This window comes from Promicromonospora noduliphila, from assembly GCF_056951025.1.
Window position 1 is genome coordinate 631,651 of the sequence record NZ_CM167806.1, and the last position, 56,313, is coordinate 687,963.

A 56,313-nucleotide genomic window follows, 5' to 3' on the forward strand; every position below is an offset into this window, starting at 1 on the left:
ACGGCGGCGGCGTGGTCAAGGTGGGCACCTACTACTACTGGTTCGGCGAGAACCGGAACGCCGACAACACGTTCCGGTACGTGTCCGCCTACCGGTCCACCGACCTCGTGCACTGGGAGTTCCGCAACCACGTGCTCACCGAGGCGAGCGACCCGGAGCTCGCCACGGCCAACATCGAGCGGCCCAAGGTCATGTACAACGCGTCCACCGGGCAGTTCGTGATGTGGATGCACAAGGAGAACGGCACCGACTACTCCGAGGCGCGTGCGGCCGTGGCGTTGAGCGACACGGTGGACGGCGACTACGACTACCGCGGGAGCTTCCGGCCGCTGGGCCACATGTCGCGCGACATCGGCGTGTTCGTCGACACCGACGGCGCCGGGTACATGTACTCAGCCGCGAACGAGAACTACGACCTGCACATCTACCGGCTCACCGCCGACTACACGGGCATCCAGTCGCTCGTCGCCAACCCGTGGCCTGGCGGCCACCGCGAGGCGCCCGCCCTGTTCAAGCGGGGCAGCACGTACTTCATGCTCACGTCCGGCGCCACGGGCTGGAACCCGAACCAGCAGAAGTACGCGACCACCAGCAACCTGGCGTCGGGCTGGTCGGCCATGCAGAACGTCGGCGACTCCACCGCCTACGGCTCGCAGACCACGTTCGTGCTCCCGGTGCAGGGCACCTCTGGCACGTCCCACCTGTACATGGGCGACCGCTGGGGCAACTCCATCGGCACCAACGTGAACGGCTCGCGCTACGTCTGGGCGCCGATCACGTTCCCCACCTCGACCTCCATGTCGTTCGACTACTACCCGGAGCTCGTGATCGACGCCGCGGCGGGCACCATCACCGGCCGGGGCGGGCCGTTCGAGACGGTCACGGCGCGGCACTCCGGCAGGTGCCTCGACGTGACCAGCCAGTCCTACGCCGCGGGCACCCAGATCAAGCAGTACGACTGCAACGGCGGCGGCAACCAGCGGTTCTGGTTCCGGGACCGGGGCGACGGCTACTACAACCTCGTGGCCAGGCACAGCGCGCTCTGCGTGCAGGAGAACGCCACGACGGTGACCCAGGAGAGCTGCGGCACCGGCACGAACCAGCAGTGGTCGGTGGTCGCCGCGTCCGGCAGCTACGTGACCGTCCGGTCCAGGGCGACCGGGGAGTGCCTGGACGTCAGCGGCGGCTCGACGGCGAACGGCGCAGCGGTGATCACCTACGCGTGCACCGGCGCGACCAACCAGCAATGGACCAGAGGCTGAGGAGTGCTACCCATGAGACGAACCATCGCGGCCCTTGCCGCAGTCGCGGCGGCCGGCGCCCTCGCGGCCCCCGTGGCGGCCGCCTCCACGCCGGCGGCCACCGCCGTCGCCCCGCTCGACCGGACGACGACCGACCGGACGACGACCGACCGGACGACGACCGACCGGACGACGACCGACCGGGCGTTGACCGCCCGGGCGACCCAGCCGACGTCGGAGGACGGCGTGACCGTGCGGCCGGACCCGTCCTACCGGGGCGGAAGGTGGGAGGGCTGGGGCTCCAGCCTGGTCTGGTCCGGTAACGCGACGGGCGGCTACCCCGACGAGATCCGCGACCACCTGGCCGACCTGCTCTACGGACCCGACGGCCTGAACCTCAACATCGCGCGCTACAACATCGGCGGCGGCAACGCGCCGGACGTGCGCGACGACTACATGAAGGTGGGCGCCACGATGCCGGGCTTCTGGGCGGCGCCGCCGGGGATCGGCGTCGACGACCGCGACTGGTGGGACCCGGACAACCCGGAGCACTGGAACTGGGACGCGGACGCGAACCAGCGCTGGTGGATCGACGCGATCAAGGACCGCGTCACCCACTGGGAGGCGTTCAGCAACTCGCCGCCGTGGTTCCAGACGGTCTCCGGCTACGTGAGCGGCGGGTTCGACGGCAACACGGACCAGATCCGCCCGGACACCCTCGACGACTTCGCGACCTACCTGGTCCGCGTGACCGAGCACATCGAGGACGCGCACGACATCGAGTTCGACACGATCGACCCGCTGAACGAGCCGAACACGAACTACTGGTCGACGACGCTTGGCGCGGACGGGCAGCCGACCGGCGGGCGGCAGGAGGGCGCGCACGCCGGGCCCGCGCTGCAGCAGCAGGTGATCCAGGCGCTCGACCAGGAGCTGCAGGGCGCCCGCACGGACGCCGTCATCTCCGCGATGGACGAGACCAACCCGGGCATCTTCACCACGAACTGGAACGCGTACACGCCGCAGGCTCGCGCGGCGGTGGACCAGCTCAACGTGCACACGTACGGCACCGGCCAGCGGACGTCGGCGCGGGACATCGCCAAGGGCGCGGCCAAGCCGCTGTGGATGAGCGAGGTCGAGGGGAGCTGGGGACCGCCGTCGGACTTCGTGACGATGGCGCCGGGGCTCGGCATCGCCGACCGGATCACCGACGACCTGCGCGAGCTCGAGCCGACGGCCTGGGTGCTGTGGCAGCCGATCGAGGACTACGACGCGCAGGTGGCCGGCGGTGGCAACTGGGGCTCGATCCAGGTGCCGTTCTCGTGCGACGCGCAGGACACGCTGGAGACGTGCCCCGTGCGGACGAACACGAAGTTCGACACCATCCGCAACTTCACCCACTACATCGAGCCGGGTGACCACCTCATCGGCACCGACGACGCCGACACGACGGCCGCCGTGTCCGGGTCGGACGACGTGACCCTCGTGCACGTCAACTCGACGCCGTCCGCCCGGACAGTGACGCTCGACCTGTCGCTGTTCCGGGACGTCGCGCGCGGCGCCCGGGTCACACCCGTCGTGACCTCGGCGGACGGGGCGCTGGTCCGCGGCAGGTCCGTGCGGGTGTCCGGCGGCAGGGCGACCCTCGAGGTGCCCGGCGAGTCCGTCACCACCTTCCTGGTCGACGGCGTCTCGGGGGTCGCCCGGCGCGCTCCCCTCGCCCAGGACGGCCACGCCTACCGGTTCGTCGGCGCGGCCTCGGGCCGGGCGCTCACGCCCGCCGAGTCCGGCGGCGGGCTCGTGCTCCGCGACGTGCGGACGGCGGCGCGCGACCAGCTCTGGACGCTCGAACGGGTGGCGGACGCGCGCGGCCGGGGCACCGGCCACCGCCCCACCGCCTCGAACCGCGCCCGGTACGAGGTGGTCAACCTCGCCTCGGGTGAGCGGCTCGCGGCCCGGTCGGGCACGCTCGTCACGGAGCAGGCGTCCGACGACGACGCCGCTGCCCGCTGGATGATGTCGACCACGGGCGACGGGTCGTGGACGCTGGTCAACGTGGCCACCGGCCTGCTGCCCGACGTCGCCGGCGGTGCGACCGCCGACGGCTCGCGGGTCGGCCTGTACACGCCGACGTCCGGCGGGAACCAGCGGTGGACGGTGCTCGACGAGACGCCGCGGGGCACCGTGCCGGTCGAGCTGTTCACGGTGCCCGGTCTGGCCCCGGAGCTCCCGGAGACCGTGGCGGGCGTGTTCCGCGACGGTGAACGGGGCGAGCTTCCCGTGCGGTGGGACCCGGTGGACCCCGGCGCCTGGGACGAGGTGGGTCTGGTCGAGGTGACCGGCACGGCGACCAGCGCGGCGGGTGAGCCGGTGGCGGCGTCCGCCGAGGTGCTGGTGGACGTGATCGAGGCGACCGAACCGGCGTCGGCCCGCACGTACGTGGGCGGCGAGCCGGACCTGCCGGGCACGGTGACCGGCGTCGGCTCGACGGGGAGCCGGGTGGAGCTTCCGGTGACGTGGGCGCCCGGCGGGCCGTACGACGCCGTCGGCGAGGTGACCGTGGCCGGCACGGCCGCACTGCCGGACGGCGCGACCGTGCCGGCGTCGGCCCGGGTGGTGGTGACCGAGCCGGCGGTGGGCAACGTCGCGACGGACCCGCGGGCTGCCGTGTCGGCGACCTACACCGAGCCGGGCTACTCCGCCGCGGGGCTGAACAACGGGATCCTGGCGGAGAAGGCCTGGTCGAACTGGCGCTCGGGCACCAAGAACCCGAGCGACACACTCACCGCCGAGCTCGGCCGGGAGCGGGACGTGACCGGCGTGTCCGTGCACTTCTGGCGGGACGGCACCAACCGGAGCTGGGCCGAGACCGTGCGGGTGGAGGCGCTGGTCGACGGCGCCTGGGTGGCCGTGAGCGCGGACGTTCCGGTGGACGGCTCGGGCCCGGGTCAGCCGGTGACGACCGTCGAGCTGGCCGAACCGCTGCGGACGAGCGCGGTCCGCGTGGTCCTGGACCAGTTCGACGGCGGGTACACGACGGCGGGGGAGGTCGAGGTGCTGGCCCTGGTCCCGTCGGACGCCTGATCGTCCCGTCCGACGCCTGATCGACGGTCCCCTTCGGGGCCGAGGTCTCTTGGCTCTGAGCCCGCGCAGAGCCAAGAAACCTCGGCCCCGAAGAAGGGGAAGGAGCCGGCTCCGTCACGCGGCTGGGCACCGGGGTTGTCGTAACGTATCGTGTGAGCGCTAACATCGCCGTCGACGGTCCGGGCCCGGCTCGGTACCGTGACGACGGTGACACGAACGACGCCTCGCGACGGTGCGGGCAGGACGGAGCGGTCCACGATGGTGGAGCGGCAGGACGAAGCAGGGGGGCGGCTCGCGAGTCTCCGGGAGGCGATAGCGCAGGGCCGGACCGCCCTCGGTATCGAGCTCGGCTCCACCCGGATCAAGGCGTGCCTGGTCGGTCCGGACGGCGCGCCGCTCGCGAGCGGCAGCCACGACTGGGAGAACCAGCTCGTCGACGGCATCTGGACCTACTCGCTGGACGCCGTCTGGTCGGGCCTGCGGGAGTCGGTGGCGGCCCTGCTGGCCGACGTCGAGCGGCAGTACGGCGTGCGGCCGACGACCGTCGGCGCGCTCGGCATCTCGGCGATGATGCACGGCTACCTGGCGTTCGACGAGGCGGACGAGCTGCTCGTGCCGTTCCGGACCTGGCGCAACACCACGACGGAGCGCGCCGCGACCGAGCTCACCGGCCTGTTCGGGTACAACATCCCGCTGCGCTGGTCGGTCGCTCACCTCTACCAGGCGCTGCTCGACGGCGAGCCGCACGTCGCGCGCGTGCGGCACCTCACGACGCTGGCCGGGTACGTGCACTGGCGGCTGACCGGGCAGCAGGTGCTCGGCGTCGGCGACGCCTCCGGCATGTTCCCGATCGACCCGGCGACCAAGGACTACGACCGGCGGATGCTGGCCCAGTACGACGAGCTGGTCGCCGGCCGCGGCCCAGGCATCGCGGACCTGCTGCCGCGCGTCCTCCCTGCCGGCGCGGACGCCGGCACGCTGACCGAGGAGGGCGCGGCGCTGCTGGACCCGACCGGGACGCTCCGGGCGGGCATCCCGCTGTGCCCGCCCGAGGGCGACGCGGGGACCGGCATGGTCGCCACCAACTCGGTGGCGCCGCGCACCGGGAACGTGAGCGCAGGGACGAGCATCTTCGCGATGGTCGTGCTGGAGAAGCCGCTGGAGCGGGTGCACGAGGAGCTCGACCTCGTCACCACCCCGGCCGGCGACCTCGTGGCCATGGTGCACTGCAACAACGGGGCCTCCGAGCTGGGCGCCTGGGCCGAGGTGTTCGGCCAGTTCGCGACGGCGCTGGGCCGGCCGGCCGAGCCGGGCGCGGTCTTCGAGGCGCTCCTGCGGTCCGCCCTCGACGGCGACGCCGACGGCGGCGGCCTGCTCGCCTACAACTACCTGTCCGGCGAGCCGATCACGGGCCTGGAGGCCGGGCGCCCACTGTTCACCCGCACGCCGGACAGCCGGCTGACGCTGGCCAACTTCGCCCGCACCCAGGTCTACAGCGCGTTCGGCACGCTGAGCCTCGGCATGCGCGTGCTCGCGGCGGAGCAGGTCGAGCTGGACGCGATGTTCGCGCACGGCGGCCTGTTCAAGACCGAGGGCGTGGCCCAGCGCCTGCTGGCGGCGGCCCTCGGGGCGCCGGTGGCCGTCGGCCGGACGGCGGGCGAGGGCGGTGCCTGGGGCATCGCCGTGCTCGCCGCCTACCGTGCCTCCGCGGCCGGCGCACCGGCCCCCGCGCAGAGCCTGGGCGACTACCTGAACGCCGAGGTGTTCGCGGACGCCGCGCTCGACGTCGTCGAGCCCGACGCTGATGACGTGGCGGGCTTCTCCGCCTTCCTGGAGCGCTACAGCGCGGGCCTGGCGATCGAACGCGCCGCCGTCGCCGCGCTCCGCAACCGAGACACGACGCGAGAGAGCGACCGATGAGCGGCAAGACCCTGACCGACTACCCGCAGGCGGTCCAGGACGAGGTCGCGCGCGTGCGCGCCGTCGTCTCGGACCTGCACGCCGAGCTGCCCCGGTGGGACCTGGTGGTCTGGACCGCCGGCAACGTCTCGCAGCGCGTGCCGAATCCCGAGGCGCCGGACGGCAGTGCGGACCTGTTCGTCATCAAGCCGTCGGGCGTCTCCTACGACGACCTGACCCCGGCCGGCATGGTGGTGTGCGACCTCGACGGGAACCTCGTCGACGGGACGCGCGCGCCGTCGTCGGACACCGCAGCGCATGCCTACGTGTACCGGCACCTGCCCGAGGTGGGCGGGGTGGTGCACACGCACTCCACGTACGCGACGGCGTGGGCCGCGCGCGGCGAGGAGGTGCCGTGCGTGCTCACGATGATGGCCGACGAGTTCGGCGGCCCGATCCCCGTGGGCCCGTTCGCGATCATCGGCGACGACTCGATCGGCCGCGGCATCGTCGAGACGCTGCGCGGCCACCGCAGCCCGGCCGTGCTGATGCGCAACCACGGCCCCTTCACGATCGGCAAGGACGCCCGCGCGGCGGTGAAGGCCGCCGTGATGTGCGAGGAGGTGGCCCGCACGGTGCACATCGCGCGCCAGCTCGGCGAGCCGGTGCCGATCGAGCAGCGGCACATCGACTCCCTCTACGACCGCTACCAGAACGTCTACGGCCAGCAGACCGCTGCCACCACGGAAGGACAGGCATGAGCACCAAGCCCTACGCGGACCGTGAGGTCTGGTTCCTCACCGGCAGCCAGGACCTCTACGGCGAGGAGACCCTGGCCCAGGTCGCGGAGCAGTCCCAGGAGGTGGCCCGCGCGCTGGACGCGTCCTCCGACGTGCCGGTCAAGGTCGTGTGGAAGCCCGTCCTCAAGGACTCGGCGGCGATCCGCCGCGCGATGCTGGACGCCAACAGCGACGACAGCGTGCTGGGCGTCGTCACCTGGATGCACACCTTCAGCCCCGCGAAGATGTGGATCGCGGGCCTGGACGCGCTGCGCAAGCCGCTGCTGCACCTGCACACGCAGGCCAACGTCGAGCTCCCGTGGGACGAGATCGACATGGACTTCATGAACCTCAACCAGGCCGCGCACGGCGACCGGGAGTACGCGTACATCGCCACGCGCCTCGGCGTCGCGCGGACGACGGTGGTGGGGCACGTCTCCAACCCGGCGGTCACGCGCCGGGTGGGCACCTGGGTGCGCGGCGCGGCCGGCTGGGCCGCCACGCACGAGCTCAGGCTGGTGCGGTTCGGCGACAACATGCGCAACGTGGCCGTCACCGAGGGCGACAAGACCGAGGCCGAGCTGCGGTTCGGCGTCTCGGTGAACACGCACGGTGTGAACGAGCTGGTCGCGGCCGTCGACGCCGTCGAGGAGTCCGCCGTCGACAAGGTGGTCGCCGAGTACGAGGAGAAGTACGACGTCGCCCCCGAGCTCCGGGCCGGTGGCGAGCGGCACGACTCCCTGCGCTACGCCGCGCGCCAGGAGATCGCCCTGCTCGGCTTCCTGGAGGCGGCCGGGGCCAAGGCGTTCACCACCAACTTCGAGGACCTGGGCGCGCTGCGCCAGCTCCCCGGCCTGGCGGTCCAGCGCCTCATGGAGCAGGGCTACGGGTTCGGCGCCGAGGGCGACTGGAAGACGGCGGTGCTCGTGCGCGCGGCCAAGGTGATGGGGCTCGGCCTCCCGGGCGGCGCCAGCCTCATGGAGGACTACACCTACGACCTCACGCCCGGCTCCGAGCTGATCCTCGGCGCGCACATGCTGGAGGTCTGCCCGTCGCTGACCACGTCGAAGCCGCGCATCGAGATCCACCCGCTCGGCATCGGCGGCAAGGAGGACCCGGTCCGCATGGTGTTCTCGGCCGACGCCGTCGAGGGCGCCGTCGTCGTCTCCCTCGCCGACATGCGGGACCGGTTCCGGCTGACGGCGAACGTGGTCGACGTCGTCACGCCGCCGCGGGACCTGCCCAAGCTGCCCGTGGCGCGGGCGATGTGGGCCCCGCGGCCGTCGTTCGAGGTCTCCGCCGAGGCGTGGCTGACGGCGGGCGGTGCCCACCACACCGTCATGTCGACCGCGGCGGGCATCGAGGCGTTCGAGGTGTTCGCGAACATCGCGCGCACCGAGCTGCTGGTGATCGACGAGGACACGACCCGGCGCGGCTTCGCCGACCAGGTGCGCTGGAACCAGGTCTACTACCGGGTGGCCCAGGGCTTCTGACCCGCGCCCCGTCGCAATCCCCGCCAGGCCGGTGCGGGGCCCGAAACTCCGAGTTTCGGGCCCCCGCACCGACCTGGCGCCGTTCTTCGGGGAAGCGACGCGGGCGAGCGCCGGTCCGAGGTGTCGGGTTCGTCCGGGTTGGCGAGATCTGTTCCCCTACTAGGGCAAACGCGGCAGACTCGTTACTGGACCGTGACGTGCTTCGCTGTTCACCGGACCTATGTGAGCGCTAACATTTCACTCGGGCACTACGCAGCTCACCCGCACGAAGCCGTGCGGGATCTCAAGGAGGAGACATGGCACGCACTACCCTGACCCGTACCGTTCTGGCCGCCGTGTCGGCGGCCTCGCTGTTCGCGCTCGGCGCGTGCGCATCGGACGCCGGCACCCAGACCGAGGGCGGCGGCGAGACCGGCGGCGCCGACGACGGCGTCATCACCCTCGGCTTCTCGCAGGTCGGCGCAGAGTCCGGCTGGCGCGCCGCCAACACCAAGTCCATCCAGGACACCCTCACCGCGGAGAACGGCTTCGACCTCAAGTTCTCCGACGCCCAGCAGAAGCAGGAGAACCAGATCACGGCCATCCGCTCCTACATCACGCAGGGCGTTGACGTCATCGCGTTCTCCCCGGTGGTCGAGACCGGCTGGGACGCGGTGCTCCAGGAGGCCAAGACCGCCGGCATCCCCGTGATCCTCACGGACCGCGCCGTCGACTCCGAGGACGAGACCCTCTACGAGTCGTTCATCGGCTCCGACTTCGTCAAGGAGGGCGAGATGGCCGGCGAGTGGGCCGTCGAGCAGTACGACGGCGAGGGCTACAAGGCCGTCGAGCTGCAGGGCACCACGGGTGCCGCCCCGGCGATCGACCGCAAGGAGGGCTTCGAGGCGGCGATCGAGGGTTCGGACATCGAGATCATCGACAGCCAGACCGGCAACTTCACGCGGGCCGAGGGCAAGACCGTCATGGAGGGCTTCCTCAACGCCCACGACGACATCGACCTCGTGTTCGCGCACAACGACGACATGGGGCTCGGCGCCATCGAGGCCATCGAGGCCGCCGGCCTGACGCCGGGCGAGGACATCAAGATCATCACGATCGACGCCGTCAAGGACGGTATGCAGGCGCTCGCCGACGGCAAGATCAACTACATCGTCGAGTGCAACCCGCTGCTCGGCCCGGACCTGGCGGAGATCGCCAAGGCGGTCGTCGCGGGCGAGGAGGTCGAGAAGCGCATCGTGGTCAAGGACGAGGCGTTCGACCAGGAGGCGGCGATCGAGGCGCTGCCCACCCGCGAGTACTGACCGACAACCTCCGCGGGGGTAGAGCGTGTGTCCGACACACGCTCTACCTCGGCGGCGCGAGACCGCTGAGGTAGGGCGTGTGGACGTCCGCCCTACCTCGGCATACAGGCTCCGCGCAGCACGCCAGACCGCGCAGCACGCCAGACGAAGAAGGTCGAGGATGACCCAGCAGACAGCACCACCCGTGGTCGAGATGACCGGCATCAGCGTCGAGTTCCCGCCGGTGAAGGCCCTCGACGGCGTCGACTTCCGCCTCCGCCCCGGTGAGATCCACGCCCTCATGGGCGAGAACGGCGCGGGCAAGTCCACGCTCATCAAGGCCCTCACCGGGATCTACTCGCCGACGGCGGGGACCATCCGGGTGGACGGCGTCGAGCGCCGGTTCACCGGCCCCGCCGACGCCAGGGCGCACGGCGTCAGCACCGTGTACCAGGAGGTCAACCTCTGCGAGAACCTCACGGTCGCCGAGAACATCATGCTCGGCGCCGAGCCGCGCCTGCTGGGCGGGCTGAACTGGCCGGCGATGCGCCGGCAGGCAGCGGCACACCTCGACCGGATGGGCCTGACGATCGACCCGGGGTCCTCGCTCGGCTCGCACTCGCTGGCGGTGCAGCAGCTCGTGGCGATCTGCCGGGCCACGGTGGGCGACTGCAAGGTGCTCATCCTCGACGAGCCCACCTCGAGCCTCGACACCGACGAGGTGGCGCGCCTGTTCGACGTCATGCGCGGCCTGCGCGACAGCGGCGTGGCGATCCTGTTCGTGAGCCACTTCCTGGACCAGGTCTACGAGGTGTCCGACCGGATGACCGTGCTGCGCAACGGCGGGCTGGTGGGGGAGTTCGTGACCGCCGACCTGCCGGCCGCCGAGCTGGTGCAGCACATGATCGGTCGCTCCATGGACCTGCTGGAGGCCGCGGAGGAGGTGCTGGAGCACACCGAGCGGCCCGCCGGCGCCACCCCGCTGCTGCAGGTGGTCGGCCTGGGCCGCAAGGGCTCGGTGCAGCCGTTCGACCTCGACCTGTACGAGGGCGAGGTGGTGGGCCTCGCCGGGCTGCTCGGCTCGGGCCGCACCGAGCTGGCGCGCCTGCTCACGGGCGCCGACCGGTCCGACGTCGGACAGACCAGCGTGGGTGGGAAGGCGGCGCGGCTGCGCACGCCGCGCGCGGCGATGCGGCACCGCATCGCGTACACCTCGGAGGACCGCAAGGGTGAGGGCGTCGTGGACGGCCTCACCGTGCGGGAGAACATCGTGCTCGCGCTCCAGGCGGAGCGCGGCTGGATGCGGCCGCTGCCCCGTAAGCAGGTGGACGAGCTGGTCGCGAAGTACATCGAGCAGCTCGGCATCCGGCCGGCGAACCCCGAGGCGCTGCTGCGCAACCTGTCCGGCGGCAACCAGCAGAAGGTGCTGCTCGCGCGGTGGCTTGCCACCGCGCCAAGGCTGCTCGTCCTGGACGAGCCCACCCGCGGTATCGACGTCGGCGCCAAGGCCGAGATCCAGAAGCTCGTGGCCGAGCTGGCCGCCGACGGTATGTCGGTCGTCTTCATCTCGGCGGAGCTGGAGGAGGTGCTGCGCCTCTCGCACCGCATAGCGGTGCTGCGGGACCGCCGCAAGGTGGCGGAGATCGACGGGACCCGGGCCTCGATGGACCAGGTGGTCGACCTCATCGCGGGGGGTGGTGCGGCATGAGGGACGTGCTCCGCCACCACCTGTTCTGGCCGGTGGCCGCCCTGATCGCGCTGCTGGTCGCCAACACGGTCGCCCGGCCGAGCTTCCTGGCGATCACCGTCCGGGACGGCCACCTGTTCGGCGCCCCGATCGACATCCTGCGCACCTCGGCGCCCCTGCTGCTGGTCGCCCTCGGCATGACCCTCGTCATCGCCACCCGCGGCATCGACCTGTCGGTCGGCGCGGTGGTGGCGGTCTCCGGGGCGGTCGCGCTGTCGCACATCGCGTCGTCGCCGAACCCGGAGTCGCCGGTCACGGTGCTCACCGCCGTCGGCCTGGCGCTGGTGCTGTGCCTGGTGCTCGGGGTGTGGAACGGGTTCCTGGTGTCCGTGCTCGGCATCCAGCCGATCATCGCCACGCTGATCCTCATGACGGCGGGCCGCGGCGTGGCCATGCTCATCACGAACGGCATGATCACCACGGTCAACAGCGCGCCGTTCAAGGTGCTGGGCTCGGGTTTCTGGCTCGGCCTGCCCGTGGCGGCCGTGCTCGCGTTCGGCGTGTTCGCCGTGGTCGCGTTCGTGGTGCGGCGCACGGCGCTCGGCATGCTCCTGGAGGCCACCGGCATCAACCCGGCGGCGAGCCGGCTCTCCGGCGTGCAGTCCAGGACGCTCACCTGGACCGTCTACGCGGCCTCCGGCCTGTTCGCGGGGCTCGCGGGCCTGCTGATCAGCGCCGACACCATGGCGGCCGACGCCAACAACGCCGGCCTGTTCATCGAGCTCGACGCGATCCTCGCCGTGGTGATCGGCGGCACGGCGCTCTCGGGCGGCAAGTTCAACCTGTCGGGCACCCTGGTGGGCGCGCTCGTCATCGCCACCCTGGAGCGGACGGTCACGGTGCTCGGTATCTCGCCGCTGGTCACACCCCTGTTCATGGCCCTGGTCGTCATCGCGGTGACGCTGCTGCAGTCACCGCGGATGCGCGAGCGGCTCGCGGCGGCGGCCCGCCGTCGGACGGCGACCACGCCCGCGCCGCGGCCCGCCGCCAGCCCCGACTCGACGGAGGTGAAGGCCGGATGACGACGTCGGCCCCCGCCCGCGCGCCCCGCTCCCGCAGGGGCGGCGCGCTCAAGCTGCCCACCCGGCTCGACCGGCGCTACCTGCCGGTGCTGGGCACATTCGTGGTGCTCGCGCTCATGCTGGTCGTGGGCGGCACGCGCTACGACAACTTCCTCACGCCCGCCGTGGTGTCCAACCTGTTCATCAACAACGCGCACCTCATCGTGCTCGCGGTGGGCATGACGTTCGTGATCCTCACCGGCGGCATCGACCTGTCGGTCGGGTCGGTGCTCGCGCTGTCCACCGTGATCACCGCCGCGCTGCTGCAGGCGGGCTGGCCGGTGGGCGTGGTGATCCCGCTCGCCGTGGGCGCCGGCACGATGATCGGCCTGGCGCACGGCGTGATGATCCACTACTTCCAGGTGCAGCCGTTCGTGGCGACGCTCGCAGGCATGTTCTTCGCGCGCGGGCTGTGCTTCCTCATCGCACCGGAGTCCATCGCCATCGACGACGCGTCCTTCGTCGAGCTCGCGAGCTGGGTGCAGATCTTCGGCGAGTGGCGCATGACGTCCAGCGTGCTCATCGGGCTCATCGTCGTGGGCCTCGGCTTCCTGGTGCTGCACTTCACGCGGTTCGGCCGCACGGTGTACGCGATCGGCGGCGGCGAGCAGTCCGCGCTGCTCATGGGCCTGCCCGTGGCGCGCACCAAGGTGCTCGCCTACGTGGTGAGCGGCACGTGCGCGGGACTGGGCGGGCTGCTGTTCGCGATGTTCTCCCGGTCCGGGTACTCGCTCACCGGCGTGGCCATGGAGCTCGACGCCATCGCGGCCGTCGTCATCGGCGGCACGCTGCTGACGGGCGGCACCGGCTTCGTGCTCGGCTCGGTGCTGGGCGTGCTGGTGCTCGGCCTGATCCAGACCATCATCACCTTCGAGGGCACCCTCAGCTCCTGGTGGACCAAGATCGTGATCGGCGTGCTGCTGCTGATCTTCGTGGCCCTCCAGCGCGTCCTGACCCTCCGCCGCACGTAAACCAGAGGTCCGCTTCGAGCACGGGATCTGGCCTGGAACCGGGCCGAGATCCAAGCCAGATCCCGTGCTCGAAGCGGACCTTCGCTCCCGACCACAGGCACCACCCGGCACAGCGACGTGACGAAAGGAAGTACAACGATGAAGAGACCCACGACCAACCCACCGAGACGGCGGACCGCCCTCGTGGCGGCCGCGCTCACGCTCGGCCTGGCAGCCCCGGCGGCCGCCGCCCCCGCCCTGGCACCTGACGCCGGCCTGGCACCTGACGCCGGCCTCGCCTCCGCCGCGGAGGCGACCACGTCGCCGTCGGCCACCGCCGCCGACGGCGAGTACGCCGCCTACTTCTTCCCCTACTTCACCGGCGAGTCCACGGCCGACGGCGAGACCATCTCGTTCGCGGTCTCGAACGGCCCCGACCCGCTGGAGTGGACCACGCTGAACGGCGGCGAGCCGGTGCTCACCTCCACACTCGGGACCAAGGGGCTGCGCGACCCGTTCCTGATCCGCGGCGAGGACGGCACGTACTACCTGCTCGCGACGGACCTGAAGATCTACGGCGGCGGCAACTTCGGCGACGCTCAGGAGACGGGCAGCCGCTCGATCATGGTCTGGGAGTCCACCGACCTGGTGCACTGGGGCGAGCAGCGCGAGATCGAGCTGGCCCCGGAGAACGCGGGCAACCTGTGGGCGCCCGAGGCGTACTGGGACGCGGCGGCCGGCGAGTTCGTCGTCTACTGGGCCTCCGCCCTGTACCCGGCGGACGTGCCGCCCGCCGAGCGCGACATCCGCGACTCCTACCAGCGCATGCTGTACGCGACCACCACGGACTTCGAGACGTTCTCGGAGCCGCGGCCGTGGATCGACGAGCCGCAGGGTGACGGCCTGGGCATGATCGACTCCACGGTCCAGGAGGAGGACGGCGTCTACTACCGCCTCACCAAGGACGAGTCCTACATGGGCATGCGGCAGGAGTCGTCCACCGACCTGCGCCGCACGCAGGGCGTGACCGAGGGCGACGGCTGGGACCTCATCACCGAGCGCGTCGGGTTCGGGCAGCCCAACCCCTGGGGCGGCACGTTCACCGGCGGTGAGGGGCCCACGCTGTTCCCGTCGCTCACCGACGACCGCTGGTTCCTGCTCCAGGACCAGCCGAGCTACCACGGCGGCCAGGGCTACATGCTGTTCGAGTCCGACGACCTCGCGAGCGGCGAGTGGACGGCCAACCTCGACGCGATCCTGCCGGCCAGCCCCCGGCACGGCACGGTGCTGCCGATCACGGCCGAGGAGCGCGACCGCCTGCTGGCCGCGTACCCGCCGGCCGAGACCCCGGTCCAGGAGCACACGCTCGACGTCGACGCCGCGGCCGCCGGCACCGAGATGAGCGACGACCTGTACGGCGTCTTCTACGAGGACATCAACTACGCGGCCGACGGCGGCCTGTACGCCGAGCTGGTCCGCAACCGGTCCTTCGAGTTCGCCCCGACGGACAACCGGAACTTCACCGGCATGACGGCGTGGGACGTGGTGCAGCGGGGCTCGTCGGGAACGGCGCAGGTCGAGTCCGAGCGGAGCGAGTGGCTCAACGACGCCAACCGGGCCTACCTCACCGTCGAGGCCGACGGCCCCGGCGTCGGCGTACGGAACGCGAGCTACAACGAGGGCTTCGCCATCGAGCGGCGCAAGAAGTACGACTTCTCGGTGTTCGCGCGCGCGGAGCGCGGGCAGCGCCTCACCGTCAGCCTGGAGTCGCCCGACGGCGCGACGACGTACGCGTCCACCACCGTCGTCGTCGACGGCACCGACCGCTGGAAGAAGCGCACGGCCACGCTCACCGCGAACCGCACCGTGAACGACGCCCGGCTCGTGGTGACCGGCGGCGCCCGCGGCACGCTGCGCCTGGACATGGTCTCGCTGTTCCCGCGCGACACCTGGGTGGGTCCGGTCAACGGCCGCTCGGTGCTGCGCGCGGACCTCGCCCAGAAGGTCGCCGACCTGGAGCCCTCGTTCCTGCGGTTCCCCGGCGGCTGCGTCACCAACGTGGGCACCTTCGACACGTACCTGGAGTCGGACGGCGCCGACCGCCGGCGGACCTACCAGTGGAAGGAGACCATCGGGCCGGTCGAGCAGCGGCCCACGAACTGGAACTTCTGGGGTTACAACCAGACCTACGGCCTGGGCTACCTGGAGTACTTCGAGTTCGCCGAGGACCTGGGGGCCACGCCGCTGCCGGTGCTCTCGGTGGGCGCGAACGGCTGCGGCAGCACCATCCCCGAGATGACCGACGACGCCCGTATCGACCGCTGGGTGCAGGACACCGTGGACCTCATCGAGTTCGCCAACGGGTCCGTGCGCACGAAGTGGGGCCGGGTGCGCGCCGCGCTGGGGCACCCGAAGCCGTTCGACCTGAAGTACATCGGTCTGGGCAACGAGGAGAACACCGACACCTTCCAGGCCAACTTCCCGCGGTTCCGGGACGCCGTCGAGGCCGCGCACCCCGAGGTCACCGTGATCTCCAACTCCGGCCCGGACGACACCGGCGCCCGGTTCGAGGAGCTGTGGGAGTTCAACCGCGAGCAGGGCGTCGCGATGGTCGACGAGCACTACTACAACGACCCGTCGTGGTTCCTGTCGAACACGGAGCGGTACGACTCCTACGACCGCGAGGGCCCGCACGTGTTCCTCGGCGAGTACGCGTCGCGGGGCAACGCGTGGTCGAACGCGCTGTCCGAGGCCGCGTACATGACCGGCCTGGAGCGCAACGCCGACCTGGTCGAGCTGGCCTCCTACGCGCCGATGTTCGCCAACGAGGACTACGTCCAGTGGTCCCCGGACATGATGTGGTTCGACAACGACGAGTCGTGGGGCTCGACGTCGTACTGGACCCAGCAGATGTTCATGACGAACAGGGGTGACGAGGTGGTCCCGTCGGTGCACGACGGCCCGGAGGAGACCCCTGCGGACATCTCGGGCGGCGTCTTCCTCTCCACCTGGAACACGCAGGCGGCGTACGACGACGTGGTGGTCACCGACAACGCGTCGGGTGAGGTGCTGTTCTCCGACTCGTTCGACGACGCCTCCGGCTGGGACCCGCAGTCCGGCTCGTGGGCCGTGGCCGACGGCGAGTACGTGCAGTCGGCGGGCAACGTGACCGACGCCCGCTCGATCATCACCGACGCCTACACCAGGGATTGGGACAACTACACCCTGGAGCTCGACGCCCGGAAGCTGGGCGGCAGCGAGGCGTTCCTCATCGGGTTCGCCGCGGGCGGCCGGGACGACTTCTACTGGTGGAACCTCGGCGGGTGGAACAACACCCGGCAGGCGCTGCAGCGGGCCGACAACAGCTCGGCCAACGAGGTGGCGGCGGTCGAGGGGCACCGGATGGAGACCGGCCGGGACTACCACGTCAAGATCGTGGTCTCGGGGCGCACCATCGCGCTCTACCTCGACGGCGTGCTGCAGATGAGGTACACCGAGCCGACCACCGAGTCGCTGTACCAGGTGGTCACGCGGGACGCCGAGACGGGTGAGCTGGTGCTCAAGGTGGTCAACCCGTACGAGTCCGTGGCGCGCACGGCCGTGTCGATCGCGGGGGCCGAGGTGGCCGACGAGGCGGCGGTGACCGAGATGAGCGGGGCGCCGTCGGCGCGGAACACCAAGACCCAGCCCGAGCGGGTGGTGCCCGTCGAGGGGTCCGCGACGCTGGACGTCTCACACCCGGACGGCGGGTCGGGGTTCACCTACGACTTCCCGGCCCACTCGATCACCTTCCTCCGGTTGTCGGAGGTGGGGTAGCCCTGGGGTGCGCCCGGCCGTCCTCCGGCCGGGCGCACTTCTCGTCGGGCTAGCCGGGCGCCCTGTACCGTCCGTCCGGCCCGACGCACTTCGCCGTCGCGCGGGCGGGGCCGGCGCACCCGCCGTCGTCAGGCCGACCGGGCGTGCCGCCGGAAGAGCGGGATGACGACGCCCGCCACCGCCAGGTGCATCGCCGCCAGCGCGAGCCGGGTCGCCGTCGGCGCATCGGCCGTGAGCGGCCCGATCAGCGACAGCAGCAGGAACACCACGGCGGCGACGGTCCAGATCAGCTTGGCCCGCGCCGTGAACCGCTCCAGCGCCGCGAGCAGCGCCCAGCCCGCGAGCCCCGCGACCGCCGGCACGAGGACTACCGCCAGGATGCCGATCTCCATCGGGCCGCTCGGCTGCTGCACCGTGAGGTCGACCCCGGCCAGCGAGGCGATCCCCCAGACGACGATGGCGGCCAGCACACCGATGCCGATGGCGGCGAGGCGGCTGGTGCGGCGCGCGGCCAGGTTCGGGCCGGTTTCGGTGCTCGACGACATGCGGTGCTCCTCGTTCGGAGGGACAGATCGGGCCCACGGCGCGAACCCGACAAAAGCCTAGGGACGGGCCGCAGTCGCGTCGAGGGGCCGAAAGTACTCGGCCGCCGTACGGACGTACCGAAATCGGAGCGCCAGGCGCTCCGGGTCCCGTACGGTGGTCCGGTGAGCAAGCTGCCCGAGGACGTCCGGGAACACGCCGTACCCGATCCCGCCGAGCTCCGAGAGCTCGTGGCCGATCTGCGCCGGCTGGTGCTGACGTACAAGTTCGGGATCGACGAGGTCATGACCAAGATCTCGATCCTGCGCGACGAGTTCCGGCACATGCAGAACTACAACCCCGTCGAGCACGTGGGGTCGCGGCTCAAGTCGTTCGAGTCGATAGTCGCCAAGTGCCGCCGCAAGGGCATCCCGCTGACGCCCGAGGGTGTCCGGGCGCAGATGTTCGACATCGCGGGCGTGCGCATCACCTGCAGCTTCGTCAACGACATCTACCTGGTGCGCGACATGCTCCTGGGGCAGTCGGACATCACGCTGCTGGAGGAGCGGGACTACATCAAGCACCCGAAGGCGACCGGGTACAAGTCGCTGCACCTCATCGTGCAGATCCCGGTGTTCCTGTCCGACCGGGTCGAGCACGTCATCGTCGAGATCCAGCTCCGCACGATCGCCATGGACTTCTGGGCCAGCCTGGAGCACAAGATCTACTACAAGTACGACGGCGACGTGCCCCGCCACCTCACCGACTCGCTCAAGCTCGCCGCGGACGTCGCGTGGTCGCTCGACACCTCGATGGAACGCATCCACGACGAGGTCAAGGCCATCTCGGGCGACGAGGAGCCGGTGGCGAGCCGGCACAACCTGCACACGCCGGAGGAGATGCTGCGCGACTTCTGGCGCGCCGCGGAGGCCGACGGCGGCTTCGGCTTCGACAGCGAGACCTGACCCGGCCCCCGAACCCTTCGGGCGTGCAGGTCACACGGGGTGACCTGCACGCCCGGCACGTCGTCAGTGGGACGTCAGGGTGCCCGACAGCGCCGTCCAGGACTCCGGGGCCAGCGTCACCGTCGTCGTCGAACCGCCGTTCGCGGCCCCGGCCACCTGGCCGGCGACGTCGAAGGCGCACCACTGCTCTGCGGCCACCTTCCGCGCGTGCTCCGGGCCGGCGACGGCGGGCTCGTGGTCCGCTGTCATGGTCCAGCCCTCGGCGAGCTCCAGCACCGAGCCGAGGTGCGCGAGCTCCACCTCGACGGGTTCGGGGGAGCGGTTGGTCAGGAACAGGGCCACCGCGCCGTCCGCCAGCGTGGCCGCCGCCGTCACCGACGGGACCTCGCCGTGGGCCGCGGTCGGGATGGTCGGGGTGGTCACGCGCAGGTCGAGCGCTTCCCCCTGGGCGAGCCGCGCCGTCGTCGCGAAGGGGTGGAAGGTCGGCTGCCGCCACGCCTCGCCGCCGGGCTCGGTCATGATCGGCGCGATCACGTTGACGAGCTGGGCGAGGCACGCCACGGGCACCCGGTCGGCGTGGTTCAGCAGCGTGACCAGCAGGTCGCCCACCACCACGGCGTCGAGCGCCGAGTAGACGTCCTCGATGATGCGCGGCGCGTCCCGCTGGACCGGCAGGTTCTGCTCGCCGTGGAAGCGGGTGGTCAGGTACCAGACGTTCCACTCGTCGAACGAGATGGTGATGCGCTTGTCGGAGCGGCGCTGCGCGCCCACGGCGTCGGCGGAGGCCACCACCCGCTCGATGAACCGGTCCATCGCGGTGCCCGACCCGAGGAAGGACGCGCGGTCGCCGTCCACCTCCTCGTAGTACGCGTGCATCGAGATGTGGTCCACCAGGTCGTAGGTGTACTCGAGGACCGTGCGCTCCCACTCGCCGAACGTGGGCATGCCCATCCCCGACGAGCCGCACGCCACCAGCTCGATCGAGGGGTCCACCTGCTTCATCGCACGGCCGACGTTGCGGGCGAGCTTGCCGTACTCGTGCGCGTCCTTGTGCCCGACCTGCCACGGGCCGTCCATCTCGTTGCCCAGGCACCAGAGCCGGACGCCGTAGGGCTGCTCCCGGCCGTTCGCGATGCGCAGGTCAGCCCATCGCGTGCCCGCCTCGCCGTTGCAGTACTCGAGCAGGGCCACCGCCTCCTCGACGCCGCGCGTGCCGAGGTTCACCGCCATCATCGACTCGACGCCCTCGCGCTCGGCCCACTGCAGGAACTCGTCGGTCCCCACGAGGTTCGGCTCGACGGTGCGCCAGGCGAGGTCGAGGAACGGCTTGCGCTGCTCGACGGGCCCGACGGCGTCCTCCCACCGGTAGTTCGACACGAAGTTGCCGCCGGGGTACCGGACGGTCGTCACCCCCAGCTCGCGGGTCAGGTCGGCGACGTCGCGGCGGAAGCCGTGCTCGTCCGCCGTCGGGTGGCCGGGCTCGTGGATGCCCGTGTAGACCGCGCGGCCCAGGTGCTCCACGAAGGAGCCGAACAGGCGGCGGTCGACGGCGCCGACGGTGAAGTCGGGGTGCAGCAGGACGCGGGTGCGGGAGGTCGTCATTGTTCCTCAGCTGGTGGGGTCGGCGGTTCTACAACGTTGCACAGTAGCGGATGGACGACGCGGGAGCGACGCCCGTCCTCTACCCTGTGGAAAAACTCGCGGAGCGGAGGCTGGCAGCGTGGCCGTGACGATGCACGACGTGGCGCAGCGCGCCGGCGTGTCCATCAAGACCGTGTCGAACGTGGTGAACGGCTACCCGTACATCCGCGCCGAGACCCGGCGGCGCGTCGAGACGGCCATCGACGACCTGGGCTACCGCGTCAACATGTCCGCCAGGAACCTCCGCACGCGCCGCACCGGTCTGATCACCCTGGCGGTCCCCGAGCTGTCGCTCCCGTACTTCGCGGAGCTGGCCGACGCCGTCATCTCCGCCGCCGACGACGCCGGATGGACCGTGCTCATCGAGCAGACCTCCGCCAGCCGCGAGCGCGAGACCGAGGTGCTATCGGGCCGGCGCAGGCACCTCACCGACGGGCTGATCTTCTCGCCCCTCGCCCTCGGGCCCGACGACCTCGGCCTGTTCTCGGTGGACTTCCCGCTCGTGATCCTCGGCGAGCGGGTGTTCGGCGCGCCGGCGGACCACGTGACCATGAACAACGTCGCAGCGGCCAAGGCGGCGACCCTGCACCTGGCGTCGCTCGGCCGGCGCCGGATCGCACTGATCGGGGCGCACGAGGGTGAGCGGGTCGGGTCGGCGGCGCTCCGGACCACCGGATACCGCCAGGGGCTGGAGGAGGCCGGGCTGCCGTTCGACCCGGAGCTCGTGGGCGAGGCCGGGCTGTGGCACCGCTCCACCGGCGCGGAGGCGATGCGCCGCATGCTCGACGGCGGTGTGGAGCTCGACGCGGTCTTCGCGCTCAACGACGCCCTGGCCCTGGGCGCGCTGCACGCCCTCCACGCGCACCGGATCGAGGTCCCGGGGGAGGTGGCCCTCATCGGGTTCGACGACGTCGACGACGCCAGGTACTCGGTGCCCGCGCTGTCGTCCGTCGACCCGGGCCGGGACCAGATCGCGCAGACCGCGGTGGAGCTGCTGCTGGCGCGGATCGGCGCGACCGGCGACCCGGCGCCGTTCCGGAAGGTGGTGCCGGACTCGCGGATCGTGGGCCGCGAGTCGACGGGCGAGGACGGCGTGGTCGTGAGCGTGCAGCAGGGCGGCACCGAGCCGGTGACAGCGGACCTCACCTGGGCCTGAGTGCCCTGGCCGGGCGGGCCGGGCCGGGTGGGCCTGGCTAGGTGGGCCTGGCCGGGTGATCGGTAGTCCGTCAGGTGATCGGCACCTCGGACTGCCGATCAACTGACGAACTACCGATCACCGCATCCAGCCCTTGCCACAGCAGCACGGTTGCCGGTAGAACGGTGCCCGGCATTCCTACAACGTTGAAAAGTGACCCGGCGACGACGCCGGGTGCGCCGTGGTCGCCGACGACGGGGCACCGAATCAAGGAGGACTCGGATGCGTACTTCAGCCCGGCGCAGAGGCGTGGCTGCCGCCGCAGCGATCGCCGTATCCGCCGTCGGTCTCGCCGCCTGCTCCGGCGGGGGTGGTGGCGGCGCCGAGGAGGCGACCTGCACCAACGAGATCAAGCAGCCCGACGCCGCCCAGGTGACCGTCTGGGCGTGGTACCCGTCGTTCGAGTCGGTGGTGGACCACTTCAACGAGACCCACACCGACCTGCAGGTCTGCTGGACCAACGCGGGTCAGGGCGCCGACGAGTACAACAAGTTCCAGACCGCCATCGAGGCGGGCACCGGCGCGCCCGACGTGATCATGCTCGAGGCCGAGGTGCTGCCGACCTTCACGATCCTCGAGTCGCTCGTCGACCTCTCCGAGTACGGCGCCGCCGAGCTGGAGGGCGACTACACGGCGGGTTCGTGGGCCGACGTCTCCAACGGCGACGCCGTCTACGCGATCCCGGTCGACGGCGGTCCCATGGGCATGCTCTACCGGGCCGACATCTTCGAGGAGCACGGCGTCGAGGTGCCGACCACCTGGGACGAGTTCGCCCAGGCCGCACGAGACCTGCGCGACGCGGGCTTCGATGGCCACATCACCGACTTCCCCACCAATGGCGGCGCGCTCAACTACGCGCTGTTCGCGCAGAACGGCTGGGAGCCGTTCCGGTACGACGCCGCGAACCCGACCGAGGTGGGCATCAACGTCGACAGCCCGGAGGCCGAGGAGGTGCTCAGCTACTGGAAGGGCCTGATCGACGAGGACCTGGTGGCCACGGAGGACGCCTTCACCACCGACTACAACGCGGCGCTCGTGGACGGCACCTACGCCGTCTACCTCGCGGCCGCGTGGGGCCCCGGCTACCTGCAGGGCCTCTCGGAGGCCGACGCCGACGCCGAGTGGCGCGCCGCCCCCCTGCCGCAGTGGGACCCCGAGAACCCGGTCCAGGTGAACTGGGGCGGCTCCACCTTCGCCGTCACCACGCAGTCCGAGCAGCCCGAGGCGGCCGCGACCGTGGCCAAGGAGCTGTTCGACACCGACGAGGCCTGGAGGCTCGGCGTCGAGGAGGCGGCCCTGTGGCCGCAGTGGAAGCCGATGCTCGAGTCGGACTGGTTCACCGGCCTGGAGGCGCCGTTCTTCGGCGGGCAGAAGATCAACGAGGACGTGTTCCTGGAGGCGGCTAACGGGTACGAGGGCTTCTCGTTCAGCCCGTTCCAGGTGTACGCCTACGACCAGCAGACGCAGGCGCTGTTCGACATGGTCGAGAAGGACACCGATGCGGCCACCGCGCTGAGCACCATCCAGGACGGCCTGGTGCGGTACGCCACCGAGCAGGGCTTCACGGTCACCGAATGAGCACGGACACGAGGGCTCCCGCGAGCGGGCTCGACGTCGCCACGACCCGGCCCACCAGCAAGATCGCCAGCAGGCGGCAGCGCTGGGGATACGTCTACGTGGCGCCGTTCGCCGTGGTGTTCGCCGTCTTCCTGGTGCTGCCGCTGGGCTACGCGCTGTGGATGAGCCTGCACACCAAGGGCATCGCGACGGCGGGGCGCAGCGTGTTCGTCGGCGCCGACAACTACGTCAAGGCGTTCACGGACCCCGTGTTCCTGGAGGGCCTGTGGCGGGTGCTCCGGTTCGTGCTGGTCATGGTGCCGGTGCAGGTAGTGGTCGCCCTCGTGGCGGCGCTCCTGCTCGACACCCTCGCGACGCGGCTCAGCCGGGCCACCCGCCTGCTCATCTTCGTGCCCTACGCGATCCCCGCCGTGATCGGCGCCCTCATGTGGGGCTTCCTCTACAGCCCACGGTTCGGCCCGGCGCAGGACATCTTCGGCCTGGTGGGCCTGACCGCGCCGAACTTCCTCAGCTCCGCCAACGTGTTCGGGTCGCTGGTCAACATCGTGACCTGGCAGTGGGTGGGCTACTACATGATCATCATCTACGCGGCGCTGCGGTCGATCGACCCGTCGGTCTACGAGGCCGCCGTGCTCGACGGCGCCGACGGTCGGCAGATCGCGCTGCGGATCAAGGTGCCGATGATCTCGTCGTCGATGGTGATGATCGTGGTCTTCGCGCTCATCGGCACGCTGCAGTTCTTCACGGAGCCGCAGGTGCTGCGGTCCTCCGCGATGGGCGCGATCCCGACCGACTACACCCCGAACATGTACGCGTTCGCGACGGCGTTCAACTACAGCCAGTTCAACTACGCGTCCACGCTGGCGTTCGCGCTCGGCTTCCTCGTGTTCGTGGGCTCCTATCTGTTCCTGTTCCTGACGCGCAAGCAGAGCGGGCTGAAGTGATGGCGACCTCGACCCTTCTCTCCGGGACAGACGCGCGGCGCGACACGGCCACGCCTGTCGGCCAGGGCCGCCGCATCGGCTCGCACCTGGTGCTCGTGCTCCTTGCGGTCTACTTCGTGGTGCCGCTGTGGTGGCTGGTCGTCGCGGCCACCAAGTCTAACGCGGGCCTGTTCGCCGGGGCGCCGCTCTGGTTCGGCTCCGAGTTCTCGCTCTTCGACAACATCGCCGGGCTGTTCAGCCACCAGGGCGGCATCTACTGGGTCTGGTTCCGCAACTCCTTCGTGTACGCCGTGGCGGGCGGCGTGGGGGCGACGGTGCTGTCGGTGCTGGCCGGCTACGGCCTGGCCAAGTACCGGTTCCGCGGCCGGAGCGCGTTCTTCGCGCTGCTCCTCGGCTCGGTCATGGTGCCGATGACGGCGCTGGTGATCCCCACCTTCGTGCTGCTGAGCGGCATGGGGCTGCTCAACACGATGTGGGCGGTGATCCTGCCGTCGCTGCTCAGCCCGGTGGGCGTCTACCTGATGCGGGTCTACGCGCAGGACGCCGTCCCCGAGGAGGTGCTCGACGCCGGCCGGGTCGACGGCGCCGGCGAGCTCCGGCTCTTCTTCCAGGTGGTGCTCCCGCTGCTGCGTCCGGCCATCGTGACTGTGCTGCTGCTCACGACGGTCGCCACATGGAACAACTTCTTCCTGCCCTTGGCGGTCCTGCGCGACCCCGACCTGCTGCCGGTGACGGTCGGCATCTCGAACTGGGAGGCCCTCTCGAACGCGGGCGCGGGCGGCGAGCAGGTCTGGAACCTGATCGTCACCGGGTCGTTCATCTCGGTGGTTCCGCTGGTCGCGGCGTTCCTCTCGCTGCAGAAGTACTGGCAGGGCGGGCTGTCGCTCGGCAGCGTGCGCTGAGGCGGGCCGGCCGGCACGCCCCGGTGTGTCGGCCTGCGCGCCCCGGTGTCCCGGCCGCGGTCTCGGCGCACGCGGCCACGAGCCTTCAGGCTTCCCGGACCGGGCTCCCAGCCCGTTGACGGTATCGATGCCGTAACCATCCAAGAAGTGTTCCTTACGTTTCCTCGAACCCCGCTACGGTGATACCGTCGCCGACCGATCGTGTCGGAGTTCACCCGACACGGTTTTGACCAACGGGCGTGTGAGCGCTCACAATCTGTTGCGTTCACAATGTGAAGTCGGCCGGGTTGCAGAGACGTGCCCGGAGAAACCTCGAAGGGGAGAAGTCATGGCAAGGAAGCTGTGGGCCAGGCGCGGTCTGGCCGCGCTGGCAACGGGCGCGATGGCCGTGTCGCTCGCCGCGTGCGGCGGTGGCGGCGCAGGTGGCGGTGCCGGTGGTGGTGCCGGGGACGGTGAGGAGGGCGGTCTCGTCGGTGTCGCCATGCCGACCCAGACGTACGAGCGCTGGATCGCGGACGGCGACGCCGTGAAGTCCGGTCTTGAGGAGGCCGGGTACGAGGTCGACCTGCAGTTCGCGGGCGACGACATCCCGACCCAGCAGCAGCAGATCGACGCAATGATCAGCAAGGGCGCCGAGGCGCTCATCATCGCCTCCATCGACGGCACCGCGCTGGGCAGCCAGCTCGAGCAGGCCGCCGCCGCGGACATCCCGGTCATCTCGTACGACCGCCTGATCCGCGACTCGGAGAACGTCAACTTCTACGTCACGTTCGACAACTTCGAGGTCGGCGTGCAGCAGGGCACCTCGCTGCTGACCGGGCTCGGCCTGCTCGACGAGAACGGCGAGCCGGCCGCCGACGCGCCCGAGGGACCGTTCAACATCGAGCTCTTCGCGGGTTCGCCTGACGACAACAACGCCGGGTTCTTCTTCGACGGCGCGATGTCCGTGCTCCAGCCGTTCCTCGACGACGGCACGCTGGTCGTGCCGTCCGGGCAGACCGACTTCGGCACGGTCGCCATCCAGCGCTGGGAGCAGGAGGGTGCGCAGAGCCGCATGGAGGACCTGCTGACCGCCACGTACACCGAGGGTGACGAGACCGTCGACGGCGTGCTGGCCCCTGCTGACGTGCTGTCGCGCGGCATCATCACCGCGCTGGAGAACTCGGGCTACGGCAAGGGTGACCTCCCGATGCCGATCATCACCGGCCAGGACGCCGAGGCGGCGTCGGCCAAGCTGATCGAGGACGGCTCGCAGTACTCGACGATCTTCAAGGACACCCGGCTCCTGGCCGAGCAGGCCGTGACCGCGGCGACCGCCTACCTGTCGGGCGAGGAGCCGGAGGCCAACGACACCGAGACGTACGAGAACGGCGTCAAGGTCGTGCCGTCGTACCTGCTGCCCACGGTGATCGTCACCAAGGACAACCTCAAGGCCGAGCTGATCGACTCCGGCTACCTCACCGAGGAAGAGGTCGCCTCGGGTCAGGTCGACTGAGTCAGAGGCCCGGGCAGCACCGGTACCGACACCGCTGACGTCTCGGCGGGTGGGCAGGCTAAGAGATCTTGGCCGGCCCACCCGCCGGGACCAGGCCGGTGGGAGGTGTCGGCGTCGGGCACCCGCAACACCACTACTGGCGACAAGTACGCGACAAGGACTGGCATGGCCGATTCGGCGCCGACCGACATCCTCGAGATGCGCGGCATCACCAAGACATTCCCTGGGGTCAAGGCGCTCCAGGACGTCAACCTCACCGTCCGCCGGGGCGAGATCCACGCGATCTGCGGCGAGAACGGGGCGGGTAAGTCCACCCTGATGAAGGTGCTGTCGGGCGTGTACCCGCACGGCACCTACGAGGGCGACATCGTGCTCGACGGCGAGGTCGCCGAGTTCGGCACCATCAACGACTCCGAGGCGCGGGGCGTGGTGATCATCCACCAGGAGCTCGCCCTCGTCCCCTACCTGTCGATCGCCGAGAACATCTTTCTCGGGAACGAGCGCCGCCGTGGCGGTGGCGCCATCGACTGGAACCGGACCAACGCGGAGGCCGGCGAGCTGCTGGCGCGGGTGGGGCTCAGCGAGTCGCCGACCACGCCCATCGCGGCGCTCGGCGTGGGCAAGCAGCAGCTCGTCGAGATCGCCAAGGCGATCTCGAAGGACGTGCGCCTGCTCATCCTCGACGAGCCGACGGCGGCCCTGAACGACAACGACTCCGAGCACCTGCTCGACCTGCTCCGGCAGTTCAAGGAGCAGGGCATCACGTCGATCATGATCTCCCACAAGCTGGCCGAGATCGCCGAGATCGCCGACCGCACCACGATCATCCGGGACGGCAAGTCGATCGAGACGCTCGACATGGCCACGGCGGGCGACTCGTCCGACGCGATCCAGGACCGCATCATCCGCGGCATGGTGGGCCGCGACCTCGACAACCGGTACCCCGACCGCGAGTCGCACCCGGGCGAGGAGGTGCTGCGCATCGAGGACTGGACGGTGTACCACCCGACCCAGCCGGGGCGTGTCGTCGTCGACCGGGCGAACCTGAACGTCCGCGCCGGCGAGGTGGTCGGCATCGCCGGCCTCATGGGCGCAGGGCGCACGGAGCTGGCGATGTCGCTGTTCGGCCGCTCCTACGGCCGGGACATCACCGGGAAGGCGTTCCTGCACGGCAAGCCGGTCGACGTGCACAGCGTGCCCGAGGCCATCAAGTCGGGCATCGCGTACGTGTCGGAGGACCGCAAGCAGTACGGGCTCAACCTCATCGAGGACATCCGGCGCAACATCTCGGCGGCGGGCCTCGGCAAGCTGTCGCGGAACGGCTTCGTGGACGAGAACGAGGAGCTCAAGGTCGCGGAGGAGTACCGCGCGTCCATGAACATCCGCACCCCCAACGTGCTGGTGGAGGTGGGCAAGCTCTCGGGCGGCAACCAGCAGAAGGTGGTGCTGTCCAAGTGGCTGTACACCGCGCCCGAGGTGCTGATCCTCGACGAGCCCACGCGGGGCATCGACGTCGGCGCCAAGTACGAGATCTACACCATCATCAACGAGCTGGTCGCGGCAGGGAAGGCCGTGCTGGTCATCTCGTCGGAGCTCCCGGAGCTGCTCGGGATCTGCGACCGCATCTACACCCTGGCCTTCGGCCGCATCACTGGCGAGGTCGACGTGCCCTCTGCCACCCAGGAAGGACTCATGGCTCTCATGACGCAGGAGACCACGCAGGAGGCGAAGGCATGACCGGCATCGCCAACATCCGGGAGCTGCTCACCCGGAACATCCGCACGAGCGGCATCTACATCGCGTTCGTGCTCATCATCGCGCTGTTCACCGTGCTGACGAACGGCACGCTGCTCAGCTCGCGCAACCTGACCACGCTCGTTCTGCAGTTCTCGTACATCCTCATCCTCGCCATCGGCATGGTGATCATCATCATCGGCGGGCATATCGACCTCTCCGTGGGGTCGGTGGTCGCACTGACGGGCGCTGTCGCCGCCGTCATCGTGGTGCGGAACGGGCTGCCCTGGTGGGTCGGCGTGCTGGCCGCGCTCGGCACCGGGCTCCTGGTCGGCGCCTGGCAAGGATTCTGGGTGGCCTACGTAGGGATTCCAGCGTTCATCGTGACGCTGGCGGGCATGCTCCTGTTCCGTGGCCTCACGCTCGAGGTGCTGAACAACGTCTCGCTCTCGCCGTTCCCGGGCGAGTACACGGGCATCGCGACCGGCTTCCTCAACGGCCTGCTCGGCGGCTACGGGTACGACACGTTCACGCTCGTCATCTTCGGCATCGGCGTGCTGGGCTTCGCCTACAACTCGTGGCGGAACCGCCGCGCGCGGATCGCCTACAACCAGACGGTCGAGGCGCCGTTCCTGTTCGTGCTCAAGCTCGTGGTGGTCGCCGCCGTCGTGATGTGGTTCGCGTGGAACCTCGCCACCTACCGCGGACTGCCGACGGTGCTGATCATCCTCGCCGTGCTCGTCATGGTCTACACGCTGGTCACCAAGCACAGCGTGTTCGGCCGCCACGTCTACGCCATCGGCGGCAACCTCGCCGCCGCACAGCTCTCCGGTGTCCGCGTGAAGCGCGTGAACTTCTGGATGTTCGTGAACATGGGCTTCCTCGCCTCGGTCGCCGGCATCGTGTTCTCGGCCCGGTCGAGCGCGGCGCAGCCGGCGGCGGGCAACATGTTCGAGCTCGACGCGATCGCCGCGTGCTTCATCGGTGGCGCCGCCGTGACCGGCGGCATCGGCACCGTGACGGGCGCGATGGTCGGTGGCCTGATCATGGCCGTCATGTCGAACGGCATGTCGCTCATGGGCATCGACCAGTCCGTGCAGCAGATCGTCAAGGGCATCGTGCTGCTCCTGGCCGTCGCGTTCGACGTCTGGAACAAGAGGCGGGCCGCCGCCACCCGCTGACGTCAGCTTCGGAACGACCTCGGGTACCGATCCCAGCCGGGACCGGTACCCGAGGTCGTTCCGGAGACGGGCCCGTGGGTGAGAATGACGGGATGGCTCAACCCGCTCCCTCGCCGCGCCGCGGCCGGCGCCCCGCCGGGCAGGACACGCGCGCCGACATCCTGACCGCCGCCCGCGACGAGTTCGTCGAGCGCGGGTACGAGGCGTCGTCGCTGCGCTCGATCGCGCGGCGAGCGAGCGTGGACCCGGGCACCGTGCGGCACTGGTTCCCCGACAAGGCGCGGCTGCTGACCGCCATCCTCGGCGTCACGGGGATCGAGCCGGCGACCGTGGTGGAACAGGTGGCCGGCGGCCCGATCGAGACGCTGGGGGAGCGCCTCATGGAGGCCGTGCTCGGCCTCTGGGACTTCGACGACGGCGACACCGTCCGGGTGGTCATGCCCGCCATCCTCTCGGACGCCGAGCTGCGCGGCCTGCTGCCGCAGTTCATCGGCGCGGCGATCCTGCGCCCGGTGATCCACGCCCTCGGCACGCCCGACGCCCCGCTGCGCACAGCGCTCGTCGCCTCGCAGATGGCCGGCGTGCTCATGACCCGGTACCTGATCCGGCTCGAACCGCTGGCTTCGCTGTCCCCCGCCGAGGTCGCGCGCATCGTCGGCCCGAACTTGCAGCGGTACCTCACGGGAGATCTTGCGCGCTGACGGCGCACGAGCACATAATTCCTCACATGAGGAAAAACGCGGTCGTCATCCGAGGCCTGCGGGTCGTTCGCGGCGGCAAGTCGATCATCGACGGGCTCGGGCTCGCCGTGCCGGCCGGTTCCGTCGTCGGGCTGATGGGGCCGTCCGGCTCCGGCAAGACGACGCTCATGCGCACCATCGTCGGCGTGCAGGACAAGGTGACCGGCACGGTCGAAGTGCTCGACGGCGTGGCGGGCAGCCCGGCCCTGCGCCGCAGGGTGGGCTACATGACGCAGGACGCCAGCGTCTACACCGACCTCACCGTGACGCAGAACCTCCGCTACTTCGCGGCCCTCGCCGGCGTCCCGGCCCCGGCCAAGGCGGTCGCGGACGCGGTGGCCACCGTGGACCTCGGCGGGCACGAGAAGCAGCGCGTCGGCACGCTGTCGGGCGGCGAGCGGTCCCGCGTCTCCCTGGCCGCCGCCCTGGTGGGCGATCCAGAGCTGCTCGTCCTGGACGAGCCGACGGTGGGCCTCGACCCCGTGCTGCGCCGCGACCTGTGGACGGTGTTCCGCAAGCTGGCGGCCGAGGGCCGCACGCTCCTGGTCTCCAGCCACGTCATGGACGAGGCCACGCAGTGCGACCGGCTGCTGCTCATGCGTGCGGGCGCACTCGTCGCGGACACCACGCCCGCCGAGCTGCTGACCACCACGGGCGCGCCCGACGCCGAGCGCGCGTTCCTCGCCCTGATCGACCGGGCCGCGTCCGAGGCCGCGTCCGAGGCGGCCCCGGCCACCCCTGACACGCCCACCCACGCCGCGCCCGCCGTCGGGCGGCACACCGCCGAGTCCGAGGAGGACGTCCGATGAGCCTCACCTTCGCCACAGCGGGCCGCGTGCTGTCCCAGCTCCGCGGCGACCGGCGCACGATCGCCCTCATCATGCTGCTGCCGTGCCTGCTGATCGGTCTCATCGCCTGGATGTTCGACGACCAGCCGCAGGTGCTCGACCAGTTCGGCCCCATGCTGGTGGGCCTGTTCCCGCTCATCGTGATGTTCCTGGTCACGAGCGTGGCGACGCTGCGAGAGCGGCAGTCCGGCACGCTGGAGCGCCTCATGACCACGCCCATCCGCAAGGGCGACTTCGTGGCGGGCTACGGCCTCGCGTTCGCGACGCTCGCGCTGGTCCAGGCGCTGGTCGTGGTCGGGTTCGCCACGTGGGTGGGCATGGACGTGGAGGGCCCGCTGTGGCTGGTCCTCGTCGTCGCGCTGCTCGATGCGGTGCTGGGCTGCACGCTGGGGCTCGCGGCCTCGGCGCTGGCCCGCAGCGAGTTCCAGGCGGTCCAGATGATGCCCGCCATCCTGTTCCCGCAGCTCATCACGTGCGGCCTGCTCATGCCGCGCGACCAGATGCCCGAGGTGCTGGAGTGGCTGTCCCGCGTCTTCCCGCTCACCTACGCCATCGAGGCCATGACCTCGCTCGCCGCGGGCGACGAGTGGGCAGACATCCGCGGCGCGGTCGCGGTGATCTGCCTGTTCATCGTGGGCGCGGTGGTCCTGGGCATCGCCACGCTCCGCCGCCGCACGGCGTGAGGGTGTGTGGTCGGTAAAACGTCAGGTGATCGGCATTCCGAGTTGCCGATCACCTGACGTTCTACCGACCACTCGGGTGGGCTCAGCGTAGGTGCAAGGCCGCAGCCACGTCGGCCCAGTGCACGTACGAGAAGCCCGTCGCGTCGCGCTCCGGGTCGGCGTCGGGGCCCGTCTCCGGCTCGTCGTGCGTGACCAGCAGGCCCGACTCGTACTCGCCCACGGGCGCGTTGGAGACCGCAAGGCCGTCCGAGCCGTTGACGTCGTCCACGCCGTCGCCCGCCACCCGGAAGGTGCCGAGCGAGCGGTTGCGGCCGGTCAGGGCGTAGACGCCGTAGGTGTCGTCGCCCTGGCTGGAGACGATCACGTAGCCGGTGCGGCCGGGGCCGTACCAGATGTCGACGCCCTCGGCGTCGGCCGTGAGGTTCTTACCGCCGTAGGACGGCGCCGCCGGGTCCACCGGCGCGCACTCCTCGGTCTCGGGGTCGTAGGCGTCGTGCACGCCGAAGTCCTTGACCCGGTCGATCAGGCGCGGCCGGCCCGAGCCCAGCGGCAGCGGCACCCGCCACAGGCCGACGTCCTCCTGCGCCGCGTACAGCGTGCCGGTGCGGCGGTCGACGGCCACGCCTTCGAGCTGCGGCCCGACGCCCGGCTCCTCGCACGGCACCCAGGTGGTGCCGTCGGGCAGCCGGAACTCGCCGGGGATCGCCAGGTGCTCGACGTCGGTGTAGCCCACGCCGTCCGGGCCGGTGGTGATCCGGGCGGTCGCGATGGTGGTGGCGCCCTCCTGGGTGACGACCGCGTACGTCGCGCCGCGGCGCTGGTAGACGGCGAGGCCGTAGGCGGTGTGCTCATCGTCGACGGTCTCGCGGTCCGGGCTGAACAGGAACCCCAGCTCGGGTGCGGTGACCTCGGTGAGCGGGGCGGCGGCGTCGGCACCGGCCGGGTCGATCGCGAAGAACCGGATCTGGTCGTTGTAGCGGTCGGAGACGACGGCGACGTCGGTCGGCTCGCCGTCCACGTCCAGGCCGTAGGCGATGTCCACGTTGTTGTAGCGGCCGGGGACGCCGTCCGCGCGCGGGGCCGGCGTGGCCGCGACCGACTGCAGCTCGGTCGCGGCCACGTCATAGACCCGCAGGCCCCCTTCCTTGGCCGTCGCGACGACTATCGAGCGCTCCGAGTCCTCTGGATGCACCCAGATCGCCGGATCGTCGCCGGACGCGTTGCCGCCGTCCTCGTCGTCGTACAGCACCGGCGTCTCCACCGAGGTGGTGACCGTGGCGGTCCGGCGCTGTCCGCCGCCGTCGCCGGCGACCGCGGAGGCCGGCGCGAGAAGGGACAGGACCAGGAGGGCGGCCGGCAGGGCGGCGAGGCGACGTCGCATGGCTAGAGGCTCCCGGACCCAGATGTCGCCGACCTGAACTCCACACGAACGCTTCGGCCGCCGCCCGAGAGCCAAGGAACCTCGGTCTCGAAGGTTGGCAGTCAGTCCAGGAGGGGGTCCAGGCCCCACAGGGGGAAGACGGCGCGACGGGTCGCCTGGATGGCGCGGTCCACCGGGTCGGCCGGGTCGTAGCCATCGCGCCAGCTCCGGAACGGCACCTCGGCCGTGCCCAGCGTGCGCGCGGCCTCCAGGTCCAGGGCCTGGACCGCCGTCCGCCATGCCTCCGGGAGCTCGGCCCCGCGTTCCAGGGGTGCGTGCGCGGCCTCGGCGACGAGCGCCGCCCAGGCGAGCGGGACGACGTCGGACACGGCGTAGCCGCCACCGCCGAGGGCGAGCCAGCGCCCCTTTGCGTGCTCGTGCGCGAGCGTGTGGACCCACTGCTGCGCGGTGCACTGGGCGTCCACGGAGACGTTCAGGTTCGAGAGCGGGTCGCGGCCGTGGGCGTCGCAGCCGTGCTGGGACACGATCGCCTGCGGGCGGTGCTCCCGGACCAGCGGCGGCACGACGGCGTCGATGGCCCGCAGCCAGGCCGCACCCGACGTGCGCGCGGGGACCGGGAGGTTGACGGCGCTGCCCTCGGCCGGGCCGGGACTGCCGACGTCGGCCGAGGCGCCGGTGCCGGGGAACAGGGTGCGGCCGTCCTCGTGAATCGAGATGGTTAGCACGCGCGGGTCGTCCCAGAAGATCGCCTCGACGCCGTCACCATGATGGGCGTCGAAGTCCAGGTAGGCGACCCGTTCCGCGCCCAGGTCCAGCAGGCGCCGGATCGCTGCGGCCGCGTCGTTGTAGACGCAGAAGCCCGACGCCGAGCCGGGCATCGCGTGGTGCATGCCGCCCGCGACGTTCACGCCGTGCGCGATCTCGCCGGCCCAGAGGGCGTCGGCCAGCTCGACGGACCCGCCGAGCTGGCGGGCGGCTGCCTCGTGCATCCCGACGAACAGCGGGTCGTCGTCGGTGCCGAGGCCCCGGGCCAGGTCGGGTTCCAGCGTGGTCCCGGCGTGCCGGACGGCGGCGATGTACTCGGCGTCGTGCACCGTCCCGATCACGGCGTCGGTGGCGGGCTCGGCGTCCACCACCTCGAGCGTGGGCCGGTCGAGCAGGCCGAGCGCCTCGATGAGCCGCATCGTCAGGTCGAGGCGGGCAGGCGACATGGGGTGCCCGGGTCCGAAGTCGTACTCGAGCAGCCGCGGACTCCAGACCAGCCGGGCGAGGTGCACCCGCCCACGGTAACGGACCCGGACAGTGCCGGGTGCCGTGCCCGAGCCGCACGCGCGAGGTAGATTCGACCTCGCCACCCCCTGCGGGGGGAGAGGAAGTGGAGCCGGGAACTCCCGCCGGACGACGGGATCCCGGCTTTCGCGTGCTCAGAGTTGGATGTCGATCTCGTCGAGGCGCCGACAATGGGCCTGCGTGGGTCGGCGCGTGGCAGAGTAAGGCGTCGGTCGTCGAGACGTGGGGAGGGAGCGAGTCGGATGGCGCCGAGCTTGCGGCACCGGCTGTTCGGGCTCCGGGAGCTGGTGGACGAGCTCGCCTTCCGCGCCCCGGCGCGGCTGGCGGTCACGGTCTTCGCGGGCGTGGTCGCGGTGTTCGTCGCGCTCCTGCTGGTCCCCTTCGCCACGGCCGACGGCGAGGGCGCGCGGCTGGTCGACGCCCTGTTCACCGCGATCTCCGCCGTCTGCGTCACGGGACTCGTGGTGCAGGACACGGCGACCTACTGGTCGCTCTACGGGCAGATCGTGATCCTCGCGGGCATCAAGGTGGGCGGCTTCGGGATCATGACCGTCGCCTCGCTCCTGGGCATGATCGTGTCGCGCAAGATCGGGCTGACGCAGAAGCTGCTCACCGCGTCGGAGACGAAGACGGACCGGCTGGGCGACGTCGGCTCGCTGATCCGGGTCATCATCGTCACCGCGACCACGCTGGAGCTGTCGATCGCCCTGCTCCTGTTCCCCCGGTTCCTGGTGCTCGAGGGGGACGCGGGCACGGCGGCCTGGCACTCGCTGTTCTACGGGATCTCCGCCTTCAACAACGCGGGTTTTGTGCCCACCACCGAGGGGCTGATGCCGCACGTCGGCGACTGGACCCTGCTCCTGCCGATCGCCCTCGGCGTGTTCGTCGGCGCGCTCGGGTTCCCCGTCATCCTCAACATCCAGCGGGCGCTGGCCCGGCCCGGACGGCGCTGGCACCGCTGGACCAAGCGGCTCTCCCTGCACAGCAAGCTCACACTCGTGACCAGCGCCGCGCTGTTCGTCGTCGGCGCGCTGCTGCTCCTGGCCCTGGAGTGGAACAACCCGGACACGTTCGGACCGCTGAGCTTCGGGGAGAAGGTGCTGGCGGCCGTCTTCGCCGGGGTGATGCCGCGCTCGGGCGGGTTCAGCACCGTGGACGTCGGCGCGATGCACGAGTCGAGCTGGCTGATCCAGGACGCCCTGATGTTCGTGGGCGGCGGGTCGGCGTCGACCGCGGGCGGCATCAAGGTGACGACGCTCGCCGTCATGCTGCTCGCGATCATCGCGGAGGCGCGCGGTGACCGGGACATCGAGGCGTTCGGCCGCCGCATCCCGCGGGACGTGCTGCGGCTGTCGATCGCCGTCGTGTTCACGGGGGCGAGCATCGTGCTGGTGTCGTGCGTCGCGCTGCTGGAGGTCACGGACCTCCCGCTGTCGCGGGTGCTGTTCGAGGTGCTGTCGGCGTTCGCGACCGTTGGCCTGTCCACCGGGATCACGCCCGACCTGCCCGACGCGGGGAAGTACGTGCTGGCCGCCCTGATGTTCGTAGGGCGCACGGGGGCCGTGACCGTCGTGGCGGTGCTGGCGCTGCGCGACAGGCGGCGCATCGTACGCTTCCCCGAGGAACGACCGATCATCGGGTAGTCGAGATGTCGGACCTCGGGGTCACTAGGGTGACCTGGACGTCTGACCCGTGGCGAGAGAGGAATACCGTGCCGGAGAGAAAGCCCGAGCGGGACGCGGGTGTGCTGGTGATCGGCCTGGGCCGGTTCGGGTCGGCGATCGCCGCGACCCTGGACCGGCTGGGCCAGGACGTGCTCGCCGTCGAGCAGGATCCGACGCTCGTGGCCCAGTGGTCCGGACGGCTGCCGCTCGTGGAGGCCGACGCGTCCAACCCGGAGGCGCTGGAGCAGCTCGGCGCGAAGGACTTCGGCGTCGCCGTGGTCGGCGTCGGCTCGTCGCTCGAGGCGTCGGTGCTGATCACGGGCAACCTGGTGGACCTGGGCACGCCGCAGATCTGGGCCAAGGCCATCTCGGGGGAGCACGGCCGCATCCTGACCCGCATCGGTGCCCACCACGTCGTCTTCCCCGAGGCCGACGCCGGGTCGCGGGTCGCCCACCTCGTGAGCGGCAAGCTGCTGGACTACATCGAGGTCGAGGACGGGTTCACCATCGTGAAGATGCGCCCGCCCAAGGAGGCGCAGGGCTTCACGCTGGCGCAGTCGAACATCCGCAAGCGGTACGGCGTCACGGTGATCGGCGTGAAGTCGCCGGGCGTGGAGTTCGTCTACGCGACGCCGGAGACGCGGGTCTCCGCCAACGACCTGCTCATCTGCTCCGGCCACGCCGAGCTGCTGGAGCGGTTCGCCGCGCGACCGTGACCCGTCCCGTTGGCAGGCGCGGGCACACCTCACACTCCTGCCGATTACGAGGCCCGCGACAGAGCAGGTAACCTAGGGAGCGGACTCCCTTTCGTGTTGGTCGGCCATCGTCACTATGGCGTCACTGTCCCGGACCAACCGTGGACCATTTCGCCGAGCGGCCCGCCGTAGGGCTGCCGCCGACCGACCGAACATTGCGAGGACCTATGGGCTCCGTCATCAAGAAGCGCCGCAAGCGCATGGCCAAGAAGAAGCACCGCAAGCTGCTTCGCAAGACGCGCCACCAGCGTCGCAACAAGAAGTGACGCGCGCGCCGTCGGGCGCGTGACGAGCAGGCCCGGCCCTGAGGGCCGGGCCTTCTTCGTTCAGTGGATATGCCTTGACAGGCATATGGCTCGGAGAGAATATGGAGCCATGGCAGACGGCTTCACCGTGATCAGCGACCCGTCGCGGCGGCAGATCCTCGACCTCCTGCTGGCGGCCGAGCGGGACGTCAACGACCTGGTCGCCGAGCTCGGGGTGGCCCAGCCGAACGTGTCCAAGCACCTGCGCGTGCTGCGCGACCACGGTCTGGTGGACGCCCGGGTGGACGGCCCGCGCCGCGTCTACCGCCTCACCAACGCGCCGCTGGCCGACGTCGAGACCTGGCTCGCCCCGCACCGTGCGCGGTGGAACAGCGCCTTCGACGCCCTCGAACGGCACCTCGACAGCACCAAGGAGGACGAACCATGAGCGAGAACCTGCCCGAGCACCCGGTCGCCGCATCCCTCACGCTGGAGGGCGACGAGTACGTGCTCACCATGGAACGCGAGCTGGCCCACCCCGTCGAGCGGGTGTGGGCGGCGCTGACCCGGTCCGCCGACGTCGTGCACTGGGCACCGTACCGGCCCGACCGCGACCTGACCGCCGTCGGCCCCGTCGTCCTGGCGCACAACGCGGACGACCCGGACCCGCACGAGCCCGAGTCGGGCCGGGTGGTCCAGGTCGAGGAGCCGCACCTGCTGGTGGTCGGCTGGGGCGACCAGGTGCTGACCTACCGGCTCGCGGCCACGGGATCGGGCACCACGCTGTACTTCACGCACCGGTTCGCTCAGCGGCCCGACGACCGCAACAACGCGTCGGACTACGGCGCCGGCTGGCACCTGTGCTGGTCCGCGCTCATGATGCTGCTGGGGGGAGCCACGCCGCCGCCGGTGCACGGCGAGAACGCCATGAACCACGGCTGGGCGGACCTGCGGGACAAGTACGCCGCGCTGCTCGGCTGAGCCGACAGGCCCGCACGGGTCCCCGGTCCCGGGAACCAGGGCCCGGGAACCAGCCGGACCGCACGCTTCAGTGTCCGCGGAGCTGCCTGCGCAGCCGGCGGCGCGCCGCCCGCAGCACCAGGCCGAGCACCCACGCGGCACCGGCCCACGACGCCGTCCGGAACCCGCGCCCGGCCACCCGCTGCGACCGCCCGCGGAACTCGCGGATGGGCCAGCCCACCTCCTGGGCGTGCCGGCGCAGCCGCAGGTCGGGGTTGATCGGGCACGGGTGGCCCACGGCCCGCATCATCGGCAGGTCGTTCAGCGAGTCCCCGTAGGCATAGCTCTCCTCGAGCTCTATGCCCTCCTCGTCCGCGAGCGCGACGATGGCGTCGGCCTTTGCCTGGCCGTGCATGAGGTCACCCATGAGCCGGCCGGTGTAGAAGCCGTCCTTGTGCTCCGCGATGGTCCCCAGCGCCCCGGTCGCGCCCAGCCGGCGGGCGATGAGCTGCGCGATCTCCACCGGCGTCGCCGTGATGAGCCAGACCTGGTGGCCCGCGGCGAGGTGCTCGTCGAGCAGCCGGCGCGTGCCCGGGTAGATCCGCAGGGACAGGACGGCGTCCCACACCTCCTCGCCGAGGGTGGCGATCTCCGCGACGCTGCGGCCGGCGATGAGCGACAGGGCGCGGTCGCGCACCTGGTCGATCTCCTCCTTGTTCTCCCCCCACAGCAGGTACCGCGCCTGGACCAGGGCGAACTTGAGGATGTCCCGCGTGCCGAAGAACTTGCGCTGGTACGCGGACTTTGCCAGGTGAAAGGCGCTCGCACCGCGGATGATCGTGTTGTCGACGTCGAAGAACGCCGCGGTGGCGGACAGGAGGTGCGTCGACGGCATGGAGGCCACTCTAGCCGCGCGTCAGACCGCGCAAGTCCTGACCGGGCACGCGTGCGGAAGCGCTGGTAGAACCGGGAAGTGACGCAGAACATCAGGACTCTGGAGGGGGCCTCCCTCGCGCGGGCGCTGCACCTGCTGGTCGCCTTCTTCGCCCTCGGCGGGTTCGCCATCGAGCTCTTCGTCGCGCTCACCGGCGGCCCCGGGATCGCCCCCACGCACGCCGAACGCATCGTCCGGCTGTTCAGCTACTTCACCATCCAGTCGAACCTGCTGATCGGCGGGGTCTCGCTGGCGCTCGCGGTGGACCCGCGCCGGGACGGACCGGTCTTCCGGGTGCTGCGTCTGGACGCCCTGCTGTGCATCACGGTCACCGGGATCGTCTACAACACCATGCTGCGCGGCCTCGTGGAGCTGACGGCGGCCGGGCAGGTGTCGAACATGATGCTGCACGTGCTGTCGCCCGTCTGCGCCGTCGTCGTCTGGCTGTGGGTGGGGCCGCGCCCGCGCGTGACCGCGCAGGCCGTGTGGTGGTCGGTCGCCTACCCGATCGCGTGGCTCGGCTACACGTTCGCGCGCGGCGCCGTCACGGGCTGGTACCCGTACCCGTTCCTGGACGTGAACACGCTGGGCTACGCCGGGGCGGTGACCAACTCGGGGATCGTCGCCGTCGTCTTCCTGGTGCTCGCCTGGGGCGTGCGGTGGGCGGACGGACGGCTGCCGGACACCGACCGTCCGGCGCCCCGCACCTGACGTAACCTCGGGGCGTGACAGCTCCTGCCGAGACCCGGGTCGTCCTGTACACGCGCGAGTCGTGCCACCTGTGCGAGGACGCGCGCGCCGTCGTCGTGCGCGTGTGCGCGGACGCTGGGGTTGACTGGCGTGAGGTGGACATCGACAGCGCGCCCGCGCTGCGGGAGAAGTACGGGGAGTACGTCCCCGTGGTCGAGGTGGACGGGGTCCAGCAAGGTTTCTGGCGTGTGGACGGTGCGCGCCTGGCCCGCCTGCTGGCATGATCGTCCAGGCAGTGTGTGCGTACGCCCGCGACACAGTGGTTGCGGGGAGGGGAGCAGCACGTGGTCGAACTCAGTGACGGGGCGGTACCGGCAGCAACCGTGGGGCGGCTGCCGTACTACTTGCGCGCCCTGCGGGACCTGGCGGCCGAGGGAGTGGACCTCACGTCCTCGACGGAGCTCGCGGAACGCTCGGGCGTGAGCTCGGCGCAGCTGCGCAAGGACCTCTCGTACCTGGGTTCGTTCGGCACGCGCGGCGTCGGGTACGACGTCGAGTCGCTCGCCTCGTACATCACCGTCGCCCTGGGCCTGGAGACGGAGCACCGGCTCGCGATCGTTGGCATCGGCAACCTCGGGCACGCCCTCGCGAACTACTCCGGGTACGCGACGCGCGGCTTCCAGGTGGTGGCGCTGCTCGACGCGTCGCCCGACGTCGTGGGCACCCGCGTGGCCGGCGTGACCGTCGAGCACGTGCGCGAGGTGGCCGGCGTCATCGAGCGCGAGCGGGTCTCCATGGTGGTGCTCGCGCTGCCTGGCCACGCGGCCCAGGACGTGGCGGACGCCGTGGTGGGCGCCGGCGTGCGCGAGATCCTGAACTTCGCGCCGGTGGCGCTCCAGGTGCCGGACGACGTGGTGGTGCGGTCGGTCGACGTCGGCGGCGAGCTGCAGATCCTGGCGTTCCACGCGGCGACGCGCGCGGCATCGCTCTGACTCTGCGCTGCTCTGGCTGGTGTGGGCTGCCCCTGCGATGGTCATCGGTGCGCGACGCCGAGATCGGCACCCTGCTGAGATCCTGCGCTGAGGTCGGCAGTTGGCATCGAGATCGGTCCAGCGCTGGACCGATCTCGATGCCAACTGCCGACCTGGGCGTGGCTGAGGGTCAGCCCTTGGCGATGGCGCTGACGTCCAGGGAGATCTTGACCTTGTCGCTCACCAGGAAGCCGCCGGTCTCCAGCGTGGCGTTCCACGTGAGGCCGAAGTCCTTGCGGTTGACCTCGAGCTCGGCCTCGAAGCCGATGCGCTCGTTGCCGAACGGGTCCTTGGCGGTGCCGGTGAACTCGGTCTCGAGCTCGACACCCTTGGTGATGCCGTTGATGGTGAGGTCACCCGAGATGATGTAGTCGTCGCCGTCGGCCCGGACGCCGGTGGACGTGAACGTCCAGGTCGGCTTCTCCTCCGCGTGCCAGAAGTCGGCGCTCTTCAGGTGGTTGTCGCGGCCGGTGTCGCCCGTCCGGACCGAGGCGGCGTCCAGCTCGGCGGTGACGCTCGACGACTCGAGGTCCTCGCCCACCGTGATGGTGCCGGTCGTGACGGCGATGGAGCCGCGGACCTTCGCGATACCCGCGTGCCGGGCGGAGAAGGTGGCGGTGGTGTGGGCGGGGTCGAGGTCGTAGGTGCCGGTCGTGAGACCTGCGGGGAGCGGGGTGGCCATGAGGAAAAACTCCTTGTGTGGTGCGGCGATTTGCGTGGATAGTTGAGGGATCAACTAATCGATGAGGTCCAACATAACCGGTCCCGTAACGTATTCCTAGACCGAAGGCGGTGGGCGAAATGACGGCGCAGACGATCGAGGAGAACGACCTGTGGCTGACCGAGGAGCAGCAGGTCTCGTGGCGGCACTATCTGGAGGGCAGCGCGCGGTTCGTGGAGGCGCTCGGCGCCGTGCACGACCGGACGCTCGACCTCTCCCTCGGCGAGTACAGCCTGCTCGTGCAGCTCTCGGAGGCGCCAGAGCGCACGATGCGGATGTCGACGCTCGCGGACGGGCTGGTCCTGTCGCGCAGCCGGCTGACCCACACGGTCGCCCGCATGGAGGCACGCGGGCTCGTGGTGCGGCGCGCGGCGGAGGGCGACCGGCGCGGGGTGAACTGCACCATGACCGACGACGGGTTCGCGGCGCTCGAGACGGCGGCGCCCGGCCACGTCGCGGCGGTGCGGCGGATCATGGTGGACGCGCTGGAGCCGGAGGAGTTCGAGCTGCTCGGCCGCGTCATGGCCAAGGTCGCCGAGTCCGCGAAGCTCTCGGGCGGCACGGAGGAGGGCCTGACCCTCTGCGGCTGACCGAGCCGGCCTGCGCGGCCGACCAGGCCGGTCCGGTCGGCCGCCGCCGGACGTGTCAGGCGTGCCGGTCACCCGAGTGACCCGCACGCCCGACACGTCGGAGCGGGCGGCGCGGGGCCTCAGTCGGTCAGTACCCGGCCGAACATCGGGCGGTACGCGAACCCGGCGATCAGCGCGCCGAGGATCGGGAACACGATGAACACCCAGAGCTGGCCCCAGGCCCAGCCGCCGCCGTAGACGGCAGTCGCGAGCGAGCGGGCCGGGTTCACCGAGGTGTTCGTGACCGGGATCGAGATCAGGTGGATCAGCGTGAGCGTCAGGCCGATCGCCAGCGGCGCGAACCCGGGGGCTGCCACCCGCGCCGTCGTGCCGAGGATGACGAAGAGGAAGACCGCGGTGAGGACGGTCTCGACGAGGATCGCCGAGCCCAGCCCGAACCCGCCCGGTGAGTGGTCGCCGAACCCGTTGGACGCGAAGCCCGACTCGCGCGCGGCGTCGAAGAAGCCTTCCGGACCGCCCGACGCCACCAGGGCCAGCACGCTGGAGGCGACCACACCGCCCACGAGCTGCGCCACGATGTAGCCGCCGACGTCGCTCCACGAGAACCGGCCCGCCGCGGCGAGGCCGAGGGTGACCGCCGGGTTGAAGTGGCCGCCCGAGATGGGGCCGAGCGCGAAGGCGCCGACCACCACGGTGAGGCCGAACGCCAGGGCGACGCCGAGGAAGCCCACGCCGAGGGTGTTGGCCTCGGCGTCGGGGAAGTTCGCGGCCAGGAGGGCCGTGCCGCAGCCGCCCAGCACCAGCACGAACGTACCCAGTGCCTCGGCGACAAGGCGCGCATACATAGCGGGTGATGCCGTCTCGGTCATGATGAGACCCCCTTGCTTCGGTCGAACGGTTTCGTGGCGAAACTTGCTGCTGACAGTAAGTGGGCGTCCGCGGATCGGCGCGAGATGACGTAATGCACACCCGATGGAGTTCACGGGCACCCGGCGTCGGGTGCGAGACTGGGCGCCATGGTTTCCACGACGGTTCACCTGCTGCGGCACGGCGAGGTGCACAACCCTGACGGCGTCCTGTACGGGCGGCTGCCCGGCTACCGCCTGTCCGACCGTGGCCAGGCGATGGCGAAGATCGTCGCCGACCACCTCACCAGCACCGGCCGGGACGTGGTCCGCGTGGTGGCCTCCCCGCTGCAGCGCGCGCAGGAGACGGCGACCCCCGTGGCGCAGGGCTTCGGCCTGGAGCTCGCGACGGACGACCGCATCATCGAGGCGGGCAACCGGTTCGAGGGCCTGGTCGTCGGCGGTGGCGGCGGTGGGGCGCTCCGGGACCCGAGGAACTGGCCGCACATGTGGAACCCGTTCCGCCCGTCGTGGGGCGAGCCGTACACCGAGCAGGTCGCGCGCATGCGCGCCGCCGTCGAGGACGCGCGCAAGGCCGCTGAGGGGCACGAGATCGTGCTGGTCAGCCACCAGCTCCCGATCTGGCTCATCCGCAGGTCGCTCGAGGGCGGGCAGCTCTGGCACGACCCGCGCAAGCGGCAGTGCAACCTCGCCTCCCTGACGTCCCTGCGCTTCGAGGACGACCGCTTCGTGAGCCTGCACTACACGGAGCCGGCGGCGGAGCTGTACGAGGGCGCGAGCAAGGTCGCCGGCGCGTGATGCGGGGCAAGACCGTCAAGGCGGTCCAGTGGGTGGTCGTGGTCGGCATCGTGCTCGGCCTGGTCTTCTCGCTCGCGGCATGCGGTGCGGAGGACTCGGGCGCCGGCGACGTCGTCGGGCAGGGGTACGTCTCCGGCGACGGGTCCGTGCAGACGTACGACGCCGGAGAGCGCAGGGGTCCCGTGTCCGTCACCGGTACCGACTTCGAGGGCAACGCCGTCGACACCGCCGACTGGGCCGGCGACGTCGTGGTCGTGAACACCTGGTACGCGTCGTGTGCGCCGTGCCGCGCCGAGGCGCCCGACCTCGTCGAGCTCGCCACCTCGAAGGACGGCGTGCGGTTCCTCGGTATCAACACCGAGGACGACGCCGGCGCCGCCCAGGCGTTCCAGCGCACGTTCGAGGTGCCGTACCCGAGCATCGAGGACCGCACCGGCGAGGTGATCGCCGGGCTGTCCGGCGTCGTGCCGCTGCAGGCCGTGCCCTCCACGGTGGTGCTGGACCAGGACGGCAACGTCGCCGCGCGGGTCATCGGGCAGGTCGAGGGGTCCACCCTGGAGGCGCTCGTCGACGACGTCCTGGCGGAGGCCGCCTGATGCTCTCCGGCTCGGTCGCGACCGCCGTCGGCGACGGCCTCGCGAGCACCGCGTTCAGCGGCTCCCTGCTGCTGGCGGTGCCGGTGGCGCTGCTCGCCGGGCTGGTGTCATTCGCCTCGCCGTGCGTGCTGCCGCTCGTGCCGGGGTACCTCGGGTACGTGAGCGGCATGGCCGCCGCCTCGGCGGGCACGACCCCCGGCCTCGTGACGACGCGCGAGAAGCCCGCCCGCGCCCGGGTCGTCGGGGGTGTCGCGCTGTTCGTGCTCGGCTTCACGGTCGTGTTCGTCTCGTTCGGCGCCGCGTTCGGCGGCCTCGGCACCTACCTGGTGCGCTGGGAGGACGTCATCACCCGCGTGCTCGGCGCCGTGGTGATCCTGCTCGGCCTCGGGTTCCTCGGCGCGGTCCCGTTCCTGCAGCGCGAGGCGCGGTTCCACCTGACGCCGCGCGCCGGCCTGTGGGGCGCGCCGCTGCTCGGCATCGTGTTCGGGCTGGGCTGGACGCCCTGCATCGGCCCGACGCTCGGTGCCGTGCAGGCGCTCGCGATCGACGAGGCGTCGGCGGGCCGCGGCGCCCTGCTCGGCGTGGCCTACTGCATCGGCCTGGGGGTGCCGTTCCTGCTCGTGGCGCTCGGGCTGCAGAGCTCCGAGCGGATGATGGACTTCCTGCGCCGGCACCGCCTCGCGGCGCTGCGGGTCGGCGGCGGGCTGCTGGTGCTGGTCGGGCTGCTGCTGGTCACGGGGCTGTGGGGCCGGCTGACCGGGGCCATGCAGCTCTGGATCGGCGGATTCGAGACGGTGATCTGATGGCCAGGGAAGGTACCTACGTCCCCGAGGGCATAGCGGACGAGTTCACGCAGGGTGAGCCGGCGTCGGACCGCCCGGCCCGGCCCGAGCCGGGCGGCGACGGGCAGCCGCCGGAGCGGCCCAACGCGCCCGCGCTCGGCCTGGTGGGAACGCTACGCTGGATGTGGCGCCAGCTCACGTCGATGCGCGTGGCGCTCATGCTGCTCATGCTGCTCGCCGTCGCCGCGGTGCCCGGGTCGGTGCTGCCGCAGCGCAACCAGGACGCGGCGGGGGTGGTCGAGTACCTCGCCGACCACCCGACCGCCGGCGAGTGGCTGGACCGGTTCGGGTTCTTCGACGTCTACGCCTCCGCCTGGTTCTCCGCGATCTACATCCTGCTGTTCGTCTCGCTGGTGGGCTGCATCCTGCCCCGGTCGGCGGCGCACTACCGCGCGCTGCGCGGCCGTCCGCCCCGGGTCCCGTTCCGGTTCGGCAGGTTCCCGGCCAAGGCGTACGCCACCACCGACGCCTCGCCCGAGGAGGCGGCGGACGCCGTCGCCGCCCACCTGCGCGGCAAGCTGTCCTGGCTGCCCGTGTTCCGGGTCGACCGGGGTGAGGAGGCCGCCCGGGGTGCCCGGCCGCCGTCGGCCACCGTGAGTGCCGAGCGCGGCTACCTGCGCGAGACCGGGAACCTGGTGTTCCACCTGGCGCTGGTGGGCCTGCTCGTGTCCGTGGCGACGGGCCAGCTTCTGCACTACCGCGGCCAGGCGATCGTCACGGAGGGCCGCGGCTTCGCGAACGCGGTGGTGGACTACGACACCTTCGAGAAGGGCTCGTGGTTCCGGCCCGAGTCGCTGGTGCCGTTCTCGATGACGCTCGACGAGTTCGAGTCGGAGTTCGCGAGCGACACCGTGGCCTTCGCGCAGGCGCGGGACTTCACGGCGCACGTCACCGTGACGGAGCCGACGGGCGAGCAGCGAGGCGAACAGATCAAGGTCAACCACCCGATCACCGTGGACGGCGCCAAGATCTACCTGCAGGGCAACGGCTTCGCCCCCGAGATCACCGTGCACGACGCCGAGGGGGAGGTCGCCTTCTCCGGTCGGGTCACGTTCATCCCCGAGGACACGATGTACACCTCCCGCGGTGTGGTGAAGGTGCCGGACGTGTCGCCGGGGCTGGACCAGATCGGGCTCGTGGGCTACTTCCTGCCCACGGCGGAGGTCAACGAGGACGGGTCGGCCCGCTCCGCGTTCCCGCAGCCGGTCGACCCGCTGCTCGTGCTCGAGGTGTACACGGGTGACCTGGGGCTCGACGACGGCTCCCCGCAGAACGTGTACGAGCTCGACACGGCGTCGCTCACCCCGGCGGTCGACGAGTCGGGCGAACGCATCAAGGTGCTGGCGCGGCCCGGCGAGACCGTGGACCTCCCGGACGGGCTCGGCACCCTGACCCTCGGCGAGGACCTGCCGCGGTACGTGGCGCTCGACCTGCGGCACGACCCGTCGCTCACCTTCGTGCTCGTGTTCGCGCTGCTCGCGCTCGCCGGGCTGACGGTGTCGCTCTTCACGCCGCGGCGCCGCGTCTGGGCGCGGGCGTACCCCGGCCGGGATGGGGCTACGGTGGTCGAGATCGCTGGGCTCGCGCGCGGGGACGACGCCGGTCTGCAGGCCGAGGTCGACCGCGCGCTGGCGGCGGTGCCGGGGGCAGTCGTACGCGGGAGGGCTCCGGAGCCGCCCGCCAGGACGTCGGTGGTCGAGCCTGTCGACACCGGATCGGAGAAGGACTGAACATGGAGCTGGCAAACCTGAGTGTGCTGCTCGTCTGGGGCGCCGCGACGGCTCTCGCCGTCGCGCTCATCGCGTTCGCGGTGGACCTGTCGCGCCTGTCGGGCGCGCGGGTCGACGCGCGCGACGCGGCCAGGAGACGGGAGCAGGTCGCCGTCGGTGCGGGAGCGCCCGTCGATGCGCCGGTCTCGCCGTACGGGCCGGACGGCGGTGCTGGCGGGGCTGTTGACGCCGACGCCGACGCCGATCCCGCGGCGCCGTCCGACGGGCCGGTGAGCCGCAAGCTCGCCGGGATCGGGATGTCCGTGACCTGGCTGGCCACCGCGATGCTGCTGGTCGCCATCGTGCTGCGCGGCATTGCGGCCGGGCGCACTCCGTGGGCCAACATGTACGAGTTCACGCTGGTCGGCACGTTCGTCGCGGTCGCGGTGTTCGCCGGCGTGAACCTCCGCCGCGACGTGCGGTTCCTCGGCGCCTTCGTGACCGGGCTCGGCGTGCTGTTCCTCGTGCTGGCGCAGACCCGGTTCTTCGTCGAGGCCATGGGTGTGCAGCCCGCGCTCCAGAAGTACTGGCTCGTGATCCATGTGGGGGTCGCCATCGCCGCGACCGGCATCTTCACCGTTGCGTTCGTGACGTCGGCGCTGCAGCTCCTGCGGGACGCCCGGGACAACGGCTCACCCGTGCTGGCCAGCCGGCGCTGGGGCTGGCTCGATCACACGCCGGCGCCCGACGCCCTGGAGTCGCTCTCGTTCCGGCTCAACTCGGTGGGCTTCGTGCTGTGGACCTTCACGCTCATCGGCGGCGCCATCTGGGCCGAGGACGCCTGGGGCCGCTACTGGGGCTGGGACCCCAAGGAGGTCTGGAGCTTCATCGTCTGGGTGGTCTACGCGGCCTACCTGCACGCGCGCACCACCCGCGGCTGGTCGGGGAGCCGCGCGGCCTGGTTCGTCGTGGCCGGCTACGCGTGCGTGCTGTTCAACTTCACGGGCGTGAACCTGATCTTCAACGGAAAGCACTCGTACTCGGGCCTGTGAGCCCGGCGGCCGACCGCTGACGGCCGCTCGTCGGTCGCCCGCTCGTCGTCGGACGCACGACAACGGTCCGCGACCGGGGTCCGCGCAAAGGGTCCGCTTCGAGAATGTGATTGGGCCTGGAGATCACGCGGTTTCCAGGCCCAATCACATGCTCGAAGCGGACCTCTGCCGTGGTCGGGGCTCAGCCGTTGTCGGGGTCGTCGTCCTTGGCGTCCTGGCGGGAGCGGGTCTCGCGCTCGCGCTTGCGCTTCTCCTGCTCCAGCAGCCAGAGGAACTCGGGGTCGTCGTCGGGCGCGACGGGGCCGGACGGACGGCGCGGACCGGGCCGCGGGGGCGACGCCGGGCGGCTGCCGCCCGTGCCGGGACCGGGGCCCGCGGCGGGGCCGGCACCGGGCCGGCGGGCGGAGACGCGCACCACGATCCACGAGATCGGCCCGAGCAGGGGCAGGAGCACGATGAGCAGCACCCAGAGCCACCGGGGCAGGCCGCCTCGTTCGTCTTCCTCGGAGCCCCAGACGTCGACCAGGGCATACACCATGAGTCCGACGACGACCAAGATCAGGAGTACGCGTGGCATAGCACCAGCCTACGGCGCGTTCCTGCGTGCCTGTCAGTCCGTCCTGCCTGACGCCGTCCGAATGTGACGCAGGCCCGGCCTACCATGGACATGTGCCCCTCGTGACCTACACCCTGCTCCGTCTGGCGCTCTTCGGCGCGGCCTTCGGCCTGCTCTACTGGGCGGGCCTGCGGGGCTGGCTGCTCCCGATCGTCGCGGTGGTCGTCGCGCTGTCCGTGTCGTACCTCACCCTGCGTAAGCAGCGGGACGCCGCGACCCTGTGGATGGCCGAACGCGCCGAGCGGCGCGCGGCGCAGCGGGCCGCCACCCCGAAGGTCGACGCCGACGCCGCCCACGAGGACGCGCAGGTCGACCAGGGACTCAGCTCCGACCGCTAGCTCGCCCCGAGAACCAGGGGGCCGCTCGCACCGGCGGGCCGCCCGCCGTCAAGGTAGACCGCCGCGGCAGGGTCCGTGAAAGGTGCAGCGCCGCAAGGTCCGAGAGGGCGCACCGCCACGGGGCCCGGCGAGAGGCACACCGCCGCAAGGTCCGGTGAGGGGCACCGCCGCAAGGTGCAGCGACCGGCGCACCGCCGCAGGGTCCAGCGATCAGACCGACAGGCCGAACCACAGCAGAACCCCGTAGGCCAGCTCGTACAGCCCGGTGCCGGCCAGGACGGGGATCAGCAGCTTGCCCCGGGCCCCTGCGAGCACCGGGATGGACAGGAACGCCGCCGGCCCGAGCAGCAGCAGGACCACGAGCGACCACGGCGCCCAGAACGCGCACACCGCGGCGAGCAGCACGGGTACCCAGACCATCGCGACGTACGCCCGGCGCGCCCTGTGGTCGCCGAGCCGCACCGCGAGCGTCCGCTTCCCGGCCAGGACGTCGGTGGGGATGTCGCGCAGGTTGTTCACCATGAGCAGCGCGCACGCGAGCAGGCCGACGCCGACGGCGCCCAGCACGGCGGGCCACGTGATGCGGTCGGCCTGCGTGTAGGTGGTGCCGAGCACCGCGACCAGCCCGAAGAACACGAACACGGCCACCTCGCCGAGGCCCCGGTAGCCGTACGGCGTCCTGCCGCCCGTGTAGTACCAGGCGGCGGCGATGCACACGGCGCCAACAGCGATCAGCCACCAGTGGCCCGACACCGCGCTCAGCGCCAGCCCCAGCACCCCGGCGACGCCGAACGCCACGAACGCCGCACGCTTCACCGCGCCGGGGGCCGCCGCGCCGGACGCGGTCAGCCGCATCGGGCCAACCCGGTCGAGGTCCGTGCCGCGCACGCCGTCCGAGTAGTCGTTGGCGAAGTTGACGCCCACCTGCAGCGCGAGGGCGACGCCCAGCGCGAGCAGCGCCGGCAGCCACGCCGCAGCGTCGACCTGCGCGGCCGCGCCCGTGCCCACCATGACGGGCGCCGCGGCCGCCGGCAGCGTGCGGGGCCGCGCCCCGGAGATCCACTCGGCGGCAGTCGCCATCAGCGCATCCTTCGTTCGTGGGGTTTGCCTGGTTCCGTGCGGCACGGATTCGCGAGACACCTGGTCCGGGCCCGTGCCCGGTCCTGGCGGTGGAACGAAGTCATGGTCGCACGGGTTCCCGCTCCGTCTGCACGACGGCGTCCCGCACCGCCCGGCGGTCCACCTTGCCCGGGCCACGGGTCGGCAGGGCGGCCGCGCGGTACACCCGTCGCGGCGCGGCCGGCGCCCCCAGCCGCTGCCCGACGGCGGAGCGCAGCCCGGCGAGCACCTCACCACCGGCGTCGGCCAGGCGCAGGCCGCCCTCCGGGGTACCGCCCAGCGGCCCCAGGCGCAGGCCGGCCTCCGGGGCGCCGCCCAGCGGCCCGGCGCCCGGCGAGGCCCGGTCCGGCAGGGTGATCACGGCGACGACGGCCTGGCCCCACTCGTCGTCGGGCACGCCGACGACGCAGACCTCGCCGGGCGTGCCCAGCCCGGCGAGGTGCCCGGCGATCACGTCCTCCACGGCCGCCGGGGCCACGTTGACGCCGCCCGTGACGATCACGTCGTCGGTCCGGCCGAGGATCGTGAGGCGGCCGCCGTCCAGGCGGCCCAGGTCGGAGGTGCGGAACCAGCGGGTGCCGTCCGGGTCGGTGCGGAACGCGGCGGCCGTCGCCGCGTCGTCGCCCACGTAGCCCTCGGCGAGCACGGGGCCGGACAGCTCGATGACGCCGACTCCGGCGTCGGCCAGCCGTACGCGCACCCCCGCCAGTGGGACGCCGTCGTACACGCAGCCGCCGCTCGTCTCCGACATGCCGTACGTCGTGACGGCGCGGACGCCGGCGGCCCGGGCGCGGGCCAGCAGGGGAGCCGGCGTGGCCGCGCCGCCGACGAGCACGGCGTCGAACCGGGCGAGGGCGTCGAGGCCGGCGCCTGCGCCGTCGTCGGCCGCCGTGACCAGGCGGTGGAGCTGCGTGGGGACCAGCGAGACGTAGGCGCGCCCGCCGCGCGCGAGGAAGCCGGCGGCCAAGGCCGCGAAACCCTCGGGGGTGAAGCGGTCGAGTGCGCCGACGCGCACCTCGGTGCCCGCGACGACCGCCCGGTTGATGACCTGGACCCCCGCGACGTGCGTGGGCGGCAGCACCAGCAGCCAGCGGCCGGGGCCGCCGAGCCGGTCGTGCGTGGCCTGCGCCGAGGCGCGCAGGGCCGCGGCGCTCAGCGCGACCTCGCGCGGGTTTCCCGTGGAACCGGACGTCCGGAGCACCAGCGCGGTGCCGGGCGGGAGCGCGGCGTCGGACAGGCGGGGCTGCGGGGCGTAGGCGGGGCCGCCGCCGAGGGCGTCCCGGACGGCGCGGACCACCTCGGTCGGCGGGTCGGGCAGGGTCACCCCACGAGGGTAAGCGTGCCTGGGTCAGCACAGGTCTGTCGGGTCTGTAAGGTGTGCGCCACGTGGACCGCCCGGGGAAGGCCCGGCATCGGACACTCGCGGAGGAGAACGGATGACGACGCGTTGGACGACGGCGGTCCGCGCCACGGGTGCTGCCCTGGTGGTCGTGCTCGGGCTGGCGGGCTGCGGCCTCGGGCCGCAGGAACCGCTGCCCACGCCCACCGCGACGGTCGACGCCCCCGTGGAGACCGAGCGGAGCGGTCCGCCCAAGCCGCCCGAGCCGCCGGAGGAGCCCGTCGTGTGGCCGCTCACCGGCGTGCGGACCGACAAGCTCCCGAGCCGCCCCGCGGTGTCGGTGAAGATCGAGAACTCGGTGGACGCCCGCCCGCAGCGCGGCCTCGTAGAGGCCGACATCGTGTGGGAGGAGGTCGTGGAGGGCGGCATCAGCCGGTTCGTCGCGACCTACCACTCGAAGATCCCCGACGTCGTGGAGCCGGTGCGCTCCGTGCGGCCGATGGACGCGGCGATCATCGGGCCGCTGAACGGGATCCTGGCGTTCTCGGGCGGGCAGGGGCCGTTCATCGCCGCGGTGGAACGGACCGGCACCCAGACGCTCATCAACGACGACGGCGATCCCGGGTTCAGCCGGGATCCCGGCCGGTACGCGCCGCACAACGTGATCGGCAGCGTGCCGACGTTCCTCGCGCAGTCGGACGGCAAGCGGACCAACCCGCCGCGCGCGCAGTTCCGGTACGCGCTGAAGGCCGGCAAGGGGACGGCGCGCAAGGGGCAGCCGACCCGCGTCGTCGACGTGACGCTGTCGCCCGCGCAGCGCAGCGTGTGGACCTGGGACCAGAAGAACAAGCGGTACTTGCGCAGCGAGGGTTCGACGGCGTCCGTCGCGGCCGACGGGCGGCGGCACTCCGCCCGGAACGTGCTGGTGCTGTCCACGCACGTGTTCAACACCAAGTGGGTGGACCCGAGCGGGGCGCCCGTGCCGGAGCACAAGCTCGCCGAGTCCGGCGGCATCGGCGTGCTGGCCTCCACCGGGTACAGCGTCCCGGTGCGCTGGTCCAAGAAGGACCGCACCTCGCCGATCGTGCTCAGGACCCGCGACGGCAAGGCCGTGCGCCTCGACCCGGGGAACACCTGGATCGAGCTGGTCCCGTCCGGTTCGGGGAGCTGGTCGGTGCGCTGACGGCTGCGCCGGCCGAGCCGGTCGAGACCCTGCCAGAAGCCTCCCGGGAGGGCGACGGCGTCCATCCGCCGCAGCGGATGAGAGAGCTTTCATCCCGGTCTCATCGCGAGTTCATGGCGCCCTAGTTGAGTGACGGGTACTTGCATCTCGCGTCCCTCGACAAGAAAGCGTGGCTGCCATGAGGACCCTCGACACGCCCCTGGACCTGCGCGGGCACGCCGCGCGCCCCGTCGCCACCCCGCTGCGCGTCGGTGCCGCCGACGTCGCCGCCCGGACGCCCGACCCGCTCGTCCCCCGCCTGCTGCGGGCCAAGAAGGCCTACTCGACACGGTTCGTCGCCGCGGCGATCGAGGCGGCTCCCGCCACCTTCGGGCTGGTCACCGACCCGGCGCGGGCGCCGCGTCCCGGCGACGTCGTCCTGGCCCGGGTCGTGACGATCGGCCAGCACCGGCGGCTCGAGTCCCCGACGTCGCGCCGGCAGATCCTGTTCGAGGGGGACGAGATCATCGTGGCGTACGGGTCGCGCTACGCCGCCGACCAGTTCCTCGCGGTGCTCCCGGAGGACCTCGGGCCGTGCCACCTCGCGGCCGCCGGCGGGCTCGCCTCGCGCGTCGTCGACCAGCACGCCGCGGTCAAGGACGCCACGGTGATCGAGCCGATCGGCCTGCTCTCGAACGCCGCGGGGGTCGTGAACCTCGCGGAGTACGCGCCGCACCCGGTGCGGCCGGCGGACTCGGTGCTCGGCCGGGCCACGCGGGTTCCCGTCGTCGCCGTGGTCGGCACGTCGATGAACTCCGGCAAGTCCACCACGCTGGCCTGCCTCGCCCACGGCCTGGCCGCGGCCGGCCTCACCGTCCACGCGGGCAAGGCGACCGGGACCGGTGCCGGCAACGACGCCCACCTCTTCGCCGACGCCGGCGCGCACCACGTCGTCGACTTCACCGACTTCGGCCTGCCCAGCACGTTCCGCCTCCCGTTCGAGGAGGTCCGCGACGTCTTCGCGACGATGGCGGACCTGCTCGCCTCCCCGGCCGGGCACGGCACGCCCGACGTGGTGCTGATCGAGATCGCGGACGGCGTCTACCAGGGCGACACGAGCCGCCTCCTGATGGACGACGCGTTCCGCTCGGTGGTCGACCGCGTGGTGTTCGCGGCGGGGGACGCGCTCGGGGCGAGCGGCGGGGTCGCCGCGCTGCGGGTGCTCGGCTGCGAGCCGTCCGTCGTCTCGGGGGTGCTGACGGCGTCGCCGCTCGCCACCGCAGAGGCCCGCTCCGCGCTCGAAGTCGACGTGGTGCCCACCTACGACCTGTGCCTGCCCGCCGTCGCGCTGACCGCCGCGGGGCTCGGTCCCGCGGGCCTCCGGGCGGCGGGCGAGGTCGGGGACGGGCATGCTGTCGCCTGAGCCGGAGGTACGGGCCGAGGGACGGGGTGCGGGCCCGGAGGGGAGCCGCGGGCTCGTTCGACAATCGGCGGAGCCTGAGGTGGAGGCGCCGCGCGGCGGCGCGCTGCCGAAGGTCTTCACCGGTGCGCGGCGGGGTTGGATCCTCGTGCTCGTCGGGCTGGGGCTCGGCCAGGGTGCGCTCGGGGCGGTCGGCGCGTGGGCGCTGACCCAGCTCCGCGCGGACAACCTGTGGCCGATGGTCGTCGCGATCCTCAGCATCGTGGCGTCGGCCGTGGCGATCGGCGGGCTGCGCATCGAGGAGCGGATCGCCACCGAGCGGCTCGGCCAGGACTACGTGCGCGAGGTGCGCCGCGACCTGGTCGAGTCCGAGCTCACGCCAGGCGGCCGTACTCACATCGGCATCACCGTCGCCCGCACGACCAACGACCTGGCCAGCGTGCGCAACTGGGTGTCGCAGGGCGTCGGCCCGCTCGCGGCGGCGGTCCCGCTGATCGCGGGCTCCGCCGTCGGGCTCACGGTCCTCGACCCGTTCCTCGGCGCCGGGTTCCTGCTCCCGCTCGCCGCGCTCGCCGTCGTGCTGGTGCCGTGGGCGCGGACGGCGTACGTGAAGTCGCGGAGCCTGCGGCGGGCCCGCGGGCGCATGGCCACGCGGATCGCCGACACCGTCGGTGCCTCGGAAGGGATCATCGCCGCGCAGGGCACGGGCCGGGAGCTGGGCCACATCGACTCGGCCTCCGACGTCGTCGTCGACCGGGCCGTCGACCGGTCGGTGGTCGTCGGCACCATCCGGGCCGGCGGCACGGTGGCGGCGCTGCTCGCGACCCTCGCCGTCGCGGCGGTCGGCGTCGTCCGCGGGCTCGACCCGGCCGTCACGATGGCCGCCATGGCCGTCGCGGGCATCGCGGCGGCGCCGATCGTCGACCTGGGGCGGATCGTCGAGTACCGCCAGACCTACCTGGCCGCCCGCGCGGTCCTCGCGCCGGCGCTCGCCGACGCCGCCCGCCGGCGCGCCGAGCACGAGCGGGTGGGCCGCGACGCGGCGTCGGCCACCGTGCCGGACGGCGCGGACGGACCGGACCGCGTGCACGTCGTGGTCGCGGGGCTCACCCCGGAGGGGTCGCCGCTGTGTGGCGGCGCGGGGGCCCGGATCCGGCTGGTCAGCGACGACCCGGAGGCGGCGCTGCGGCTCATGCGCCGGGCGGTCGGCCTCGACCTGGCGCCGGCCGGCCTGGCCGACGAGACCTGGGTGGCCGGCCAGAACCTGCGCGCCGTCGCACCGGCGCGCGGCCGGGCGCTGGTCGGTCTCGCGACCCGGGGCACGGTGTTCGAGCGCGGGCCGTTGCGGCGCGCGCTGCGGTACCGGCGTCCCGACCTGGACGAGGAGACGGCCGACGAGGTCTTCGCCGCGGTCGGACTCGACGTCGGCCGGTTCCCGGACGGCGCCCGGACGGTGCTGCGCGCCGGCGGGGAGCCGCTGACCGTCGACGAGCGGGCCCGGCTTGCCCTCGCCCGCGCGATCTACGGCACGCCGCCGCTGCTCCTGGTCGCCGACCTCGACCGCGACCTGGACGAGGAGGGGCGGGCCCGCCTGAAGCGGATCCTGGCCGGGTACCCCGGAGCCGTGGTGTTCACCGGGCCGGACGAGCTGGCGGCCGCCCTGGGCGCGGAGGACCTACGCCTCGCCGCGGCGCCGGTCCCGGTCACCCCGGACGGGCGGGTGCCGGACGACGACTGACCGTAGTGGTACGGGGGCTCAGTAGTAGTACGGGAATTGCTGTCCGGTCAGCCGACACTTTCTGGTGAGAGCGAGAACGGCCGGGATCGTTGGAATTCCAACGATCCCGGCCGTTGGTCGCGTTGGGATCGGATGGGCTTGTGCGGACCTCTTGCGGACTATCTGCGGACTGGCACCGGCCCGTGTCTTGCGGTGCGGGCAGGCCGTCGGTCGCGGTCGCACCCAATGACCGCGCCAGGTTGGCCCCGGTCACCAGACCTGGGGGGGACGGGACACACAGTTAGCGGACGGCTGGTGGTTGGTGGCACTGGCTTCCGCGCGCCGACGTCAGTTGCGCTTGGTCTTCTCAACGGCGGTCGCGACCTTCTCGATGGCTATCCGCACTTTGTGGAGGCTCCCGTCCGGGCTGTCCAGCGTTTCGCGATACGAGTGGATGTCTACATCCAAGCGCTGTTGGGGCAGGGGCCCGTAGGGCCCGTTTGCATCGATCGTGATCGTGTACCGACGGCTCTCGTCCGGGCCCAGCACCGCATCCCCAAACCCAAGAGGCCACGTGAGCTGCCTGCCAGGCGCAAGGGAGGGCAGTCCTTCCCTTAGCCTCCTAGACGCCGCTTCGTCCCGTTCTCCGCCACGCAAGGTCCCGGTGGGGAGTGGTGGCTCGAACGTAGCTCGAACGTTC

50 protein-coding genes (2 of these 50 cut by a window edge) are annotated in these 56,313 nt (G+C 71.6%); 39 read left to right on the top strand and 11 right to left on the bottom strand.

Annotation, left to right across the window (positions count from 1 at the left end):
- The 10 genes from AC0QU1_RS02700 to AC0QU1_RS02745 form a co-directional block, all read left to right on the top strand.
- A protein-coding gene (locus tag AC0QU1_RS02700) for an RICIN domain-containing protein (RefSeq protein WP_483574131.1) crosses the window boundary here: on the top strand, positions 1 to 1,262 show its 3' portion. Its footprint begins 142 nt before the window's first position; the window shows 1,262 of its 1,404 coding nt (coding positions 143-1,404); the start codon falls outside the window, past its left edge; the stop codon is at positions 1,260 to 1,262.
- A 12-nt stretch (positions 1,263 to 1,274) separates the two neighbouring features.
- Positions 1,275 to 4,325 carry an RICIN domain-containing protein gene (locus AC0QU1_RS02705; RefSeq protein WP_483574133.1) on the top strand — a complete coding sequence of 1,017 codons (3,051 nt, stop codon included), beginning with the start codon at positions 1,275 to 1,277 and terminating at the stop codon, positions 4,323 to 4,325.
- Between the two features lie 258 nt (positions 4,326 to 4,583).
- Positions 4,584 to 6,245 carry a xylulokinase gene (locus AC0QU1_RS02710; RefSeq protein WP_483576620.1) on the top strand — a complete coding sequence of 554 codons (1,662 nt, stop codon included), beginning with the start codon at positions 4,584 to 4,586 and terminating at the stop codon, positions 6,243 to 6,245.
- Positions 6,242 to 6,985 carry an L-ribulose-5-phosphate 4-epimerase gene (locus AC0QU1_RS02715; protein ID WP_483574135.1) on the top strand — a complete coding sequence of 248 codons (744 nt, stop codon included), beginning with the start codon at positions 6,242 to 6,244 and terminating at the stop codon, positions 6,983 to 6,985. Before AC0QU1_RS02710 ends, AC0QU1_RS02715 begins: the two co-directional genes overlap by 4 nt.
- Positions 6,982 to 8,496 (top strand): L-arabinose isomerase, encoded by a 1,515-nt coding sequence (gene araA / locus AC0QU1_RS02720; protein ID WP_483574136.1) that lies wholly within the window; start codon positions 6,982 to 6,984, stop codon positions 8,494 to 8,496. The genes AC0QU1_RS02715 and araA overlap by 4 nt, the downstream gene beginning before the upstream one ends.
- A gap of 296 nt (positions 8,497 to 8,792) precedes the next feature.
- The gene (locus AC0QU1_RS02725) at positions 8,793 to 9,797 is read left to right on the top strand and encodes an ABC transporter substrate-binding protein (RefSeq protein WP_483574137.1); all 1,005 of its coding nucleotides are present in this window, start codon (positions 8,793 to 8,795) and stop codon (positions 9,795 to 9,797) included.
- A gap of 160 nt (positions 9,798 to 9,957) precedes the next feature.
- Complete coding sequence (locus tag AC0QU1_RS02730) at positions 9,958 to 11,484, top strand: sugar ABC transporter ATP-binding protein (protein ID WP_483574138.1); 1,527 nt, start codon at positions 9,958 to 9,960, stop codon at positions 11,482 to 11,484.
- The gene (locus AC0QU1_RS02735) at positions 11,481 to 12,545 is read left to right on the top strand and encodes an ABC transporter permease (protein ID WP_483574140.1); all 1,065 of its coding nucleotides are present in this window, start codon (positions 11,481 to 11,483) and stop codon (positions 12,543 to 12,545) included. The genes AC0QU1_RS02730 and AC0QU1_RS02735 overlap by 4 nt, the downstream gene beginning before the upstream one ends.
- Positions 12,542 to 13,555, top strand: a complete 1,014-nt coding sequence (gene yjfF, locus AC0QU1_RS02740; RefSeq protein ID WP_483574142.1) for a galactofuranose ABC transporter, permease protein YjfF — start codon at positions 12,542 to 12,544, stop codon at positions 13,553 to 13,555. The genes AC0QU1_RS02735 and yjfF overlap by 4 nt, the downstream gene beginning before the upstream one ends.
- 138 nt (positions 13,556 to 13,693) lie before the next feature.
- A complete protein-coding gene (locus AC0QU1_RS02745) occupies positions 13,694 to 17,350 on the top strand; it encodes an alpha-L-arabinofuranosidase C-terminal domain-containing protein (protein ID WP_483574143.1) in 3,657 nt (1,218 codons plus the stop codon).
- A 128-nt stretch (positions 17,351 to 17,478) separates the two neighbouring features.
- Here the strand turns inward: AC0QU1_RS02745 and AC0QU1_RS02750 are convergent, their stop codons facing one another.
- On the bottom strand, positions 17,479 to 17,895 hold the full coding sequence (locus AC0QU1_RS02750; protein ID WP_483574145.1) for a DUF6069 family protein: 417 nt from the start codon (positions 17,893 to 17,895) through the stop codon (positions 17,479 to 17,481).
- Positions 17,896 to 18,057: 162 nt separating this feature from the next.
- Here AC0QU1_RS02750 and AC0QU1_RS02755 point away from each other — a divergent pair, with 162 nt between their 5' ends.
- Positions 18,058 to 18,837, top strand: a complete 780-nt coding sequence (locus AC0QU1_RS02755) for a GTP pyrophosphokinase (RefSeq protein ID WP_483574146.1) — start codon at positions 18,058 to 18,060, stop codon at positions 18,835 to 18,837.
- Positions 18,838 to 18,900: 63 nt separating this feature from the next.
- Here AC0QU1_RS02755 and arfA read toward each other — a convergent pair whose 3' ends face one another.
- Positions 18,901 to 20,439, bottom strand: coding sequence for an arabinosylfuranosidase ArfA (gene arfA / locus AC0QU1_RS02760; protein ID WP_483574148.1), 1,539 nt, complete (start codon positions 20,437 to 20,439; stop codon positions 18,901 to 18,903).
- Between the two features lie 118 nt (positions 20,440 to 20,557).
- On the opposite strand from arfA, the gene AC0QU1_RS02765 reads away from it, so the two are divergent.
- The 10 genes from AC0QU1_RS02765 to AC0QU1_RS02810 all read left to right on the top strand — a co-directional run bounded on the left by AC0QU1_RS02765 (position 20,558) and on the right by AC0QU1_RS02810 (position 31,778).
- The gene (locus tag AC0QU1_RS02765) at positions 20,558 to 21,634 is read left to right on the top strand and encodes a LacI family DNA-binding transcriptional regulator (protein ID WP_483574150.1); all 1,077 of its coding nucleotides are present in this window, start codon (positions 20,558 to 20,560) and stop codon (positions 21,632 to 21,634) included.
- Positions 21,635 to 21,895: 261 nt separating this feature from the next.
- Complete coding sequence (locus tag AC0QU1_RS02770) at positions 21,896 to 23,251, top strand: ABC transporter substrate-binding protein (protein ID WP_483574152.1); 1,356 nt, start codon at positions 21,896 to 21,898, stop codon at positions 23,249 to 23,251.
- On the top strand, positions 23,248 to 24,195 hold the full coding sequence (locus AC0QU1_RS02775; protein ID WP_483574154.1) for a carbohydrate ABC transporter permease: 948 nt from the start codon (positions 23,248 to 23,250) through the stop codon (positions 24,193 to 24,195). Before AC0QU1_RS02770 ends, AC0QU1_RS02775 begins: the two co-directional genes overlap by 4 nt.
- Positions 24,195 to 25,097, top strand: a complete 903-nt coding sequence (locus tag AC0QU1_RS02780; RefSeq protein WP_483574156.1) for a carbohydrate ABC transporter permease — start codon at positions 24,195 to 24,197, stop codon at positions 25,095 to 25,097. The genes AC0QU1_RS02775 and AC0QU1_RS02780 overlap by 1 nt, the downstream gene beginning before the upstream one ends.
- Before the next feature lie 328 nt (positions 25,098 to 25,425).
- Positions 25,426 to 26,592, top strand: coding sequence for a multiple monosaccharide ABC transporter substrate-binding protein (gene chvE, locus AC0QU1_RS02785; protein ID WP_483574158.1), 1,167 nt, complete (start codon positions 25,426 to 25,428; stop codon positions 26,590 to 26,592).
- A 165-nt stretch (positions 26,593 to 26,757) separates the two neighbouring features.
- On the top strand, positions 26,758 to 28,329 hold the full coding sequence (mmsA, locus tag AC0QU1_RS02790; RefSeq protein WP_483574160.1) for a multiple monosaccharide ABC transporter ATP-binding protein: 1,572 nt from the start codon (positions 26,758 to 26,760) through the stop codon (positions 28,327 to 28,329).
- The gene (gene mmsB, locus AC0QU1_RS02795; RefSeq protein ID WP_483574162.1) at positions 28,326 to 29,507 is read left to right on the top strand and encodes a multiple monosaccharide ABC transporter permease; all 1,182 of its coding nucleotides are present in this window, start codon (positions 28,326 to 28,328) and stop codon (positions 29,505 to 29,507) included. The genes mmsA and mmsB overlap by 4 nt, the downstream gene beginning before the upstream one ends.
- Before the next feature lie 92 nt (positions 29,508 to 29,599).
- Positions 29,600 to 30,208, top strand: a complete 609-nt coding sequence (locus tag AC0QU1_RS02800) for a TetR/AcrR family transcriptional regulator (protein WP_483574164.1) — start codon at positions 29,600 to 29,602, stop codon at positions 30,206 to 30,208.
- Positions 30,209 to 30,234: 26 nt separating this feature from the next.
- Positions 30,235 to 31,056, top strand: coding sequence for an ABC transporter ATP-binding protein (locus tag AC0QU1_RS02805; protein ID WP_483574166.1), 822 nt, complete (start codon positions 30,235 to 30,237; stop codon positions 31,054 to 31,056).
- On the top strand, positions 31,053 to 31,778 hold the full coding sequence (locus AC0QU1_RS02810; RefSeq protein ID WP_483574167.1) for an ABC transporter permease: 726 nt from the start codon (positions 31,053 to 31,055) through the stop codon (positions 31,776 to 31,778). Before AC0QU1_RS02805 ends, AC0QU1_RS02810 begins: the two co-directional genes overlap by 4 nt.
- Positions 31,779 to 31,860: 82 nt before the next feature.
- On the opposite strand, the gene AC0QU1_RS02815 is transcribed toward AC0QU1_RS02810, so the two are convergent.
- Positions 31,861 to 33,159 (bottom strand): phytase, encoded by a 1,299-nt coding sequence (locus tag AC0QU1_RS02815; protein WP_483574169.1) that lies wholly within the window; start codon positions 33,157 to 33,159, stop codon positions 31,861 to 31,863.
- Positions 33,160 to 33,260: 101 nt separating this feature from the next.
- Positions 33,261 to 34,436 carry an acetoin utilization protein AcuC gene (locus AC0QU1_RS02820; protein WP_483574171.1) on the bottom strand — a complete coding sequence of 392 codons (1,176 nt, stop codon included), beginning with the start codon at positions 34,434 to 34,436 and terminating at the stop codon, positions 33,261 to 33,263.
- 255 nt (positions 34,437 to 34,691) lie between these two features.
- On the opposite strand from AC0QU1_RS02820, the gene AC0QU1_RS02825 reads away from it, so the two are divergent.
- From AC0QU1_RS02825 to AC0QU1_RS02845, 5 genes are all read left to right on the top strand, one after another.
- Entirely contained in the window at positions 34,692 to 36,092 is a 1,401-nt protein-coding gene (locus AC0QU1_RS02825) for a TrkH family potassium uptake protein (protein ID WP_483574172.1), read from the top strand.
- A 68-nt stretch (positions 36,093 to 36,160) separates the two neighbouring features.
- A complete protein-coding gene (locus tag AC0QU1_RS02830) occupies positions 36,161 to 36,829 on the top strand; it encodes a potassium channel family protein (protein WP_483574174.1) in 669 nt (222 codons plus the stop codon).
- A 206-nt stretch (positions 36,830 to 37,035) separates the two neighbouring features.
- A complete protein-coding gene (locus AC0QU1_RS02835; protein WP_003792170.1) occupies positions 37,036 to 37,134 on the top strand; it encodes a 30S ribosomal protein bS22 in 99 nt (32 codons plus the stop codon).
- A 109-nt stretch (positions 37,135 to 37,243) separates the two neighbouring features.
- Complete coding sequence (locus AC0QU1_RS02840; protein WP_483574176.1) at positions 37,244 to 37,561, top strand: ArsR/SmtB family transcription factor; 318 nt, start codon at positions 37,244 to 37,246, stop codon at positions 37,559 to 37,561.
- Positions 37,558 to 38,094 (top strand): SRPBCC domain-containing protein, encoded by a 537-nt coding sequence (locus AC0QU1_RS02845; protein ID WP_483574177.1) that lies wholly within the window; start codon positions 37,558 to 37,560, stop codon positions 38,092 to 38,094. Before AC0QU1_RS02840 ends, AC0QU1_RS02845 begins: the two co-directional genes overlap by 4 nt.
- 67 nt (positions 38,095 to 38,161) lie before the next feature.
- On the opposite strand, the gene AC0QU1_RS02850 is transcribed toward AC0QU1_RS02845, so the two are convergent.
- Positions 38,162 to 38,968, bottom strand: a complete 807-nt coding sequence (locus AC0QU1_RS02850) for an HAD family hydrolase (RefSeq protein ID WP_483574179.1) — start codon at positions 38,966 to 38,968, stop codon at positions 38,162 to 38,164.
- A gap of 78 nt (positions 38,969 to 39,046) precedes the next feature.
- Between AC0QU1_RS02850 and AC0QU1_RS02855 the strand changes: the two genes are divergently transcribed.
- The 3 genes from AC0QU1_RS02855 to AC0QU1_RS02865 are packed head-to-tail and all read left to right on the top strand — an operon-like array spanning position 39,047 to position 40,689.
- Positions 39,047 to 39,718: a Pr6Pr family membrane protein gene (locus AC0QU1_RS02855; RefSeq protein ID WP_483574181.1), complete on the top strand. Its 672-nt coding sequence runs from the start codon at positions 39,047 to 39,049 to the stop codon at positions 39,716 to 39,718.
- Positions 39,719 to 39,732: 14 nt separating this feature from the next.
- Complete coding sequence (locus AC0QU1_RS02860; protein WP_483574183.1) at positions 39,733 to 39,981, top strand: glutaredoxin family protein; 249 nt, start codon at positions 39,733 to 39,735, stop codon at positions 39,979 to 39,981.
- 60 nt (positions 39,982 to 40,041) lie between these two features.
- Positions 40,042 to 40,689 (top strand): redox-sensing transcriptional repressor Rex, encoded by a 648-nt coding sequence (locus AC0QU1_RS02865; RefSeq protein ID WP_483574185.1) that lies wholly within the window; start codon positions 40,042 to 40,044, stop codon positions 40,687 to 40,689.
- Between the two features lie 169 nt (positions 40,690 to 40,858).
- Here AC0QU1_RS02865 and AC0QU1_RS02870 read toward each other — a convergent pair whose 3' ends face one another.
- Positions 40,859 to 41,410, bottom strand: a complete 552-nt coding sequence (locus AC0QU1_RS02870) for a YceI family protein (protein ID WP_483574186.1) — start codon at positions 41,408 to 41,410, stop codon at positions 40,859 to 40,861.
- Between the two features lie 119 nt (positions 41,411 to 41,529).
- On the opposite strand from AC0QU1_RS02870, the gene AC0QU1_RS02875 reads away from it, so the two are divergent.
- Complete coding sequence (locus tag AC0QU1_RS02875; protein ID WP_483574187.1) at positions 41,530 to 42,039, top strand: MarR family winged helix-turn-helix transcriptional regulator; 510 nt, start codon at positions 41,530 to 41,532, stop codon at positions 42,037 to 42,039.
- 119 nt (positions 42,040 to 42,158) lie between these two features.
- On the opposite strand, the gene aqpZ is transcribed toward AC0QU1_RS02875, so the two are convergent.
- On the bottom strand, positions 42,159 to 42,908 hold the full coding sequence (gene aqpZ, locus AC0QU1_RS02880) for an aquaporin Z (RefSeq protein WP_483574189.1): 750 nt from the start codon (positions 42,906 to 42,908) through the stop codon (positions 42,159 to 42,161).
- A gap of 147 nt (positions 42,909 to 43,055) precedes the next feature.
- Between aqpZ and AC0QU1_RS02885 the strand changes: the two genes are divergently transcribed.
- Genes AC0QU1_RS02885 through ccsB form a run of 5 tightly spaced genes read left to right on the top strand, consistent with a single transcriptional unit; the run spans position 43,056 to position 47,902 of the window.
- A complete protein-coding gene (locus tag AC0QU1_RS02885; RefSeq protein ID WP_483574191.1) occupies positions 43,056 to 43,703 on the top strand; it encodes a histidine phosphatase family protein in 648 nt (215 codons plus the stop codon).
- A complete protein-coding gene (locus AC0QU1_RS02890) occupies positions 43,703 to 44,299 on the top strand; it encodes a TlpA family protein disulfide reductase (protein ID WP_483574192.1) in 597 nt (198 codons plus the stop codon). The genes AC0QU1_RS02885 and AC0QU1_RS02890 overlap by 1 nt, the downstream gene beginning before the upstream one ends.
- Positions 44,299 to 45,102: a cytochrome c biogenesis CcdA family protein gene (locus AC0QU1_RS02895; protein WP_483574194.1), complete on the top strand. Its 804-nt coding sequence runs from the start codon at positions 44,299 to 44,301 to the stop codon at positions 45,100 to 45,102. The genes AC0QU1_RS02890 and AC0QU1_RS02895 overlap by 1 nt, the downstream gene beginning before the upstream one ends.
- The gene (resB, locus tag AC0QU1_RS02900) at positions 45,102 to 46,871 is read left to right on the top strand and encodes a cytochrome c biogenesis protein ResB (protein ID WP_483574196.1); all 1,770 of its coding nucleotides are present in this window, start codon (positions 45,102 to 45,104) and stop codon (positions 46,869 to 46,871) included. Before AC0QU1_RS02895 ends, resB begins: the two co-directional genes overlap by 1 nt.
- A gap of 2 nt (positions 46,872 to 46,873) precedes the next feature.
- On the top strand, positions 46,874 to 47,902 hold the full coding sequence (ccsB, locus tag AC0QU1_RS02905; RefSeq protein ID WP_483574198.1) for a c-type cytochrome biogenesis protein CcsB: 1,029 nt from the start codon (positions 46,874 to 46,876) through the stop codon (positions 47,900 to 47,902).
- 181 nt (positions 47,903 to 48,083) lie between these two features.
- Here the strand turns inward: ccsB and AC0QU1_RS02910 are convergent, their stop codons facing one another.
- Positions 48,084 to 48,479 (bottom strand): PLDc N-terminal domain-containing protein, encoded by a 396-nt coding sequence (locus AC0QU1_RS02910; RefSeq protein ID WP_483574200.1) that lies wholly within the window; start codon positions 48,477 to 48,479, stop codon positions 48,084 to 48,086.
- 92 nt (positions 48,480 to 48,571) lie between these two features.
- On the opposite strand from AC0QU1_RS02910, the gene AC0QU1_RS02915 reads away from it, so the two are divergent.
- On the top strand, positions 48,572 to 48,856 hold the full coding sequence (locus tag AC0QU1_RS02915; RefSeq protein ID WP_483574201.1) for a DUF4229 domain-containing protein: 285 nt from the start codon (positions 48,572 to 48,574) through the stop codon (positions 48,854 to 48,856).
- Positions 48,857 to 49,066: 210 nt separating this feature from the next.
- On the opposite strand, the gene AC0QU1_RS02920 is transcribed toward AC0QU1_RS02915, so the two are convergent.
- Both AC0QU1_RS02920 and AC0QU1_RS02925 read right to left on the bottom strand, forming a co-directional pair.
- Positions 49,067 to 49,936, bottom strand: coding sequence for a 1,4-dihydroxy-2-naphthoate polyprenyltransferase (locus tag AC0QU1_RS02920; RefSeq protein WP_483574203.1), 870 nt, complete (start codon positions 49,934 to 49,936; stop codon positions 49,067 to 49,069).
- Positions 49,937 to 50,036: 100 nt separating this feature from the next.
- On the bottom strand, positions 50,037 to 51,299 hold the full coding sequence (locus AC0QU1_RS02925; protein ID WP_483574205.1) for an AMP-binding protein: 1,263 nt from the start codon (positions 51,297 to 51,299) through the stop codon (positions 50,037 to 50,039).
- Positions 51,300 to 51,411: 112 nt separating this feature from the next.
- On the opposite strand from AC0QU1_RS02925, the gene AC0QU1_RS02930 reads away from it, so the two are divergent.
- The 3 genes from AC0QU1_RS02930 (at position 51,412) to AC0QU1_RS02940 (ending at position 55,634) form a co-directional block, all read left to right on the top strand.
- A complete protein-coding gene (locus tag AC0QU1_RS02930) occupies positions 51,412 to 52,497 on the top strand; it encodes a DUF3048 domain-containing protein (RefSeq protein WP_483574207.1) in 1,086 nt (361 codons plus the stop codon).
- 178 nt (positions 52,498 to 52,675) lie between these two features.
- The gene (locus AC0QU1_RS02935) at positions 52,676 to 53,899 is read left to right on the top strand and encodes an ATP-binding protein (protein WP_483574209.1); all 1,224 of its coding nucleotides are present in this window, start codon (positions 52,676 to 52,678) and stop codon (positions 53,897 to 53,899) included.
- A 79-nt stretch (positions 53,900 to 53,978) separates the two neighbouring features.
- Entirely contained in the window at positions 53,979 to 55,634 is a 1,656-nt protein-coding gene (locus tag AC0QU1_RS02940; RefSeq protein WP_483574210.1) for an ABC transporter domain-containing protein, read from the top strand.
- Between the two features lie 327 nt (positions 55,635 to 55,961).
- Here the strand turns inward: AC0QU1_RS02940 and AC0QU1_RS02945 are convergent, their stop codons facing one another.
- Positions 55,962 to 56,313, bottom strand: partial view of a DUF8453 domain-containing protein gene (locus AC0QU1_RS02945; RefSeq protein ID WP_483574212.1) — the 3' portion only. Its footprint extends 227 nt past the window's final position; only the last 352 of its 579 coding nucleotides appear in the window; the start codon falls outside the window, past its right edge; it ends in the stop codon at positions 55,962 to 55,964.

Bases quoted from the DNA above. Each gene is read 5' to 3' on its own strand.
- AC0QU1_RS02910 (WP_483574200.1), bottom strand. From the start codon at position 48,479: ATGCCACGCGTACTCCTGATCTTGGTCGTCGTCGGACTCATGGTGTAT.
- ccsB (WP_483574198.1), top strand. From the start codon at position 46,874: ATGGAGCTGGCAAACCTGAGTGTGCTGCTCGTCTGGGGCGCCGCGACG.
- AC0QU1_RS02920 (WP_483574203.1), bottom strand. From the start codon at position 49,936: ATGGCGACTGCCGCCGAGTGGATCTCCGGGGCGCGGCCCCGCACGCTG.
- AC0QU1_RS02930 (WP_483574207.1), top strand. From the start codon at position 51,412: ATGACGACGCGTTGGACGACGGCGGTCCGCGCCACGGGTGCTGCCCTG.
- AC0QU1_RS02770 (WP_483574152.1), top strand. From the start codon at position 21,896: ATGCGTACTTCAGCCCGGCGCAGAGGCGTGGCTGCCGCCGCAGCGATC.
- AC0QU1_RS02715 (WP_483574135.1), top strand. From the start codon at position 6,242: ATGAGCGGCAAGACCCTGACCGACTACCCGCAGGCGGTCCAGGACGAG.
- AC0QU1_RS02815 (WP_483574169.1), bottom strand. From the start codon at position 33,159: ATGCGACGTCGCCTCGCCGCCCTGCCGGCCGCCCTCCTGGTCCTGTCC.
- AC0QU1_RS02835 (WP_003792170.1), top strand. From the start codon at position 37,036: ATGGGCTCCGTCATCAAGAAGCGCCGCAAGCGCATGGCCAAGAAGAAG.
- AC0QU1_RS02825 (WP_483574172.1), top strand. From the start codon at position 34,692: ATGGCGCCGAGCTTGCGGCACCGGCTGTTCGGGCTCCGGGAGCTGGTG.
- resB (WP_483574196.1), top strand. From the start codon at position 45,102: ATGGCCAGGGAAGGTACCTACGTCCCCGAGGGCATAGCGGACGAGTTC.
- araA (WP_483574136.1), top strand. From the start codon at position 6,982: ATGAGCACCAAGCCCTACGCGGACCGTGAGGTCTGGTTCCTCACCGGC.
- AC0QU1_RS02895 (WP_483574194.1), top strand. From the start codon at position 44,299: ATGCTCTCCGGCTCGGTCGCGACCGCCGTCGGCGACGGCCTCGCGAGC.
- AC0QU1_RS02850 (WP_483574179.1), bottom strand. From the start codon at position 38,968: ATGCCGTCGACGCACCTCCTGTCCGCCACCGCGGCGTTCTTCGACGTC.
- AC0QU1_RS02805 (WP_483574166.1), top strand. From the start codon at position 30,235: ATGAGGAAAAACGCGGTCGTCATCCGAGGCCTGCGGGTCGTTCGCGGC.
- AC0QU1_RS02730 (WP_483574138.1), top strand. From the start codon at position 9,958: ATGACCCAGCAGACAGCACCACCCGTGGTCGAGATGACCGGCATCAGC.
- AC0QU1_RS02890 (WP_483574192.1), top strand. From the start codon at position 43,703: ATGCGGGGCAAGACCGTCAAGGCGGTCCAGTGGGTGGTCGTGGTCGGC.
- arfA (WP_483574148.1), bottom strand. From the start codon at position 20,439: ATGACGACCTCCCGCACCCGCGTCCTGCTGCACCCCGACTTCACCGTC.
- AC0QU1_RS02750 (WP_483574145.1), bottom strand. From the start codon at position 17,895: ATGTCGTCGAGCACCGAAACCGGCCCGAACCTGGCCGCGCGCCGCACC.
- AC0QU1_RS02710 (WP_483576620.1), top strand. From the start codon at position 4,584: ATGGTGGAGCGGCAGGACGAAGCAGGGGGGCGGCTCGCGAGTCTCCGG.
- AC0QU1_RS02775 (WP_483574154.1), top strand. From the start codon at position 23,248: ATGAGCACGGACACGAGGGCTCCCGCGAGCGGGCTCGACGTCGCCACG.
- AC0QU1_RS02935 (WP_483574209.1), top strand. From the start codon at position 52,676: ATGAGGACCCTCGACACGCCCCTGGACCTGCGCGGGCACGCCGCGCGC.
- AC0QU1_RS02800 (WP_483574164.1), top strand. From the start codon at position 29,600: ATGGCTCAACCCGCTCCCTCGCCGCGCCGCGGCCGGCGCCCCGCCGGG.
- AC0QU1_RS02845 (WP_483574177.1), top strand. From the start codon at position 37,558: ATGAGCGAGAACCTGCCCGAGCACCCGGTCGCCGCATCCCTCACGCTG.
- AC0QU1_RS02735 (WP_483574140.1), top strand. From the start codon at position 11,481: ATGAGGGACGTGCTCCGCCACCACCTGTTCTGGCCGGTGGCCGCCCTG.
- mmsB (WP_483574162.1), top strand. From the start codon at position 28,326: ATGACCGGCATCGCCAACATCCGGGAGCTGCTCACCCGGAACATCCGC.
- AC0QU1_RS02725 (WP_483574137.1), top strand. From the start codon at position 8,793: ATGGCACGCACTACCCTGACCCGTACCGTTCTGGCCGCCGTGTCGGCG.
- AC0QU1_RS02840 (WP_483574176.1), top strand. From the start codon at position 37,244: ATGGCAGACGGCTTCACCGTGATCAGCGACCCGTCGCGGCGGCAGATC.
- AC0QU1_RS02780 (WP_483574156.1), top strand. From the start codon at position 24,195: ATGGCGACCTCGACCCTTCTCTCCGGGACAGACGCGCGGCGCGACACG.
- mmsA (WP_483574160.1), top strand. From the start codon at position 26,758: ATGGCCGATTCGGCGCCGACCGACATCCTCGAGATGCGCGGCATCACC.
- AC0QU1_RS02810 (WP_483574167.1), top strand. From the start codon at position 31,053: ATGAGCCTCACCTTCGCCACAGCGGGCCGCGTGCTGTCCCAGCTCCGC.
- chvE (WP_483574158.1), top strand. From the start codon at position 25,426: ATGGCAAGGAAGCTGTGGGCCAGGCGCGGTCTGGCCGCGCTGGCAACG.
- AC0QU1_RS02870 (WP_483574186.1), bottom strand. From the start codon at position 41,410: ATGGCCACCCCGCTCCCCGCAGGTCTCACGACCGGCACCTACGACCTC.
- yjfF (WP_483574142.1), top strand. From the start codon at position 12,542: ATGACGACGTCGGCCCCCGCCCGCGCGCCCCGCTCCCGCAGGGGCGGC.
- AC0QU1_RS02875 (WP_483574187.1), top strand. From the start codon at position 41,530: ATGACGGCGCAGACGATCGAGGAGAACGACCTGTGGCTGACCGAGGAG.
- AC0QU1_RS02885 (WP_483574191.1), top strand. From the start codon at position 43,056: ATGGTTTCCACGACGGTTCACCTGCTGCGGCACGGCGAGGTGCACAAC.
- aqpZ (WP_483574189.1), bottom strand. From the start codon at position 42,908: ATGACCGAGACGGCATCACCCGCTATGTATGCGCGCCTTGTCGCCGAG.
- AC0QU1_RS02705 (WP_483574133.1), top strand. From the start codon at position 1,275: ATGAGACGAACCATCGCGGCCCTTGCCGCAGTCGCGGCGGCCGGCGCC.
- AC0QU1_RS02745 (WP_483574143.1), top strand. From the start codon at position 13,694: ATGAAGAGACCCACGACCAACCCACCGAGACGGCGGACCGCCCTCGTG.